General features: G+C 61.3%; 53 protein-coding genes (2 of these 53 only partly in view). 25 read left to right on the forward strand and 28 right to left on the reverse strand.

Translation table 11 applies throughout. The features are described from left to right. Positions 1-547: the end of a UDP-N-acetylglucosamine 1-carboxyvinyltransferase gene (gene murA / locus C6Y62_RS06465; protein ID WP_068460075.1), read on the forward strand. It extends 746 nt beyond the left edge of the window; the window shows 547 of its 1,293 coding nt (coding positions 747-1,293); the start codon falls outside the window, past its left edge; the stop codon is at positions 545-547. A 58-nt stretch (positions 548-605) separates the two neighbouring features. Here the strand turns inward: murA and aat are convergent, their stop codons facing one another. The 4 genes from aat to aroQ form a co-directional block, all read right to left on the reverse strand. Further along, on the reverse strand, positions 606-1,292 hold the full coding sequence (gene aat / locus C6Y62_RS06470; protein ID WP_068460073.1) for a leucyl/phenylalanyl-tRNA--protein transferase: 687 nt from the start codon (positions 1,290-1,292) through the stop codon (positions 606-608). A 113-nt stretch (positions 1,293-1,405) separates the two neighbouring features. Beyond that, complete coding sequence (gene accC, locus C6Y62_RS06475) at positions 1,406-2,749, reverse strand: acetyl-CoA carboxylase biotin carboxylase subunit (protein ID WP_173953255.1); 1,344 nt, start codon at positions 2,747-2,749, stop codon at positions 1,406-1,408. Between the two features lie 101 nt (positions 2,750-2,850). After that, positions 2,851-3,321, reverse strand: a complete 471-nt coding sequence (accB, locus tag C6Y62_RS06480; protein ID WP_173953256.1) for an acetyl-CoA carboxylase biotin carboxyl carrier protein — start codon at positions 3,319-3,321, stop codon at positions 2,851-2,853. Positions 3,322-3,367: 46 nt separating this feature from the next. Further along, positions 3,368-3,820 carry a type II 3-dehydroquinate dehydratase gene (aroQ, locus tag C6Y62_RS06485; protein WP_173953257.1) on the reverse strand — a complete coding sequence of 151 codons (453 nt, stop codon included), beginning with the start codon at positions 3,818-3,820 and terminating at the stop codon, positions 3,368-3,370. 502 nt (positions 3,821-4,322) lie between these two features. Here aroQ and C6Y62_RS06490 point away from each other — a divergent pair. Continuing rightward, positions 4,323-5,516 carry a pyridoxal-phosphate-dependent aminotransferase family protein gene (locus C6Y62_RS06490; RefSeq protein ID WP_173953258.1) on the forward strand — a complete coding sequence of 398 codons (1,194 nt, stop codon included), beginning with the start codon at positions 4,323-4,325 and terminating at the stop codon, positions 5,514-5,516. Between the two features lie 125 nt (positions 5,517-5,641). On the opposite strand, the gene C6Y62_RS06495 is transcribed toward C6Y62_RS06490, so the two are convergent. From C6Y62_RS06495 to C6Y62_RS06505, 3 genes are all read right to left on the reverse strand, one after another. Next, the gene (locus C6Y62_RS06495; RefSeq protein WP_173953259.1) at positions 5,642-6,097 is read right to left on the reverse strand and encodes a response regulator transcription factor; all 456 of its coding nucleotides are present in this window, start codon (positions 6,095-6,097) and stop codon (positions 5,642-5,644) included. A 173-nt stretch (positions 6,098-6,270) separates the two neighbouring features. Next, positions 6,271-7,338: a twin-arginine translocation signal domain-containing protein gene (locus tag C6Y62_RS06500; protein WP_173953260.1), complete on the reverse strand. Its 1,068-nt coding sequence runs from the start codon at positions 7,336-7,338 to the stop codon at positions 6,271-6,273. A 116-nt stretch (positions 7,339-7,454) separates the two neighbouring features. Then, on the reverse strand, positions 7,455-8,135 hold the full coding sequence (locus C6Y62_RS06505) for a DUF1007 family protein (protein WP_173953261.1): 681 nt from the start codon (positions 8,133-8,135) through the stop codon (positions 7,455-7,457). A 155-nt stretch (positions 8,136-8,290) separates the two neighbouring features. Between C6Y62_RS06505 and C6Y62_RS06510 the strand changes: the two genes are divergently transcribed. After that, the gene (locus C6Y62_RS06510; protein WP_246274428.1) at positions 8,291-9,406 is read left to right on the forward strand and encodes a zinc ABC transporter substrate-binding protein; all 1,116 of its coding nucleotides are present in this window, start codon (positions 8,291-8,293) and stop codon (positions 9,404-9,406) included. A 218-nt stretch (positions 9,407-9,624) separates the two neighbouring features. Here C6Y62_RS06510 and C6Y62_RS16350 read toward each other — a convergent pair whose 3' ends face one another. Both C6Y62_RS16350 and C6Y62_RS06520 read right to left on the reverse strand, forming a co-directional pair. Then, positions 9,625-10,620, reverse strand: coding sequence for a L,D-transpeptidase (locus C6Y62_RS16350; protein ID WP_246274429.1), 996 nt, complete (start codon positions 10,618-10,620; stop codon positions 9,625-9,627). Positions 10,621-10,741: 121 nt separating this feature from the next. Further along, positions 10,742-11,413 (reverse strand): cupin domain-containing protein, encoded by a 672-nt coding sequence (locus tag C6Y62_RS06520; protein WP_173953262.1) that lies wholly within the window; start codon positions 11,411-11,413, stop codon positions 10,742-10,744. Positions 11,414-11,640: 227 nt separating this feature from the next. Here C6Y62_RS06520 and ggt point away from each other — a divergent pair, with 227 nt between their 5' ends. The 10 genes from ggt to C6Y62_RS06570 all read left to right on the forward strand — a co-directional run bounded on the left by ggt (position 11,641) and on the right by C6Y62_RS06570 (position 20,854). Continuing rightward, the gene (gene ggt, locus C6Y62_RS06525; RefSeq protein WP_173953263.1) at positions 11,641-13,359 is read left to right on the forward strand and encodes a gamma-glutamyltransferase; all 1,719 of its coding nucleotides are present in this window, start codon (positions 11,641-11,643) and stop codon (positions 13,357-13,359) included. A gap of 2 nt (positions 13,360-13,361) precedes the next feature. Then, positions 13,362-14,366 (forward strand): FAD-dependent oxidoreductase, encoded by a 1,005-nt coding sequence (locus tag C6Y62_RS06530; protein WP_173953264.1) that lies wholly within the window; start codon positions 13,362-13,364, stop codon positions 14,364-14,366. 107 nt (positions 14,367-14,473) lie between these two features. After that, complete coding sequence (gene thiS, locus C6Y62_RS06535; protein ID WP_173953265.1) at positions 14,474-14,713, forward strand: sulfur carrier protein ThiS; 240 nt, start codon at positions 14,474-14,476, stop codon at positions 14,711-14,713. 12 nt (positions 14,714-14,725) lie between these two features. Next, on the forward strand, positions 14,726-15,568 hold the full coding sequence (locus C6Y62_RS06540; protein ID WP_420844146.1) for a thiazole synthase: 843 nt from the start codon (positions 14,726-14,728) through the stop codon (positions 15,566-15,568). Positions 15,569-15,601: 33 nt separating this feature from the next. Further along, entirely contained in the window at positions 15,602-16,213 is a 612-nt protein-coding gene (locus C6Y62_RS06545; protein WP_173953500.1) for a thiamine phosphate synthase, read from the forward strand. Positions 16,214-16,319: 106 nt separating this feature from the next. Beyond that, entirely contained in the window at positions 16,320-17,324 is a 1,005-nt protein-coding gene (locus tag C6Y62_RS06550; RefSeq protein ID WP_173953266.1) for a CHAD domain-containing protein, read from the forward strand. Between the two features lie 226 nt (positions 17,325-17,550). Next, complete coding sequence (hemH, locus tag C6Y62_RS06555) at positions 17,551-18,603, forward strand: ferrochelatase (RefSeq protein WP_420844149.1); 1,053 nt, start codon at positions 17,551-17,553, stop codon at positions 18,601-18,603. A 293-nt stretch (positions 18,604-18,896) separates the two neighbouring features. Next, the gene (locus tag C6Y62_RS06560) at positions 18,897-19,889 is read left to right on the forward strand and encodes an SPFH domain-containing protein (RefSeq protein ID WP_068460046.1); all 993 of its coding nucleotides are present in this window, start codon (positions 18,897-18,899) and stop codon (positions 19,887-19,889) included. 103 nt (positions 19,890-19,992) lie between these two features. Then, positions 19,993-20,448, forward strand: a complete 456-nt coding sequence (locus C6Y62_RS06565) for an NfeD family protein (RefSeq protein ID WP_068460044.1) — start codon at positions 19,993-19,995, stop codon at positions 20,446-20,448. Beyond that, positions 20,435-20,854, forward strand: coding sequence for an NfeD family protein (locus tag C6Y62_RS06570; protein WP_173953268.1), 420 nt, complete (start codon positions 20,435-20,437; stop codon positions 20,852-20,854). The genes C6Y62_RS06565 and C6Y62_RS06570 overlap by 14 nt, the downstream gene beginning before the upstream one ends. Before the next feature lie 47 nt (positions 20,855-20,901). Here the strand turns inward: C6Y62_RS06570 and C6Y62_RS06575 are convergent, their stop codons facing one another. Then, the gene (locus C6Y62_RS06575) at positions 20,902-21,501 is read right to left on the reverse strand and encodes an NAD(P)H-dependent oxidoreductase (protein WP_173953269.1); all 600 of its coding nucleotides are present in this window, start codon (positions 21,499-21,501) and stop codon (positions 20,902-20,904) included. Positions 21,502-21,651: 150 nt separating this feature from the next. Further along, on the reverse strand, positions 21,652-22,677 hold the full coding sequence (locus C6Y62_RS06580; protein WP_173953270.1) for a KpsF/GutQ family sugar-phosphate isomerase: 1,026 nt from the start codon (positions 22,675-22,677) through the stop codon (positions 21,652-21,654). 186 nt (positions 22,678-22,863) lie between these two features. On the opposite strand from C6Y62_RS06580, the gene C6Y62_RS06585 reads away from it, so the two are divergent. After that, positions 22,864-24,654 (forward strand): outer membrane beta-barrel protein, encoded by a 1,791-nt coding sequence (locus C6Y62_RS06585; RefSeq protein WP_173953271.1) that lies wholly within the window; start codon positions 22,864-22,866, stop codon positions 24,652-24,654. Positions 24,655-24,714: 60 nt separating this feature from the next. Here C6Y62_RS06585 and galU read toward each other — a convergent pair whose 3' ends face one another. After that, positions 24,715-25,596 (reverse strand): UTP--glucose-1-phosphate uridylyltransferase GalU, encoded by an 882-nt coding sequence (gene galU / locus C6Y62_RS06590; RefSeq protein ID WP_068460037.1) that lies wholly within the window; start codon positions 25,594-25,596, stop codon positions 24,715-24,717. Between the two features lie 226 nt (positions 25,597-25,822). On the opposite strand from galU, the gene galE reads away from it, so the two are divergent. Together galE and C6Y62_RS06600 are read left to right on the forward strand one after the other, a co-directional pair. Further along, entirely contained in the window at positions 25,823-26,815 is a 993-nt protein-coding gene (gene galE, locus C6Y62_RS06595) for a UDP-glucose 4-epimerase GalE (RefSeq protein WP_173953272.1), read from the forward strand. 221 nt (positions 26,816-27,036) lie between these two features. Continuing rightward, a complete protein-coding gene (locus C6Y62_RS06600; RefSeq protein ID WP_246274431.1) occupies positions 27,037-28,305 on the forward strand; it encodes a lytic murein transglycosylase in 1,269 nt (422 codons plus the stop codon). A gap of 403 nt (positions 28,306-28,708) precedes the next feature. On the opposite strand, the gene C6Y62_RS16720 is transcribed toward C6Y62_RS06600, so the two are convergent. After that, positions 28,709-29,899 carry a glycosyltransferase gene (locus tag C6Y62_RS16720; RefSeq protein ID WP_173953273.1) on the reverse strand — a complete coding sequence of 397 codons (1,191 nt, stop codon included), beginning with the start codon at positions 29,897-29,899 and terminating at the stop codon, positions 28,709-28,711. 65 nt (positions 29,900-29,964) lie between these two features. Here C6Y62_RS16720 and C6Y62_RS06610 point away from each other — a divergent pair, with 65 nt between their 5' ends. The 5 genes from C6Y62_RS06610 to C6Y62_RS06630 all read left to right on the forward strand — a co-directional run bounded on the left by C6Y62_RS06610 (position 29,965) and on the right by C6Y62_RS06630 (position 33,944). Next, positions 29,965-30,750 carry an alpha/beta hydrolase gene (locus tag C6Y62_RS06610; RefSeq protein ID WP_246274433.1) on the forward strand — a complete coding sequence of 262 codons (786 nt, stop codon included), beginning with the start codon at positions 29,965-29,967 and terminating at the stop codon, positions 30,748-30,750. 80 nt (positions 30,751-30,830) lie between these two features. Beyond that, complete coding sequence (locus tag C6Y62_RS06615) at positions 30,831-31,298, forward strand: hypothetical protein (protein ID WP_173953275.1); 468 nt, start codon at positions 30,831-30,833, stop codon at positions 31,296-31,298. 80 nt (positions 31,299-31,378) lie between these two features. Further along, positions 31,379-31,960 carry an HPF/RaiA family ribosome-associated protein gene (locus C6Y62_RS06620; RefSeq protein WP_173953276.1) on the forward strand — a complete coding sequence of 194 codons (582 nt, stop codon included), beginning with the start codon at positions 31,379-31,381 and terminating at the stop codon, positions 31,958-31,960. 72 nt (positions 31,961-32,032) lie between these two features. Further along, positions 32,033-33,415 (forward strand): YiiX/YebB-like N1pC/P60 family cysteine hydrolase, encoded by a 1,383-nt coding sequence (locus C6Y62_RS06625; RefSeq protein ID WP_068460023.1) that lies wholly within the window; start codon positions 32,033-32,035, stop codon positions 33,413-33,415. A 10-nt stretch (positions 33,416-33,425) separates the two neighbouring features. Beyond that, positions 33,426-33,944: a hypothetical protein gene (locus C6Y62_RS06630; RefSeq protein WP_173953277.1), complete on the forward strand. Its 519-nt coding sequence runs from the start codon at positions 33,426-33,428 to the stop codon at positions 33,942-33,944. Positions 33,945-34,124: 180 nt separating this feature from the next. On the opposite strand, the gene C6Y62_RS06635 is transcribed toward C6Y62_RS06630, so the two are convergent. The 4 genes from C6Y62_RS06635 to C6Y62_RS06650 form a co-directional block, all read right to left on the reverse strand. Next, complete coding sequence (locus tag C6Y62_RS06635; protein WP_173953278.1) at positions 34,125-35,738, reverse strand: hypothetical protein; 1,614 nt, start codon at positions 35,736-35,738, stop codon at positions 34,125-34,127. A 170-nt stretch (positions 35,739-35,908) separates the two neighbouring features. Next, the gene (locus C6Y62_RS06640) at positions 35,909-36,790 is read right to left on the reverse strand and encodes an SDR family oxidoreductase (RefSeq protein ID WP_173953279.1); all 882 of its coding nucleotides are present in this window, start codon (positions 36,788-36,790) and stop codon (positions 35,909-35,911) included. Next, positions 36,787-37,926, reverse strand: coding sequence for a tRNA epoxyqueuosine(34) reductase QueG (gene queG / locus C6Y62_RS06645; RefSeq protein WP_338074334.1), 1,140 nt, complete (start codon positions 37,924-37,926; stop codon positions 36,787-36,789). The genes C6Y62_RS06640 and queG overlap by 4 nt, the downstream gene beginning before the upstream one ends. Positions 37,927-37,951: 25 nt before the next feature. After that, positions 37,952-38,707 carry a glutathione S-transferase family protein gene (locus C6Y62_RS06650; RefSeq protein ID WP_173953280.1) on the reverse strand — a complete coding sequence of 252 codons (756 nt, stop codon included), beginning with the start codon at positions 38,705-38,707 and terminating at the stop codon, positions 37,952-37,954. Positions 38,708-38,882: 175 nt separating this feature from the next. Here C6Y62_RS06650 and C6Y62_RS06655 point away from each other — a divergent pair, with 175 nt between their 5' ends. Beyond that, positions 38,883-39,707 (forward strand): undecaprenyl-diphosphate phosphatase, encoded by an 825-nt coding sequence (locus C6Y62_RS06655; protein WP_068460010.1) that lies wholly within the window; start codon positions 38,883-38,885, stop codon positions 39,705-39,707. A gap of 121 nt (positions 39,708-39,828) precedes the next feature. Here the strand turns inward: C6Y62_RS06655 and ptsN are convergent, their stop codons facing one another. From ptsN to C6Y62_RS06695, 8 genes are all read right to left on the reverse strand, one after another. Continuing rightward, a complete protein-coding gene (gene ptsN / locus C6Y62_RS06660) occupies positions 39,829-40,293 on the reverse strand; it encodes a PTS IIA-like nitrogen regulatory protein PtsN (protein WP_068460008.1) in 465 nt (154 codons plus the stop codon). A gap of 614 nt (positions 40,294-40,907) precedes the next feature. Further along, complete coding sequence (gene rpoN, locus C6Y62_RS06665) at positions 40,908-42,512, reverse strand: RNA polymerase factor sigma-54 (RefSeq protein ID WP_173953281.1); 1,605 nt, start codon at positions 42,510-42,512, stop codon at positions 40,908-40,910. A 46-nt stretch (positions 42,513-42,558) separates the two neighbouring features. Then, positions 42,559-43,386 carry an LPS export ABC transporter ATP-binding protein gene (gene lptB / locus C6Y62_RS06670; RefSeq protein ID WP_173953503.1) on the reverse strand — a complete coding sequence of 276 codons (828 nt, stop codon included), beginning with the start codon at positions 43,384-43,386 and terminating at the stop codon, positions 42,559-42,561. Positions 43,387-43,603: 217 nt separating this feature from the next. Continuing rightward, a complete protein-coding gene (gene lptC, locus C6Y62_RS06675) occupies positions 43,604-45,580 on the reverse strand; it encodes an LPS export ABC transporter periplasmic protein LptC (protein WP_173953282.1) in 1,977 nt (658 codons plus the stop codon). Positions 45,581-45,901: 321 nt separating this feature from the next. Continuing rightward, positions 45,902-46,522 carry a ribonuclease D gene (locus C6Y62_RS06680; protein WP_068460002.1) on the reverse strand — a complete coding sequence of 207 codons (621 nt, stop codon included), beginning with the start codon at positions 46,520-46,522 and terminating at the stop codon, positions 45,902-45,904. 371 nt (positions 46,523-46,893) lie between these two features. Beyond that, positions 46,894-48,000 (reverse strand): HPP family protein, encoded by a 1,107-nt coding sequence (locus C6Y62_RS06685; RefSeq protein ID WP_173953283.1) that lies wholly within the window; start codon positions 47,998-48,000, stop codon positions 46,894-46,896. Between the two features lie 135 nt (positions 48,001-48,135). Then, positions 48,136-49,347 (reverse strand): NO-inducible flavohemoprotein, encoded by a 1,212-nt coding sequence (hmpA, locus tag C6Y62_RS06690; RefSeq protein WP_173953284.1) that lies wholly within the window; start codon positions 49,345-49,347, stop codon positions 48,136-48,138. A gap of 32 nt (positions 49,348-49,379) precedes the next feature. Next, a complete protein-coding gene (locus C6Y62_RS06695; RefSeq protein ID WP_173953285.1) occupies positions 49,380-49,667 on the reverse strand; it encodes a TehB family protein in 288 nt (95 codons plus the stop codon). Between the two features lie 213 nt (positions 49,668-49,880). Between C6Y62_RS06695 and C6Y62_RS06700 the strand changes: the two genes are divergently transcribed. Both C6Y62_RS06700 and C6Y62_RS06705 read left to right on the forward strand, forming a co-directional pair. Beyond that, positions 49,881-50,309, forward strand: coding sequence for an RrF2 family transcriptional regulator (locus C6Y62_RS06700; protein ID WP_173953286.1), 429 nt, complete (start codon positions 49,881-49,883; stop codon positions 50,307-50,309). A gap of 160 nt (positions 50,310-50,469) precedes the next feature. Continuing rightward, positions 50,470-52,236, forward strand: a complete 1,767-nt coding sequence (locus C6Y62_RS06705; protein WP_173953287.1) for an acyl-CoA dehydrogenase family protein — start codon at positions 50,470-50,472, stop codon at positions 52,234-52,236. Between the two features lie 102 nt (positions 52,237-52,338). Here the strand turns inward: C6Y62_RS06705 and gltA are convergent, their stop codons facing one another. After that, positions 52,339-53,655 (reverse strand): citrate synthase, encoded by a 1,317-nt coding sequence (gltA, locus tag C6Y62_RS06710; RefSeq protein ID WP_173953288.1) that lies wholly within the window; start codon positions 53,653-53,655, stop codon positions 52,339-52,341. A 137-nt stretch (positions 53,656-53,792) separates the two neighbouring features. Then, positions 53,793-54,041 carry a hypothetical protein gene (locus tag C6Y62_RS06715; RefSeq protein ID WP_246274435.1) on the reverse strand — a complete coding sequence of 83 codons (249 nt, stop codon included), beginning with the start codon at positions 54,039-54,041 and terminating at the stop codon, positions 53,793-53,795. A 329-nt stretch (positions 54,042-54,370) separates the two neighbouring features. Between C6Y62_RS06715 and C6Y62_RS06720 the strand changes: the two genes are divergently transcribed. Continuing rightward, positions 54,371-54,691, forward strand: a complete 321-nt coding sequence (locus C6Y62_RS06720) for an EF-hand domain-containing protein (RefSeq protein ID WP_173953289.1) — start codon at positions 54,371-54,373, stop codon at positions 54,689-54,691. Positions 54,692-54,752: 61 nt separating this feature from the next. On the opposite strand, the gene C6Y62_RS06725 is transcribed toward C6Y62_RS06720, so the two are convergent. After that, a protein-coding gene (locus C6Y62_RS06725; protein WP_173953290.1) for a TonB-dependent receptor crosses the window boundary here: on the reverse strand, positions 54,753-56,618 show its 3' portion. Its footprint extends 864 nt past the window's final position; 1,866 of the gene's 2,730 nt are visible here — the last part of the coding sequence; its start codon lies beyond the right edge, outside the window; the stop codon is at positions 54,753-54,755.

Raw genomic sequence — 56,618 nt, forward strand, 5'->3', positions numbered from 1 at the left:
GTTCGCAATGGCGGTTGCTGCCACCGGCGGCGACGTAACCCTTGAGGGCGCACGGCCGGAACTCCTGAAAACGGCCCTCGATTCGCTGGCTGAGGCCGGCGTCGAAATTACGCCTACCAACAGCGGTATCCGCGTGGTCCGCAACGGCCATGGCATTGATCCGGTATCGGTTGAAACGCAGCCTTTCCCTGGCTTCCCGACCGATTTGCAGGCGCAGTTCATGGCGCTGATGACGCGTGCCAAGGGCACCAGCGTGATCCGCGAAACGATCTTCGAAAACCGCTTCATGCACGTGCAGGAACTGGCGCGTCTTGGCGCCGACATCCAGCTGCACGGCGATATCGCCACGATCAAGGGCGTGAAGGGACTTACCGGCGCTCCTGTAATGGCAACGGATCTGCGCGCATCGGTGTCGCTGGTTATTGCCGCGCTGATGGCTGAAGGCGAGACGATGATCAATCGCGTCTATCATCTTGATCGCGGCTTTGAGCAGCTGGAACAGAAGCTGTCGCGCTGCGGTGCGCAGATTGAGCGCATTACGGGCTGATCTGCCGCCCCTCCGAGGGCAGCTTTGCAATAATCGATGCGCTGACGCTGCAAAGGTGTCAGCGCATTTTCTTTGTGTTCGCCTGATCCAGAATGTCGAGCACCTGCTGCGGCTGTGCGTCGAGCGGCAGGGCGAAGAAATCGGCGTCGGTATCGAGCGCCTGCTCAAGCGCGCGATGAAACTCTTCACGGTTTAGTTCGACGGTGCCGAACTGGCGCAAATGGTCGGTTACGAACTGCGTATCGAGCAGGCGAAAGCGCCCATGTATCAGCCGCGCCGCCAGATGCAGAAGCGCGATCTTCGAAGCATCGCGCTCGAATGAGAACATGCTTTCGCCGAAGAAGGCGCCGTTCAACGCGACGCCATACAACCCGCCGACGAGGCGGTCGCCGTCCCAGGTCTCAACGGTGTGGCAATGACCAAGGTTGAACAGATCGCGATAAAGCGTGCGGATGCGGTCGTTGATCCAGGTGGATCGGCGGCCCGGCCTTGATCCCGCGCAGCCGTCGATCACACGGTCGATATCGGTATCGACCTTCACCTTCAGGTGCGTGGTGCGCAATGTGCGCGCCAGACGCTTGGGAACATGGATGCGATTTAACGGCAGGATGCCGCGATGCTGCGGTTCGATCCAGAACAAGGCCGGATCGTCCGCGCTCTCGGCCATCGGAAAAATCCCGCAGGTATATGCCTTCAGCAGCACCTGCGGTGTGATTTCGATGGCAATGTCGTCGCGCGAGGCCATGACGTCCGGAAGATGAAGTCTCACGGCTCATATCTGCCGTACCTAATCAGGTATAGCAGCCGGACGTGAAAACAACCCTTGCCGACTTCGCCGCACCCGATGGGTGAAATTTATTACGGCGTTTGCGCGAGATATTTTTCCAGCCAGTGGATGTCGTACATGCCGTTGGCAATGTCCGGCTGCTGGATGAGATCGTTGAACAGCGGGATGGTGGTCTCGATGCCATCGATCACGAATTCGGACAGCGCACGCTTCAGGCGCATCAGGCATTCGTTGCGGGTCTTGCCGTGCACGATCAGCTTGCCGATGAGGCTGTCGTAGTAGGGCGGAATGCGATAGCCCTGATAGACGCCGGAATCGACACGAACGCCCAGGCCGCCGGGCGGATGCCAGTAGGTGATCTGGCCCGGTGAGGGGCGGAACGTGCGCGGGTTTTCCGCATTGATGCGGCACTCGATGGCGTGGCCCGAGAACGTGACATCCTGCTGGGTCAGCGACAGCTTGGCGCCGGAGGCAACGCGGATCTGCTCCAGCACCAGATCGATACCGGTGATCGCCTCGGTAACCGGATGCTCCACCTGCAGGCGCGTGTTCATTTCAATGAAGTAGAACTCGCCGTCCTCGTACAGGAACTCCACCGTGCCGGCGCCGCGATACTTCAGCTTGCGCATGGCATCGGCAACTGTCTCGCCGATCTTGGCGCGCGCGGCGGCGTTGAGCGCCGGTGAAGGCGCCTCTTCCAGCACCTTCTGATGGCGCCGCTGCAGCGAGCAATCGCGCTCGCCCAGATGGATGGCATTGCCCTGACCATCGCCGAACACCTGCACTTCGATGTGGCGCGGCTTGCCCAGATACTTCTCGACATAAACGGCATCGTTGCCGAAGGCAGCCTTGGCTTCGGCGCGGGCGGTCGAAAGCGCCAGACCGAGATCGGCTGCGGTATGGGCAACCTTCATGCCGCGACCACCGCCACCGGCGGACGCCTTGATAAGCACGGGGAAGCCCATGCTCTTGGCAACCTTCATAGCCTCGGCTTCGGTGCTAACTGCGCCGTCGGAACCCGGCACCACCGGAATGCCGAGGCGTTTGGCGGTTTCCTTGGCCTCGATCTTGTCACCCATGACCCGGATGTGTTCGGAGGTGGGGCCGATAAAGGTGATCTGGTGTTCTTCGAGGATCTCGGCGAAGCGGGCGTTTTCCGACAGGAAGCCATAGCCGGGATGCACCGCGTCGGCGCCGGTGATTTCACAGGCAGCCAGCAGGCGCGGGATGTTCAGATAGCTCTCGGCGGCCGACGGCGGTCCGATGCAAACGCTTTCGTCGGCAAGACGGACATGCATGGCGTCGGCATCGGCGGTCGAATGTACGGCCACGGTGGCGATACCGAGTTCCTTGCAAGCGCGCTGGATGCGCAGTGCAATCTCACCTCGGTTTGCAATCAGGACTTTGTCGAACATGCGATGTCAGGGCAGCGGGCAGGATCAGCGCGATGGGGGAGGAGAAAGAAGAAGCTGTTTCCCCGTCACCGCGATGGCCGGCACCCGCAGCCAGCCTCCCTTTATTCGATGATGACGAGCGGTTCGCCGAACTCAACGGGTTGACCATTTTCGATCAGAACAGCGGTCACCTTGCCGGAGTGGGGGGCGGGGATCTGGTTCATGGTCTTCATCGCTTCGATGATGAAGAGCGTGTCGCCCTGGGTCACCTGCGAGCCAACCTCAACGAACGATGCAGCGCCCGGCTCCGGCGAACGGTAGGCCGTGCCAACCATCGGCGATTTTACGACGCCGGGATGCTTGGCCGGATCGGCCGACGCAGCCTTGGCCGGAGCAGCGCCAGCGGGAGCGGCGGCGACAGCAGCCGGAGCGGCGACCACTGACTGGACATTCAGAGTGCGAGCGACGCGGATTTTAAGCCCGCTTTTCTCGATCTCGATTTCACTCAGACCAGTCTCATTCAACAGTTCGGCGAGCTGCCGGATTACCCGCTGCTCGTCACCTGCCGTATCGCCTTTATCCTTCGCCGTCATGCTTCGCTTTTCCTTCTTGTGCGGCTTGTCTTTCCGCTCAGTTCTTTTAGCCACGACGCGCCTGCGCCAGTAAATCGGCGAGGGCTTCCAAGGCTAACTCGTACCCCTTGGCGCCGAGCCCGCAAATGAGGCCCTTTGCTGCCAGCGTTACATAGGAATGCTGCCGGAATGGTTCGCGGCGGAACAGATTGGATAGATGCACCTCGATAACCGGCAATTCGGCCGCTTGCAGGGCATCCAGAATAGCAATCGACGTGTGTGAGTAGGCGCCTGCGTTTAGGATGATGGCGGCAGCGTTGTCACGCGCCTCCTGGATCCAGGTAACCAGTTCGCCCTCGCTGTTCGACTGCCGGAAATCGATCGAGAGCCCCAGAGCCTCGGCCCGCACCTCAGCCCGCTTGCGCACATCCTCGAGGGTATCCGTGCCATAGATGGCCGGCTCGCGCAGCCCGAGCATGTTAAGGTTTGGTCCGTTGAGGACGAAGATCGGTTTAGCCATAGTTTCCCTGGGGTCTGGCCCGCTTGAGGCGGCCGGTTGAGCATTATCCGGCCGGGGGCTGGGCCCCGTCTATCAGTTTTCCCGCGGGTGCGGAAGAGATCCGGTTATCTTAGCCGGAAGTTGGGCCTGCTATGCCTTATTGGCGCTCCCCTTGCCAAAAAAGTACGCTTGCGGCCACCCGACCGGCGGTTGGTAAGGTTTCTGGCTATGCAACGAACGGGTGGTTGGCCAAGGACCATTTCAGCGCAGCGGCAGTTCGCACGGATGGTTGGGCTTTGCTTCGACATGGCCGGGCCGGGTGCTACAGTTTGCCCACCCTCGGCTGGTGCGTTGGCTGGGCCCAAACCATTGGCATGGCTTGACGACGGTTTGCTTTCGTACCTATAGCTGGCACTTCGCCGACAAAAGAAAGCCCACGCGGGTGCCTCGTGCTCGGTTTTGGCCGAGGCTGGTGCCGTGGGAAAAGCTGCGAATTGTTCGCAGGGCTGCTAGGGGAACGACAATGGCCAATCACGCCGGCCGACATTTCCTGCAAATTCCGGGCCCTACGCCGGTGCCGGAGCGCGTCCACAATGCCATGGCACGGTCGATGATGGATCATCGCGGCCCGGCTTTCTGCGAATTTGGGCAGAAGCTGTTTGCCGACGTCAAAGGCATCTTCAAAACGCAGCAGCCGGTTATCATTTTTCCGTCCTCGGGCACGGGCTCCTGGGAAGCAGCGCTGACCAACACGCTCTCCCCTGGCGACCACGTCCTCGTCATGGAAACCGGCCAGTTCGCTGTCCTGTGGACGAAGCTGGCTGAGCGCCTGGGCCTGAAGCCGGAAGTCATCGCCAATGACTGGCGGTCCGGCGCTGATGCGAACGCACTGGAAGCCCGTTTGCGCGCTGACAGCTCACAGCAGATCAAGGCTGTGTGCGTGGTGCAGAACGAGACGTCTACCGGCGCCCGCACTCACATTGACGAAATTCGCAAGGCGATGGATGCCGCCGGTCATTCGGCGCTGCTGATGGTCGACACCATCTCCTCGCTGGCCGCCATGGATTACCGCCATGACGAATGGGGCGTCGACATCACCATTTCGGGCTCGCAAAAGGGCCTGATGTTGCCGCCTGGCCTTTCCTTCACTGCGGTCAGCCAGAAGGCTCTGGCTGCTTCCAAGAAGGCCACGCTGGCGCGCGCCTATTTCAGCTGGGACGACATGCTGGCCATCAACGGTTCGGGCACGTTCCCCTATACGCCTCCGATCGGTTTGCTGTTCGGTCTCGCCGAGACGATCTCGATGCTGAACGAGGAAGGTCTCAGCAACGTTTTCGCCCGGCATGAGCGCCTCGCCGAAGCTACCCGTCGTGCCGTCAAGGCCTGGGGGCTTGAGGTCTGGTGCCAGGATGCACGCGCCTATTCGCCAGTCGTCACGGCTGTCGAGATGCCTGAGGGACATAACTCCGACGCGTTCCGCAAGATCGTGCTCGAAAACTTCAACATGTCGCTCGGAACCGGCCTCAACAAGCTGGCAAGCAAGGCATTCCGTATCGCTCACCTTGGATACACCAACGAGCTGACGATCATGGGTGCATTGGCTGGCGTCGAAATGGGTCTGGAGCTTGCTCGCGTGCCGCACAACAAGGGCGGCGTATCGGCAGCGATGGCCTATCTCGCTGAAGCTGCGAGCCCGGCAACGGCGCAGGCCGCTTGATACTGTTGTCCGCTGCTGATTTGCGGCGCGGCGTTACACACAGAACTGAAAACCCCGCCATCAGTTGCGGGGTTTTTTATTGCCTGACTACGCTCCGCGAATCCGTGCACTGCGACGCCGATCGCCTACTTGCGCGTGCGCACGCGACGCAGGGCCTTGCTGATGCGATCGCTGCAAAGATCGTCCTTGTGGAATGCGTCGGTAACGCCCGCGGTGAAAAGCCGGGCGCGATAGGCCTGCGTCAGCCAGTTGCTGATCACAATGATCGGGCCCATGAACCGCTGACTGCGTAGCTGCGCAATTGCCGCCAGCGCTTGATGTGGCTCGCCATCGGCCGCAAGGTCGCCAACGACGACAAGCGAAGGCGAGTTCTCGGCGAGGAGTGCGATGGCGCGCTCGACCGTCGCGGTGCGCTCTATAAGTGCCGCATAACCGAACAGAACGCGCAGCGTTGCACAAATGCGGTCCGCTTCAGCGTCACAACGTTCGATGACAAGAGCGCCCGCTGCGTTGGAATGGCTTATGTCGCTTGCTCCTGACTTTGGGGGATGACCGCGATTGGGTGGGTTTACTGACTTCATCAAACCGGATGGGAGAATGCCGAACGGAGAAATGGCGCCCGCGCGAACGGGTGCAGTGGTGCTTTCTCAGATCATTCGGCGCTTGACCGCGTGCGTTACGGTAACGCTGAGCAAATCAGCCGTCCGTCGCAGCGAATTGAAAAACAGTGTTAAAAAATCGGTCGTTAGAGAATTTAGCCAATAAAGCTTTCACTATATCGCGTGGACCGACGGAACGCATTGTAGCTGTGGTTGATGCGCCGGGTGGTGGCATCGGAGCCTGCAACATGCGCAACGACGGCATCGGCGATCTGTCGGATGGCGTGGTCCAGTTCCAGGGCAATTGGCCAGATGCGATTAGCATCGGCTGCAGGATGCAGCAGATGCCGATGGGCTTCTTCTTCCGCCAGCGACTGATTGAATTCGCTTGCCGCTGCGGCAGTCAGCACAGCCTGTTCGCTATCCTGCAGGCTTTCCCAGAACGGCCGGTTGATCGCCAACGCTAGCGCGCTGCCGTTCCGATTGATGCTGGTACCGGCGGAATAGGCAGCACTGCGCGTCAATCCGACTGCATAGGTTGCGATAGCGCCACCGCATTCGGCCGCAAGCAATTCGCCGTTTGCGATTGCATCGGCGATGTGAGCCGGCGCCATGTTGACGGGCTCAAGCCCAAGGCCACGCGCGACGTCGCCGCCCAGTCCGATGATTTGCATTCTGCATCCGGCAAGTGCACCCACCGTTTCGATGCGTCTGCTGGCCATGAAGTAGCTTGTGGGACCGGTATGAGCAGCCAGAAGCGGTTTGATATTTGCTTCTGCGCCCAGTTCATCCCATAGCGCCTGGCCGCCACCAGCCACCAGCCAGGTGTTGAGCAGGCGAGGCGGCAAGCCGCATTCGCCCGGCAGGCCGGAGAAAAAGCTGAAGCCACGATGCTGTCCGGCATGCGCGTTGAGGTCGCCGAAGAACAGGTCCGCGTCGCCCTTTTGCACGGCTGCAAGGCCGTCGTCCGCGCTGTACTGCAGCGACACTTCCAGATGCCCTTGGCCGAGCAGTGCAATCGAGCGCGCGAGCCGGTTAGCCCAATCGGCGGGGCCGGCAAATCCATCGGCCCAGGGTAACGCGAGGCGTAGCTGCCTGATGCCCCGATTGACAGCCGGCGTGGCCACGCTGGCCTGATGATCGGCCGCAAGGGATTGTCCGACCGCCAATGTCGATGCGGCGGCGACAGCACCCGTCGATTTCAGGAAGTCACGGCGGTCCATCGTAAGCACATCCCTGAAGGCAGATGGCGGCATCAAAACCTATCGTGTTGCAGTTGACAACGCCCCGTGCCGCGTCGGCGTTGTCAGCGGCGGCGCCCGCATAGAACACTGGCCGATTATGACTTTGCGCATTCAATTGCGACAGCGCGTGAAGACCCGATGTTTACCGTGCCACCGTCGCCCATCACGCTGGAGAAAGCATCGTTCAGGCCTTGCAGGTCGCTGTCCGGTTCCGGCTGGGCCTCGCTGATGGCGGGCTTGCAGTTGGACGGTGCGCCAGCGCCCAGCTTGATGGGGTCCGCCTCCGCGAAATTGAAGGCGATGAAATAGCTGGAATCGAACACCGAGAATGAAAAGCCCTTGGCATCGGCGGGCACCGGCTTTTCAAGCGGCAGCGTGAAGAACAGCGTCAGGATGCCGTCGTCGGTGTGCTCCAGCCAATAGTCGGTCGGTGGTTTAAAGGTGAGATTGGCATCGCCCAGTTTTGCGCTGATGAAGTAGTCGAACTCCTTCAGGCCGTCGATGTTCACCTGCGCCAGTTCCTGCAACTCCTCGCGCGAGTATTTGCCGTCGCCGTTCTTGTCGAGGCCTTCGATGGCAGTCTCTGTATACAGCTCGTCGAATGTCCATGCCTGCTGCAGACCAGCGATGGCGCCATTCTCGTAAAGCACCGTCTCCTTCATCGTCACCCAGACGTGCGGATGCGCGGCGGCGCGATCCCACGTTCCAAACATTGCAGTTGTGGCGGCAAGCACCGTCGCGACAATGGCGGGCATGGCGGAAAAGACGGCGCGCAAAGCTTGTTCTCCTGGCAACGGATCGGCGACGCTAGCCGATGCGCGATGATCGCGAATTGGTGAATGGTGCAGGAACGTGGCAGTTGCGTGGTCGCGTCCGGTACACTAGCTTCACCCGGATATTATCACATCACGCCAACAGCAGGATTTATAGCATGACGGGGCGCGTTTGCGCGCTGGGGTCGATGCCCCATTATATAGGTGGCCGCCCTGCCGATGCCGAGCCCCTGCGCGGCGCGTTGGCGGCAATGCTACTGCGGGTTGCGGCAATCTGGCTTCTGCTGGCTGTGCCTGTTCTTGCGTCCTCGATCGCCGCCGCTAATGCGGCTGATGGCGGCCCTGATGCTGTCACGTCGGCGGCATCGCCTCTGGATGTCGTTGTAACCATCAAGCCCATCCATTCGCTGGTTGCCCAGGTTATGGAAGGCGTGGGCGAGCCGTCGCTGCTGGTGGAAGGCTCGGCCTCGCCGCACAGTTTTTCGCTCAAGCCATCACAGGTTGGCGCAATCAATCGCGCGACCGTTTTTTTTCGTGTGTCGGAATGGCTGGAACCGTTCACGGGAAAAGTGGTGCGCGCGCTGCCGGCGTCGGTCGAGCTTGTAACCTTGATGGATACGCCAGAGCTCAAGCTGCTGCCCAGGCGCAAGACCGGGACGTTTGAGCCACACGATCACGCGGGTGAACATGCCCATCATCACGACAGCGATCACGGCCATCACCACAGCCACGATGACGTTGGGTCCAGCGACAGCCACATCTGGCTTGATCCGCAGAACGCCAAATATCTCGTGAGCCACATCGCCGATGTGCTGAGCAAGCACTATCCGGCCCATGCTGCGAAGTTTGCAGCGAATGCAGAAGCAGCACGTGCGCGTATCGATGCGCTTGCGGCTGAACTGGAGAACGACCTGCGCGCGGTGCAGGATCGCCCGTTCATCGTTTTCCACGACGCCTATCAGTATTTCGATGCCCGCTTCGCTCTCAACGCGGTCGGCTCGATTACCGTCAGCCCCGATGTGCGCCCAAGTGCGAAGCGACTGTCGGAGTTGCGCCGGCGTATCCGTTCGCTCAAGGCCGCATGCGTTTTTGCCGAGCCGATGTATCAGCCGCGCCTTGTGAAGGCGGTGATCGAAGGAACGGATGCGCGGTCCGGCACGCTGGATCCGGAGGGAATGCTGCTGAAACCGGGGCCTGACCTTTACGAGAAACTGATGCGCAATCTCGCGGCGGATCTCAATCGGTGTTTAGCGAACGCGGCCAGCGAAGGCTGATCAGCAGCTAAGCCGCCTGCAAATCAGGAGCGCGATGAACCGACCGCGCGATTGCCAATGCGTTCGGCAAATTGCATCCGTGTCACGCGCACTAACCAAGTTTTGTCAGCAGACCGCAGGTTTCCATTCGGTCTCCCCGTAGCAGCGGGCAATAAAAAAAGGCAGCGCCGGAGCGCTGCCTTTTCTTTGTTCGGTTCGGCTTGAGCGAGAGACAAATCTCAGAGCGAAGCGCTCTTCTCTTCCTCAGCTTGATCGGCGGAAGCGCGCCGGGCGGCCTCCGCTGCCTTCTTCGCGGCCTCGGCAGCACGCTTTGCAGCTTCGGCAGCGCGGGCTGCGGTGGCGGCGGCGCGCTCGGCGATTGCGAGCGTGTCTTCCGGCGAGGCAGCGGCAACAGGAGCGGCGGAAACCGCTTCAGGCTTGCGCTTTGGAAGCTTCACGGGCTTCGGCTGATCCAGCGGACGGCTTTCGGTGTCGGCGCCCATCGCTTCAGCCTGCGCTGCGGCGGAAGGAGCGAGGTTGCGTACCGGACGCGCAGCCGGACGATAAGCCGGCGGTGTGCCTTCCGAGCGGGCCGTGCGCAGCGGCGCTACCGGCGTCGGATCGGGGGCTTGGTCGCTGGAAGCAAACGTCTGGCCGTTGAAGCGCTCCCACGTCACGGTCACCTTGGTGCCGACGGGAATGCGCGGATAGAGATCCAGCACGTCCTCGTTGAGCATGCGAATGCAACCCTTCGACACAGCCTGTCCAATCGTCCACGGAGCGTCGGTGCCATGGATGCGATAGAGGCTGGAGCCGAGGTAAAGCGCGCGCACGCCCAGCGGGTTCTGCGGATGGCCGCCGGGCACCCAGCTCGGCAGGCGCGGGTTCTCGCGCAGCATTTCCGGCGTCGGGCGCCAGGATGGGTTCTCGCGCTTGCTGGTGACGGAGGTTGCCCCCTGCCAACGGCTCTGTTCGCGCGGCGCCGCGATCGGGTAGCTCAGCGCTGTGCCCGTCTTGGTGATGAGATAAAGACGGCGATCGCCGAAGCTGACGATGATCTGGCCGGGCGTATATTTGGGATTGAAGCTTACGGTCTGTCTGCTGCCGCCCCACTCCTTGCCGCCGCCCCATAGAAATTCGAACAGGCCTTGAGCCTGTGCCGAGGGCGCAGTGAGGGGGACGAGCAGCGTTAACGCGGCTACAGCGGCAGAACTCATCAGACGGCGGAAGAGCATTTTCTGAGGGGCTCCTGAGATTGGGGAGGGCTAAAGCGGGATGCGCTTAAGGATGCGGCCAGTTGGTGAATGCTAGGTTTATCGCAGTCTCATTTTTTGCGGCAGGGCACACCGGCCACACTCACACTTTGAACACAATCTGGAGGGTCCTTCCGCCAGCTATTCCGTGGGCGGTGTGTTCTTTCGCGCACGCTTTGACGTCTGATTCCATTAGCGAATTGCTCCGATGGTTGAGGCCTGAGCTGGGGCGCTCCGATGCGCGGCACGATTCGATGCGGGTCAAGGGGTATCCTGTGGAGAAGCTTGGGACGGCGGCGCAGACATATTTTTCGCCGCGGGTATTCGGCACGCCATCGGCGCCCATGAATACCGCCAGAATCCGCGCCGGTATGCCGCCGGAATTCCGGCCGCTGTGGGGCCAGTCCATCGCTTCCATGACGGCATCGCCCTGACGGTATGTCCGGGAGCCCTGCACGCCGTAGTCGACGGTAACCTCACCCTCCAATATGTAGCCGAACATCGGCACGTCGTGCTGATGCCAGCCGGTTGTCTCGCCGGGCTGCATCGTTACGATGACGGCAGTAACGTGCGCCGGCCGCTGTTCAGGATAGGCAATCGCCTGACCGATCACCGTTTGCGCCGTATTGAGCAGGGTGGTTACGCTCTCGCCTGCGTGCGCAGGAGCGTTGGCCTCGCGAGCAATGCACCTTTCGCCCAGGGTTGCCAGACCGGCCAGCGTCAGGCCAAGACACAGGGCAGGCGCGTACCGGTAAGCTAATTGTCTGCGTGCCATGCCGTGCTCTCCAGAACCTACGCGAATGCGGATTGTGCTCTGCGGGATCATGGCCGAAGTTGATGAACAACTCCCCTTGCTTCCCTTCCTCACATCCTTGTTAGGCCCATCGAATGCCAATGATTGCTCGCTCCGGAACTCAGACTTTGGTTAGCCGCGCAGGCGTTGCCCTGCGGCGGTACGGTCTGAGTTGGGCAGCTGCCGTTTGGATCGGCGTCGGCGTCGCTATGTCGGCGATGCCCGGTGCGGCCGTGGCTCAGTTGCTCGATCCGCGCAGCCAGCCCGAAGCGGCATCGGGGTATGGTCGCCACAAACTGGCAACTGCAACCCGCCACATGGTGTCGGCGGCCAACGCGCATGCCGCCGAGGCCGGACGCGAGATGTTGCGTCAGGGTGGCTCCGCTATCGACGCGGCCATCGCAACGCAGCTCGTGCTCAACATCGTCGAACCGCAATCGAGCGGCATCGGCGGCGGGGCGTTCATTCTCTATTGGGACAAGGCGAAGGCATCGCTGCAGGTCTATGACGGTCGCGAAACCGCCCCGGCATCGGCCCAACCGGACCGTTTCATGAAGGACGGCAAACCGATGCCGTTTGGTGAGGCTGTGCGCTCCGGCTTGAGCATCGGCGTGCCCGGAATTGTGCGCCTGCTGGAAGAAACCCATCGCCAGCATGGCAAGCTGGCATGGGCGAAGCTGTTCGAGCCAGCAATCCGCCTTGCCGAAGAAGGCTTTGAGGTTTCGCCGCGGCTTAATCTGCTGCTGCATCTCGAAGGCGCCGACAGCTTTGTGCCAGCGGCGCGCCGCTATTTCTTCACCGAGGACGGTGCGCCGGTGCCAGTGGGACACCTGCTCAAAAACCCTGAATTCGCCAAGACGCTGCGCGCGATTGCGGCGGGTGGATCGGAAGCATTTTACAGCGGTGAGATAGCGCAGGCCATTGTCGATGCGGTGGCTTCTGCGCCGACCGCTGCGGGTGGCATGACGCTGGAGGATCTGAGCAATTATCAGGTCAAGCAGCGCGCGCCCCTCTGCATCACCTATCGCGCCTATGAAGTATGCGGTGTTGGCGCGCCTTCGTCGGGCGGCATCGCGGTGGCGCAGACGCTGAAGCTGATCGAGCCGTTCACTCTGGGCGATTCGCCAGATGTGGCGCTGGGTGCGCCGGCTGTGCATCTGATTGCCGAGGCGCAGAAGCTCGCCTTTGCCGATCGCAATCGCTACATCGGCGACCCTGAATTCGTGCACGTTCCCGAGGGGATGCTGGATGAGGCGTATCTGGCGGAGCGCCGCAAGCTGATCGATCCTAAAAGCGCCGCCGATCGTCCGCCCGCAGGCAAGCCGCCGGGCTCTGAGCGCCAGTCGTTCGGCGTTGATGCAACGGTTGAGCGCGCAGGCACCAGCCACATCTCCATCATCGATGCGGACGGCAACGCGCTTTCCATGACCACCACGATCGAAGGCGCTTTCGGTTCGCATAACTGGGCAGCGGGTTTTCTGCTCAACAATGAGCTGACGGATTTTTCGTTGCGTCCCGTTGATGCCGATGGCCAGCCGGCTGCCAATGCAGTGGGGCCTGGCAAACGGCCGCGCTCGTCGATGTCGCCCACCATCGTGTTCGACGCGCAGCGCAATGTTGAGGCTGTGCTGGGTTCGCCCGGTGGCAGCCGCATCATTCTCTATGTGCTGAAAACGCTGATCGCGATGATCGACTGGCGCATGGATGCGCAGCAGGCAGCCGACCTGTTGAACTTCGGCAGCCAGGGGCATGCGCTTGAACTGGAAGTGGGTTGGCGGGCAGTGCCACTGGCGTTGGCGTTGCGGCCGTTCGGGCATGCCATTCTGCCTTCGCTCATGACATCGGGCGTGCACATCGTCGGCCAGCGCAACGGCCAGCTTGACGGTGCGGCCGATATTCGCCGTGAAGGCGCCGCACTCGGAGATTGAGCATGACGCGTTCCATCACGGTGCTCGGTGCCGGGGTTCTGGGTCTCTGGCAGGCGTTGACTCTCGCGCGGGCGGGCCATCGGGTGCGTTTGCTTGAGAGCAGCGTTGAGCCATTCGCTGCGGCCGCCAGCCTCTATGGCGGTGTGATGCTGGCGCCGGAGCGTGAGGCGGAAACAGCGCCGGCCATGCTGCGCGAACTGGGCCTTGAAGGCGTCGCGCTGTGGCGTGCGCTCTATCCGCAGTTGCGCTGTAACGGCAGCCTCGTTGTGGCGAGCCCGCGCGATCAGGGCGAGCTGGAGCGTTTCGCACAACGTACGCAAGGCCACGGGCTGTTGCGCGCCGACGAACTTGCTGAACGCGAGCCCGATCTGGCCGGGCGTTTCAACGGCGCGCTATTCTTTGCCGACGAAGCGCACATGTCCGCGCCAGATGCGTTGCAGTTTCTGCTGGATGAAGCGCGGCGGGCGGGTGCCGAGATCGTATTCGGTGTCGGCGCTGGAGCCGACACTAACGGCGACAACGCCGCCGATGTTGTCATCGATTGCCGCGGCATGGCTGCTCGCGATCATCTGCCCGATCTGCGCGGCGTACGTGGCGAGCGCGTGCTGATCCGCTCGACTGACATCACGCTGTCGCGGCCGGTGCAGTTCCTGCATCCGCGCATTCCGCTTTATGTCGTGCCGTGGGGCGCCGGCCTCTACATGATTGGCGCCACCGTCATCGAAAGCGAAGAGCCCGGCGCGATGAGCGTGCGGTCGGCGCTGGAGCTGCTGGGCGGCGCCTATGCGGTGCATCCGGCGTTTGCCGAGGCGGAGATTGTGGCCTTCGGAGCAGGTGTGAGGCCCGCGTTTCCCGATAACGTGCCGCGCGCGATCGTGCGCGATGGCGGCCGGCGTATATTCGTAAACGGCGCCTATCGCCATGGCTTTCTGCTGGGCCCGGTTCTGGCGCGCACGGTGGCGGATTATCTCGCCGATGGCCGGACGGGCGCACTGTTGCGGGTTTGAGTGCGGCGCTGGATGCGGGCTGGATTTGCCGCCTATGCGGTATTAAACCGGCTCCGTTCCTATATATCCGCATATCGGGTTAGGCGAAGTTGCCCGGGAGACTGGCGATGGACGCAAACATTGACAATCGAGGCGACGCTTGCCGCGCGGTCGAGATCGTTGTGAACGGTGAGGCGACGGCGACCGCCGCGCCAACGCTGTTTGATCTGGTGGCGGAGCGCGGCCTGGCGGACGTGCGCGTCGCCACCGCGCGCAACGGTGATTTCATTCCCGAACGTGCGCGCGCCGAAACACGTTTGCAGGCGGGAGACCGCATTGAAATTCTTTCCGCACGTCACGGCGGCTGAGGCCACGCAACCATGAACGCACCTTCAACCGGGATGGACATCAAGGCCGGGGCTGAGCGCAGCGCGCTGACGCTGTATGGCGAGGCTTTGTCTTCGCGCATGCTGATCGGCACCGCGCAATATCCTTCGCCGCAGGTTCTGGCCGAAGCGGTTGAAGCGTCGGGCGCGGGCATCGTAACGGTTTCGCTGCGGCGGGAGCAGGCGCGCGGGCGCACCGGTGAACGGTTTTTGCAGCTCATCGCCGATCTGGGTGTTCGCGTGCTGCCCAACACCGCAGGATGCCACACGGTAAAAGAGGCCATCACCACCGCGCACATGGCGCGCGAGCTGTTCGATACGCCGTGGCTGAAGCTTGAGGTGATCGCCAACGACGACACGTTGCAGCCGGATGTGTTCGGCCTTGTGGAAGCTGCGAGCGCGTTGTGTGCCGATGGCTTCAACGTTCTACCGTACACGACCGAAGATCTTTCGGTGGCGGATCGCCTGCTTGCCGCCGGCTGCCGCGTGCTGATGCCGTGGGGCGCGCCGATCGGCACCGGGCGCGGTCTTGCGAACCCCTATGCGCTGCGCAGCATGCGCGCCTATTTTCCCGATGTGCCGTTGATTATCGACGCTGGCATCGGTGCGCCTTCCCACGCCGCACAGGCAATGGAAATGGGCTTTGACGGTGTGCTGCTCAATACCGCGATCGCAAAGGCCGCCGATCCGGTTCGTATGGCGCGGGCGTTTGCGCAAGCGATTGAGGCGGGCCGCAGCGCTTATGAAGCCGGCCTCATGGGCGTGCGTGATATGGCCCAGCCGTCGACCCCGGTGGTCGGTACGCCGTTTTTTGATCTGCGCACGGATGGTGCCTGAACCGTGACTGATGTGAAAAGCGCGCCACCAGTTTTGCAGCCGGATGTCTTCTATCCCATCGTGCCCGATGCCGCCTGGGCTGCGCGCGTCATTCCGCTGGGCGTCCGCACGCTGCAACTGCGCATCAAGGATGCGGCGTCGGCGGATGTCCTACAGCAGATCGAAGCCACGCTTGCGATTGCGCGTCGCCACGGATGCCAGCTGATCGTGAACGATTATTGGCGGGAGGCGATTGCGGCCGGTGCTGATTATGTACATCTCGGGCAGGAAGATCTGGTCGCGGCTGACGTTGTTGCGATCAAAGCTGCCGGCATTCGCATTGGCATTTCGACCCACTCGATCGAAGAACTGGATACCGCTCTTGCGGCCGCGCCTGACTACATTGCGCTTGGCCCCATCTACGAGACGAAGCTGAAGGCGATGAAGTGGCAGCCGCAGGGGCTAGATCGCATCGGTGCGTGGAAACAGCGAATCGGCGCGCTGCCGCTGGTTGCGATTGGTGGCATTACGCCGGAACGGGCCGATGGCGTCGTGGGTGCGGGCGCCGATAGCGTCGCTGTCATTACCGATTTTATGACAGCGCAACATCCTGAGAAACGCATCGAAACCTGGCTTGCGTGGGCGGCGCGTCAACGTTTGGCTTAAGGTTCAGGGCTTACACTGCTTGCCTCTAAAGCGATCGCAGCTTCAAATGCGCGCGACAACTGCATCGATATTCATTGCAGAACAGGGTGCAGACTAGCGGTGATGCATGGCTTTTCGCTTCAACCCCACGGAACGCATTGCAGACGGCTTTCAGCGCATTGTCGCTGAGCAGATTGCACGCGCGCAGGAAATTCTGCGCAACGCGAGCGAAGAATCCGTCGCCGTGCATGAGGCGCGCAAATCGATCAAGCGGCTGCGTGCACTGCTGCGGCTGGTGCGGCCTTCGATTGGTGAAAAAACCTTCAAAGGTGAGAACGCTTTTCTTCGCGATATAGGCCTGTCGCTTTCCGGCGCGCGGGATCGTTTCGTACTGACAGAGACGTTGAAGAAACTTGGCGCGGAAGCACAGATCGAGCCACGCTCGCTGATTGCCGATGTGTGCGCATGCATCGCTGGCGGTAGTGAAGCTAGCGATCCTGAGCAGCCGCGATTGGCCATCAAACAGGCCGATGCACTGCTTGACGAAGCAAAGGCCCGCCTTGAAACATTGAAATTCGCCGGCAGCCAGTTTGATGTCGTTGGCGCCGGCTTTGAGCAATCCTATCGCCGCGCCCGTCTCGCCTTTGCCGAAGCCTATCGCAGCGATGACGATGAAGCGTTCCACGAATGGCGCAAGGGCGCGCAGACACACTGGCGCCAGATGCTGCTGCTGGCGCCAGCATGGCCGGGTTATCTGGGCGCGCGGGCGGCCGAGGCGCGTGCGTTGTCGCAGTTGCTTGGCGATGATCACGATCTGGCCGTTGTGGTTGCCTTTCTGCAATCCGAGGCAATTACCGGAGTAGATGAAGAAGGTCGCGCCTGCATTGCGGCCAAGGCCAGGGATGCACAGCGCGCACTGCGCGCAGAAGCTTACGCACGCGGCCAGCGGCTGTTTGCGGACGGTCCGAAACGGCTGCGTCGCGCGGTGGGTGAGTTCTGGAATGCGGCGGCCGCCCTGAAAGCGCTGGAAGATGACCGCGCGGTCGAACTCTCAGGTAATGGCGGTAACGGGGGCAAGGCCCGCAAGCGCGTTACCAATGTTGGCCGCAAAGTCAGAAAATCGGCTGAATAGTCCTGTGCAACTCAAGGCCTGAAAAGCCGATCAAGCGCCGGGCTGCCGAGGCTTATGGCCTGGCCTGGGACAAGCCCGAAGGGCTCATCCCGGTGCTTTAAGCCCCTCACACGATTGGTCGATTTGTGCCTTAGCGTTGAGCTTGCATATTGGCTAAGGTACAGCCCGGTATAAACCGGCGCGATCAGTGCCGAGAGCTAGCCAGGATTTCCGACCCGTGAACGAGATAAAGCCTGCCGCGACCTTCCAGCCCGATCCGCGGTTCCGCCCGGCCGACCATCCGGAGGTCAAATGCGGACGCATCGGTGTTCTGCTGCTCAACCTCGGCACGCCAGACGGCACCGACTACTGGTCGATGCGGCGCTACCTGAAAGAGTTTTTGTCCGACGAGCGCGTGATTGAGGTGCCGCGATGGAAGTGGTGGCCAATTCTCAATCTCATCATTCTCACCGTCCGCCCCGGCGCCAAGGGCAAGGACTACGCCACCATCTGGAATAACGAGCTGGATGAAGGCCCGCTGAAGACGATCACACGCGGCCAGGCGGAGAAGCTCGCCGAAGCGCTCGGCCACGATGAGCGCATAGAGGTCGACTTTGCGATGCGCTACGCGAACCCAACGACTGAGAGCCGCATAAAGGCGCTGATGGATAAGGGGTGCGATCGCATCCTGCTGGTGCCGCTCTATCCCCAGTACGCCGCGGCGACCACGGCGACCGCAGCCGATCAGGCGTTCCGCGCCCTGATGAAGATGCGCTGGCAGCCCGCAGTTCGCGTCGCGCCGAGCTACCACGATGATCCGGTCTACATCGACGCTGTCGCCAACTCGATGCGCCAGGATCTGGCCAAGCTCGATTTCGAGCCGGAGATCATCATCGCGACGTTTCACGGTATGCCGCAGGCTTACCTGGAAGCGGGCGATCCTTACTATTGCCAGTGCCAGAAGACCTCGCGCCTCCTTCGCGCCAGCCTTGGATGGCCTGAGGAAAAGTGGTTGACCACGTTTCAGTCGCGCTTTGGCGATGATCCCTGGTTGCAGCCCTACACTGACGAGACAGTGAAGCGACTTGCCGCGGAAGGCGTCAAACGGCTGGCACTGGTCGCGCCGGGCTTCTCGGCGGACTGCCTTGAAACGCTCGAAGAGCTTGATGGCGAGAACCGCCATTACTTCGAGGATGGCGGCGGTGAAAAGTTCGCCTATTTGCCTGCGCTGAACGACAGCCCCAACGGGATCCGCACCATCGAGGCGGTCGTTCGCCGTGAATTGCAGGGCTGGATCTGATCGCCTGTCCACTCAGCTTGATCAGCAACTTTGCAATCTCCGCATCTTGAGGAAGGCGGCGACAATTTCGGTCGCCGTCGTGCCTCGTGCTCTGGCGCCGTGCACTGAAAAAGTGGCGGGCGACACTCGCTGGCCCGACGGTTGGCCATATTGCTGCGCCACCTGTCCGCCATACAGGCTTCGTCCGCAGCGCAGGCCTGTTTCATAACCGACTGTGGAAGCACCGTTTTTTAATATTGTGTTTGCCTCGGTGCGATAGCGTGCCGGGGCTGCATCTCACCTCCGGGGACTCCATGGAACCATCATTTTTCGCCGCCAACACCGGCTTTGAAGTGTTCGGCGTGCTGCTCGTCATTCTGGCAGTCGTCGTCCTGTGGTCGACGGTCAAGATCGTGCCCCAGGGAATGAATTACACGGTCGAGAATTTCGGCCGCTACACCCGAACGCTGACGCCGGGCCTGCATATTCTTGTGCCGGTGATGGAGCGTGTCGGCCACCGGATGAACATGAAGGAGCAGGTGCTCGATATTCCGAGCCAGGATGTCATCACGCGCGACAACGCGATGGTGCGTGTCAACGGCGTCACCTTCTTCCAGATCTTGAATGCGGCCCGCGCAGCTTACGAAGTGGATGCGCTGGAGCCTTCGATCGTCAACCTGACGATGACGAACATCCGTACCGTCATGGGTTCGATGGATCTCGACGAACTTCTGTCCAACCGCGATCAGATCAACGCGCGGCTTCTGCAGGTGCTTGATCAGGCGACGGAAGCCTGGGGCATCAAGGTCACCCGCATCGAGATCAAGGATATCGATCCGCCGCGCGATCTGGTTGATGCAATGGCGCGGCAGATGAAGGCCGAGCGTGAAAAGCGCGCGCAGATCCTTGATGCGGAAGGTTCACGCGCTGCGGAAATTCTGCGTGCTGAGGGTGAGAAGCAGGCCGTGATGCTTGAGGCCGAAGGCCGCAAAGAAGCCGCGTTCCGTGATGCTGAAGCGCGCGAACGTGCTGCCGAGGCGGAGGCGAGAGCAACGCAAATGGTTTCTGACGCCATCGCCGGCGGCAACGTGCAGGCCATCAACTACTTCGTCGCCAACAACTATGTGAAGGCCCTTGAATCGCTGGCCAAAGCCCCGAACCAGAAAGTGATTTTGATGCCGCTGGAGGCATCCTCGGTCATCGGATCGCTTGCAGGTCTGGCGCAGATCACCGGCGAGGCGTTCGGCAGTGGCTCGGGTGCATCTGCGCCGTCGACGCCACCGCGGGGCAGCGTGCCGCGCGCCTGAGGATCAGGCTTGCATGATGCAGCGCAGGCGGGATTGCACACATCCATGATGATGGTGTGGCGCGGTCCTGCTAAGCTCAGCCGATAGCGGTGGGAGAGGCCTGATGGGGTTGACCGAGTTTTTCTCAAGCCTTGGCGCGTGGAACTGGTTCATCATTGCGGTGGCGCTGTTCGTGCTGGAAGCGATTGTGCCCGGCGTGCACTTCGTTTGGTTTGGAGCTGCGGCTGCTGCGGTGGGGCTGTTCGGTCTGACGTTTGACGTCGCGTGGGAGTGGCAACTTATTGCCTTCGCCGTGCTGTCCTGCGCTTCAGTGTTTGCCGCCCGTCGCTATGCTGCGCCGGACATGGCAGCCAGCGATGAGCCGGATCTTAACTCCCGTGCTGAACAGTACCTCGGCCGTGTGGTGATCGTCGAAGAGGCTATCACCGAAGGGCGCGGAAAAGTGCGCGTCGGTGACACGGTCTGGAACGCGCAGGGTTCCGATGCGCCGCAGGGCGCGAGGGTCAGAGTTACGGGAGCGGTCGGAACAGTGCTCGTGGTCGAACATGCGGTCAATTAAACGGGACGCACGTCAGCCGGGCATGTTCGTGTGGCTGCTGGCTCTCGTCAGCCTCGTGCTGCCCGTTGTCGGCGTCGGATTGGCGCTCTACGGACTTTACCTCGTACTGGCCAACGGCGCGCAAGGCTGGCTGTGGGCGCTGAGCGGCGTGGGCTTGCTGATCGTCGATACGATCATCGATCGCAAGTGGGCATTCTGGAACCGCCGCGAGCCAGCTCTCAACCGTCGTACTGATTTGTTGATCGGGCAGGTCGTGACGGTGACGCAGGCCATTCCCGCCGATGGGCGCGGGCAGGTTGAAGCCGGTGATGGCGAATGGACCGCTGAAGGCACTGAAGCCGAAGTTGGCGAGCGTCTTCGTGTCAGCCAAGCAAAAAATTCCGTGCTTACAGTCGAGCGCTTGTAGGCAGTTCTCTCCGCAATCGGGGATGCAATGAACCCGCTTGCCGCCGTCTACGCCACGCCTTCGGCGCCGTTTGTGAGATGCTTGCGGATGGCTTCAAGCTGGTCGGCGATCGCGGATTTGTCCGGCGTGTCGAGCGCGTAAAAATCAAACCGGATGTTGTTCTGCAGGTTCGGCAGCAGCGTTGGCAGCGACGTGGCGAAGAATGTGCGCGTGGCGTCACCGCATGCGTCCGTCTCCTCTTCGTTGCGACCGTGAGTGACGATGACAACCATCTCGCGAATGTGCGTCAGTAGCGGTGAGATCTGATCGCCCTCGATGCGATACGCGATGCCCGGCCTCCACACCCGCTCGAAATATCCCTTCAGCAGCGCCGGCATGTCGTACATCCACACCGGCAGGATGAAGATGACGCGCTCGGCTTGACGCAGATGCTCGGCCAGATCCGTGAGATCGGCAGGGATGTCATCGCGGAAGAAGCTTGCGTATTCGGCCGGCGAGATGACTGGATTGAAGCGCGCCTGATTGAGATCGTCACACAGTACAGCGCGCCCCTGATCCTGAAGCGTCTGCGCCACCATTCGCGCCACTTGCCCGCACAGGCTCTGTTCAGAAGGGTGACAGGTGACGATGAGATCGGTCGACGGCATCAGCGCGATTTTCCAGCAGTGTTATTCCAGCAGTTCAATATGGGCATGAGCATGCTGCCGCTTCCTGAGCGCTATCAGTCTCCGCGAATGAAATGGCGCGGCAGCAAAGCGCATTCAGAGCTATGGGTAGCAGGGTAGCCAACCGGCAGCTTACGCAACGCCGGCCCGCAGCAGGTCATGGACGTGCACGATGCCCACCGGCTTGCCGCGTTCCACCACGAACAGCGCCGTGATGCGCGAGGCGTTGATCTGCTCAAGTGCGGCTGAGGCCAGCATGCCCGGCTTCACCGTCTTGGGCGATCGGGTCATGATGTCGACCGTTCGGCGCAGGATGAGATTTTCGCCCATGTGACGCCGCAAGTCGCCGTCGGTGACGATGCCGACTAGTTTGCCCTTCGCGTCCACGATGCCAAGGCAGCCGAGGCTCTTCTGCGTCATGGTGACGAGGGCATCGCTCATCTGATCGGTGTCGCGCGCGATCGGCATGCGTTCGCCCGTGTGCATCACGTCGGCGACATACTTGAGGCTGGCGCCCAGCGAGCCACCGGGATGGAACGCCTTGAATTCCTGTGGTGTGAAGCCGCGTGCTTCCAGCAGAGCGATGGCAAGGCAATCGCCGAGCGCAAGCTGCATGGTTGTGGATGTTGTGGGGGCCAGCCCGTGCGGACAAGCTTCCTTGGCGCGCGGCAGTTCCAGCACGATGTCGGAATGCTGACCGAGCGCTGATTCGCTGCGCGACGTGATCGCAATCAGCGGCACGTTATATCGGCGCGAGTACGTGATCAGCGGTTTGAGTTCGACCGTTTCGCCAGACCATGAAAGCGCGAGCAGAACGTCATCGGCGGTGACCATGCCGAGGTCGCCATGCGAGGCTTCCGTCGGGTGGACAAAGAAGGCGGGCCGGCCTGTTGAGGCGAAGGTGGCGGCGATCTTCTGGCCGACATGGCCGCTCTTGCCGATGCCCGTGACGACCACACGGCCCTTGGCAGCGCGCATCACCCGCACCGCTTCAGCGAACGCGCGCGCCATCTCACCCGTCAGCGCTTCGCGCAGGAGATTGAGGCCGTCGCACTCCAGATCCAGCGTGCGCAGTGCGGATGCAACGGGAAGCCTGCCGAGTTTCTTGTCGCCCTCAACGCTTTTCAAATTGCGCAAAGGCCCGTCGGTCGCTGTCATCGCCGTATGCCCCCGGTGGCTAAGTGTTAACAACTTCTTACAATTTTCAGGCGATGTCCAGCTCATGCAACACGTCTTGCACGTGTCTTTGGAGCCATCCCGGCCGTCAATCTAAACAGACCGTTAACCGACGCTCTTTAGCGTTCCAATGGTCTTGTACAGCGTTCGCGTGGTGGAATTTGTCACATGGGAGCGTCTGTGTCCGGCATCCGCATGATCGTGGGGCTTCTGTTCGGCTGCGCCGTTATTGTCGGCGCCGCGCGAATCTTCGCGCCTGCTCCGGCGGTGGCCCAGATCCTCGATCCGCCACAGCGCGCTGCTGAGCCGCGCCGGCCTCTCCTGCGCCCCACGCTTCCAGATGATTCGGTCTTCGAGCAGGAAGATCAAAACGCGTTCGATGACGGCCGCTTCGGGATCGATCAGCCCGCGCCGCGCCGGCCGCTGCTGCGTCCGGGCACCGATGATGAGGGCGAAGGCATCGAGTTGGGCACCGGCGTCGATAGCGGACAGGAACAAACCGCTCAGCCGGGTGCCGAGTCCGATGGATTGCCGGGCATGCTGCCGGCTGATGCGAACGCCGAGGATGGCCGCGGGCGCTTGACCATCGCGGGCGATGGCGATCCCGTTTCTCTGGCAGAACCACAGGCGCCGATGGATGGCGTCATCGATCTGTCCGAACCGGAAGCGCCGATGGAAGGCGAAGAAGATATCACGGCCGCGGACATGCGGTCGCCGGACGATGTGCGCGCGTTCGCGATGGAGCCGGCGGGGTACGATCCGCTTTTGCTGCAGGCCGATGAGATCAATCTCATCATGGGGCGCAGCAACTTCCAGGGCTTTGTGCTGGACCCGTTCCCGCAGCTCGGCACGCGTATCGGCAGCTTCACGCTCTATTCGAATTTGGATGCCTATTACGATTACAACAGCAACCTGTTCGCTTCGCCGTTTGCACTGGGCGACAGTTCGCTCGTGCTGCGTCCGGCGGGGCGACTGGTTTCAAACTGGGCTCGCCATGCTGTCGAACTGCGCGGCAGCGCCGATTTCAGCTTCCATGACCGCTACCCATCGGAGAACGACAAGGCATATCTGGTCGAAGGGCTTGGCCGACTCGACATAACCAGCCGAACGAACCTGCAAGGTTTGATCGCGCATCAGGAAGCGCAGGAAAGCCGCTCGGCGATCAACGCGGTATCTGTAGGCTCGCGGCCGAACATCAATGTCGATCGCTATCGCGCCGCGTTCAATCACCGTTTCAATCGTCTGTCGGTGCAGGCGCGTGGTTCAATCATCGATACATCGTATAGCGATGATGTCATTTTCGGCTTTTTGCAAAGCAACGCCGATCGCAATTACACGCTGTATGAGCAGGCGTTCCGTCCGCAATGGGAGTTCTCTCCTTATCTGTTCCTGTTCTCTGATATTGCGCTCAATCAGCGCGACTACAACGTCGCCACCTACTCCGATGGCATCAATCGTTCATCGCAGGGCGAACGCTATCGTGTCGGCGTATCATTTGGAAATGTGAGCGAAATCCTGCGCGGCAGTATCAGCCTGGGATACGGTCGCCAGCAGATCAACAATCATGAGCTGCCGGTGGTCGACGGACTGCTGATCGACGCCGATCTTGCATGGCAGGTTACGCCGCTCACCACGCTGCAATTCGTGGCGACAAGTGAGGTAGCGGAAACAACGACCGCAGGTTCGCCCGGCGTGATGGAGCGCACATACGGTCTGGAAGCGCGGCACTCTTTCACGCAAAACCTTGTCGGCATCGCAGGCGTAGGCTTCATGACGCGCGATTTCATTGGTGTTGGACAAACGGAAGATCAGTTCAGCGGGGCGGTGGGCGCCGACTATTATCTCAACCGTTGGGCGGTGCTGTTCGCACGCTATGAATATACAGACTTCAATTCGTCTTGGCCGGCTGGCAGTTACACGGCCAGCGAAATTCAGGCCGGTGTACGTCTGCGGCATTGATCGAAGCCGCAGACGTCACGTGGTGATGCAGGCGACGGCGTCAGTAATGGCGGCGTGGCGTCAAGCCAGCTTGGCCAATCCGGCTTTGAGCGCATCGGCAAGCTCAGGGCGCTCAAGTCCGTAGGCGATGTTCGCCAGCAGGAAGCCTAGCTTGGTGCCAGTGTCATAGATCGTGCCGTCGAAGCGTACGGCATGGAACGGTTTGCCGGCCTGAAGCATGGCCAGCATGGCATCGGTGAGCTGGATTTCGCCGCCAGCACCGCGCTCCTGCGTTGCCAGAATATCGAACACTTCAGGCTGCAAAATGTAGCGTCCGGTGATGTGCAGGTTGGATGGCGCGGTTCCCTGCTTTGGCTTCTCGACCATCTGGGCGATGCGCGAAACTTTCTCGCTGGCATCGTCAACGCCGACGATGCCGTACTGATGGGTTTCGCTTTCAGGCACGGGCGATACAGCGATGAGATTGCCGCCGTGATCGTTGTAAGCGTCCATCATTTCGGCCAGACAGCCATCGCCGCCATGGTGCAGCATGTCCGGCAGCAGCAGCGCAAACGGTTCGTCGCCGATGACTTCGCGCGCGCACCAAACGGCATGGCCCAAACCGAGCGGCGCCTGTTGGCGCATGAAGCTGGTGCAACCCGGACCAGGCAGGTCGCTGGCGAGCTCTTCCAGCTCTTTTATTTTGCCGCGCTGATTGAGCGTCGCTTCAAGTTCGGGCGCGTGGTCGAAGTGGTCTTCGATCGTTGCTTTGTTGCGTCCGGTGACGAATACAAAGTGCTCAATGCCGGCAGCGCGCGCTTCATCCACGACGTGCTGAATGACGGGGCGGTCGACGACGGTCAGCATTTCCTTGGGAATGGTCTTGGTCGCAGGCAGAAAGCGCGTGCCGAGGCCCGCAACCGGAAACACGGCCTTGCGAATGCGTTTGGACGTCACGGACATTGGAAACTCCCGGAAGCAAGTAGCTTGCGTTTTAAGGGGTTTTTGGGCTGTTGCGGAGTAGTCGGGCGAAGCTGAGCAGGTAACTGGCTCAGTTCTTGAAAGAGATGCGATATATCCTTGGGGGACGATCTGCGATGCGCGGTCGCTTGAATCAAGGCATAGTTAACGCCCCGTATTGGTGCGAATTTCGGCGATCGACGACAGCGTTGGGAAGGTGTGAACCAAGATGACCATCCTCGTTACCGGCGGTGCCGGATATATCGGCAGCCATATGGTTCTTGAGCTGCTGGACAGCGGCGAAAATGTGGTCGTCCTCGATAATCTTTCGACCGGCTTCCGGTGGGCTGTGCCGGAGCTTGCCACTCTCGTTGTGGGCGACATCGGCGATCAGGAACTGGTCCGCAGCATCGTGCGCAAGCATGGCGTGAAGGCGATCATTCACTTTGCCGGTTCGATCGTTGTGCCAGAGTCGGTCGTGGATCCGCTGGGCTATTATCATAACAACACGGTCAAGTCGCGCGCCCTGATGGAAGTGGCGGTTGAGCTTGGCATCGAACATTTCATCTTCTCCTCGACAGCGGCGGTGTACGGCAACCCGCAGGAAATTCCTGTGCGGGAGGACGCGCCGCTGGCTCCGGTTTCGCCGTACGGGTCGTCCAAGCTGATGACCGAAATCATGCTGGCTGACACGGCTAGAGCCCACAATTTCCGGTATGTTGCTTTGCGTTATTTCAACGTGGCGGGGGCCGATCCGAAGGGACGCACCGGCCAGTCCACACCTAACGCAACACACCTGATTAAGGTTGCCTCGGAAGTGGCGCTGGGCAGGCGGCCATACATCGAAGTGTTTGGCACCGATTACGAAACTGCGGATGGCACTTGCGTGCGCGACTACATCCACGTCACCGATCTGGTGCGCGCGCACATGGCTGCCCTGCGGCATCTGCGCGATGGCGGCACCTCGGAAATCTTCAACTGCGGCTACTCGAAGGGCTTCTCGGTTCTTGAAGTGATCGACGCTGTAAAGCGTGTATCGGGTTCGGACTTTGAGGTGCGTCTGTCGCCGCGCCGGGCTGGCGATCCGGCGGCGATTGTGGCGGCATCGGACAAGATCCGCGTGCGGCTGGGATGGCGCCCCGAATTTGACGATCTGGACACGATCACCCGTAATGCGCTGGCCTGGGAAACGCATCTGAAGCAGTTCAAGGACGCGAGTTGAGCGACCGCGCGACATCAAAAGTTAGCGCGTGTTAATGGCGGTTAACGCCCGTTTATCTTGAGGGGCCGAAAAATGCGCCTATTTAAGGCGCATATGTTTTCGTTGCGGCTTATCCCCGTTCCGATGATCGGGCTGCAATCGGTCAGGTCGATGTTCGGAGCGGGCCGCTCCGCAACAGCCTCGCCGTCCAAGTTCAAATTCACCAGAAGGATCGATCGACGATGAGCATCCTCCGAAATGGCATGCGCGAAGTCATCTCGCACGCCGTTGCAATGGCCGCTGTCGCCATGCTGCTGACCGCTGCGGTATCCGCTCCGGCAGCGGCTGAGACCTGGGATGAGTTTGTCAACGGACTGTGGCCTGAAGCTGAGGCGCAGGGTGTCTCGCGCAAGACGTTCGATGATGCCTTCCGTGGTTTGAAGCCCGACCTGTCGCTGCCTGATCTCATCGTGCCGGGCAAGAAGCGTGATGACAGTGCTGGCCAGGCCGAGTTCACCAAATCGGCGTTTGAATATCTGAACCCGAAGTATCTCTCGTCGCTCTCGGAGAAGGGACGCAAGTTCCTCAAGGACCACGAGAAGGAAATCATCGAGATCGAACGCCGGACAGGCGTTGATCGCTACATCATGGTGGCTATCTGGGGCCGCGAGACGGCATATGGCCGTCACAAGCTTCCGCACGATGCCATCCGGGTGCTTGCAACGCAGGCCTACACCGGCCGCCGCAAGGACCAGTTCCGCGCTGAAATTCTCGCAGCACTGAAGATGCTGCAGGAAGGCGTGCCGCGCGAGAAGATGCGCGCCTCGTGGGCCGGTGCCGTTGGCCAGACGCAGTTCATGCCGACGGAATATTTCCAGCATCTTGAAGACGGCGACGGCGACGGCAAGGTCGACATTTTCGATTCCGTTCCCGATGCGCTTGCATCCGCTGCGCGCCAGCTTGCCAACAAGGGTTGGGTGCGTGGTCTGCGTTGGGGCTATGAGATTGATCTGCCCGCAAACGGCGACTGCTCGCTTGAAGGCCCGCCCGGCGAGCGCACCATTGGCGAATGGCGCAAGCTGGGTTTGAAGCGGCACGGCAAGACACCGTTCAAGCCGGCTGAAGACAGCATCAGCGCCTATCTGATGATGCCATCGGGCTCGTTCGGTCCGGGCTTCCTGGCGACGGAAAACTTCAAGGTCATCCGCCTCTACAACACATCTGACCTCTACGCGCTGTTCGTTGGCGATCTGGCCGACCGGATTGCAGGCGGCGGCGGCTTCCATGTGCCTGCCGCGAAGGTTGCGCAGCCGCGCACGGCGCAGGTGAGCGAGATACAGGCGCGGCTTGCCAAGCTTGGCTACGGCATCGACATCGTGGACGGCAAGATCGGGTCCAACACGCGGCGTCAGGTTGGCACGTATCAGAAGGCGAGCGGCCTGAAGATCACCTGCTGGCCGACCGAAGATGTGCTTAAGAGCCTGCGGGCCAACCCGGCCAGCAACCCATAACAAGAGATGCTGGCACCAGCGACTCCGCTCCGCGGAGCTGGCCGCCGGTGCATGATGGCATCGCATCCGCAGCGGCCCCGCGCGCAGGAACATTGCAGATCCTGCGCGCTTCACCCGTTGTGGCGATCCCGCCCCCCCCCTCGCCGGGAAGGCGATATGGGACGCGACCGCTTGCGCTAGAAAACCGCGGGCCATGTCGCTGCTGGTCGCCTAACTAAACGTCCTCCCGGCGCAGGCCGGGGTCTACGCAAATCTGCGCCATGATGCGGCTGGAAGGATGCTCTTCCGGCACCGCACATGCTATTTCAGCTGATTGAGCGTTGAAGCTGGGTTCCGCAACAGTCTGCACCGGCGGCCGGCTCCCCAGCGGGGAGTCGCCGAGCGCCCAAAAAAGAAGAGCCGATTAGCGCAGCGCCGCCATCTGCGTGTTGAGCAGGCTGTCGTAGACTTCGAGCGTCTGCTGTTTCATCTGCTCCAGTGAATAGGACGTCAGCACGTGCTGGCGCGCGCGTGCGCCCATCTGCGCGCGTTCGGCCGCCGACATCGAAAGCGCTTCACCGATGGCCTTTGCCAGCGCGGCTTCATCACCCGGTGGAACCAGCCATCCGGTGGCGCGATCGGCAGGACAGCCAGGACGTCCGCGCACGGTTTCAGGTGGGGCGCCGATTTCGGTTGCGATCACCGGCGTCGCCATCACCTGCGCCTCGGTGGCGGTGCGTCCGAATGCTTCGGGCTCGATGGACGCTACAACGGAAACATGGGAAGCGCACAGCGCGGCGGGCATGTCGCCCTCGTGGCCGACGAGACGCACGCGATCCTTAAGGCCCGCGTCATTGATCTGCTGCTGCAAGGCATCCCGATAGGCGCTGCGGTTCTGTGCATCGCCCGCCAGAATGAACACGACATCGTCGATCGTATTGCCACGGGCAAGCAGCTCCGCCGCGCCGATAACGACCTTTTGTCCCTTCCACGCGGTGAGACGTGCTGCATGCAACACGACGCGCTGGCCCGGTTCGACACCCCAGCGGCGGCGCACGGCGGCGACGCGTTCGGGCTCAACCGCTTCAGGATTGAAGTGGGCGCCATCGACGCCGCGATAGATCACCCGCAGTTTGGCGCCGGGGGTGCCGTAGCGCATGCGGATGAGGTCGCTGGTGTAATGGGAATTGGCGATGACGATGTCGCCGCGCGCCATGACGCTGTTGTAGAGGCTCTTTAAGGATGACTTTTCAGAATAGGCGCCATGGTAGGTGGTGACGTAGGGCACGCCGGTGCGGCGAGCGGCCAGCAAGGCGCTCCAGGCGGGGGCGCGGCTACGTGCGTGGATGAGATCGACGCCATCCTGGCGCACAATGCCGGCGATGAGATGGGCGTTCCAGATGATGTGCAGAGGGTTCTTGGTGGCGGCGGCAAAAAACCGTACATCGGCGCCGGTGTCGCGTAGCCGTTGCACCATGCGTCCGCCCTCGGTCAGAACGATGCACCGCCCGCCTGCGGACTGGACGGCATCGGCAATCTCTATGGTAGAGAGTTCCGCGCCGCCGGTATCAAGCTCCGGTATGATCTGAAGTACGGTCGGGCGCTTCTCGGCCACAAGCTAGTCCTCCGCCATCGAAAGGGTTGTTTAGATTGAGTGAGAGCCAACCGCAATTCCTCCAATTGGGTCGAGGTGAAACTGTTTCGGAGCGACGCATCGCCTATCGGGCCGATCCGCCGGCTGCGGGCAATGCCGAGGGCATCAGCCTGTTTTGGCTGTCGGGCTACAAGTCTGACATGGGCAGCACGAAGGCCACCGAACTGGCAGCCTTTGCGGCGGCTAACGGCTATGGCTGCACCCGCTTTGACTATTCGGGCCATGGCATTTCCAGCGGCGAATTTGAGAATGGCACGATCGGCTCGTGGCTGGAAGAAGCGCTGACGGTGTTCCGCACCGTTACCAGCGGGCGCCAGATCGTGGTTGGTTCCAGCATGGGCGGCTACATCGCGCTGTTGATGCTGCGCCGTCTGCTGGCGATTGCGCCGGAGCAGGCTGCACGCATCGCGGGCGTTGTGCTGATCGCGCCGGCCTGGGACATGACCGAAGAGCTGATGTGGAAGCAGTTCGATCAGAAGGCGCGGCGCGATCTGGAAGAGACGGGCGTGTTTCTGCTGCCGTCGGAATATGGTGAGCCCTATGCGATATCCCGCGCACTGATTGAAGAGGGACGCAGCCATCTGATGGGGCGCCGGCCGTTCGATCCGGGCCGTCCGGTTGTCATTCTGCAGGGGCGCTTCGATACGTCGGTTCCGATCAGCCATTCGCGCGCGCTGGTGGGTGTGCTGGAAGGTGGCTGGGCGGAGTTTGTAGAAATTCCAGACGGCGATCATCGGTTGTCGCGGCCGCAGGATATATCGCTTCTTTTTACCAAAATCGACGAGATGATCGTGCGGGCGAATTTCAAGTAGCCGGAGAGAAAAAAGAGGGATCGACAGAAGCTTCGGTCCGTGGAAAGCTGGTGTTCGAGTGATGGAATGCGAGCACCGCCATGACGAATGCGGGCCCTGGCGCCCTCAGAGTCGCATGTGAATTTTTCTCTCATCCCGCGGTGATTGCCGCCGTCGGAGCCGAAGTCGAGTTCGGCCTGAACGTCAAAAGCACGCGGTGGAACCCGGCAGACATTGCAGCGGGCCACCGCGGTGCTCACCAAGCTTCAAAACACAATTCGCACCACGATCGGCGATCGGTTCATCCGCACGCGCAGCTAACGTTGCAGCGCACGGGGAAGGCTTTCGCTTGTTGTCAGCCGTTGCAGATGTCGACGCCGCAAGCACGCGCGGTGACGCTGTCGTCGTATCCGGTCAATCCAAAACACCAGGAGGACAATTGCATCGCAATGCGATGCTGCGCGTCGCGTGAACCAAAAAATCGAACTGTGGTTGCAGCAGAGGAGTTCAACGTGCGCACGACAATTAAAATTGCCGCCAATGTTGGAGGATTTGCGCGACATCAATGATCACACCGTCGCCTTAGAGCGACCATGGATTTGCGCTGAATTTTACGATTGTCACGATCACAGAAAACAGGAGAGCGCCTATGGAGAGAGCCCTGCAAATCGTCTTCAAGAACGTGGAGAGCTCAGCTTCCCTGGAGAATATGATCCGCATGCGAGCGGACCGTTTGAAGAAGTTCCACCCCAACATCATTGGCGCGCGCGTGGTGGTGAGCGTGCCGCACCGCGCGTCGGAAGCCGGCAAGCTTCCGCTCGGCATCGCGGTTGAGGTGGAGGTGCCAGGTCACAACACGGTTGTGGCCAAGGGCGAGCAGGAGCGCGCCGACGCCAAGGGCGAAAATACGGCGGTGGTGAACCGCGTGTTCGAGGCGATCGAGCGGCAGCTCGGCCAGATCATGGCGACGCGTAAGGGGGCCGTGAAGCAACACGCCTCGGCTGGCGATACCGGCATCGTGGTGCGGATGTTCCCGGATGAGGACTATGGCTTCATCGAGGTTAAGGGCTCGCCGGACCTCTATTTTTCCCGTGATGCCTGCGGTAACGGGGCGTTCGAGGACATAAAGGTGGGGGCGATGGTGCACGTGCTGCGCTCGCCGGCGGAAGGGCCGATGGGGCCGCAGGCAAGTTCGGTCAAGCTGCTGGACGCCGCCCGCAGTCCTTCATGATGTTGCGAACAAGCATCCGTCGTCTTTCTCCGCCATGCTAAAGGAGGTGCAGGGATAACAGGGGAGGCACGGATGCTGCAGACAACGCCCGGCGGCAGGCTGGCGGAGGATTTGGCGCGGATCGAGGAGATCGCAGCGCGTCCGGCAGCCACCGCACGGGAACTGGCAGCGAACCTGAATGAGCTCTATGCGGCGACGTATGAGCTTTGTCTCGACCGCTACGAGCTCGACACGCTGCTGCACTCGGCGCCGGAAATTGCGCAGGCCATCTTTGCGATGCGCCTCCGTCTGCGCAGCCAGATTGCCGACTGGCACGCGCGCGGATTTCTGACGCGGCCGGGCGAGCGCGCATTGCGCAACGCGCTGCGCATTGCTCGCTATGTCACCGACATGATGGGCGAGATCAACATCCGCTACGCCCAGCTCGGCCCGAACGAGAAAACGCTGCGCGGCTTCAGCGGCCGAAGCTTCAACACATTCGTCAATCCGAAATTCGAGACCGGCGAGGACATCGATTTCCGCACCGGCGATCTGCTGCTGATGCGCGGCATGGCGCACAACAGCGCCGCGATTGCGCGTATCGGCGATGTCGACAGCCAGTTCAGTCATCTGGCGATGATCTATACCGACGCCAACGGCAAGCATTGGGTGGTGGAAGCGCTGATTGAAACGGGCTCGGTTATCAATCCGCTGTCCGAAACGCTGCACCACGGGCTTGGCCGCTGCATCGTGTTCCGCCATCGCGATCCGGAACTGGCGGCGCGCGCGGCGGCGATGATCTATCAAACCATCGCCAAGTCGCATCAGAAGCGCAACGGCCACATCTGGTACGACTTCTCGATGGAGCTGGAGGGCAACAAGGAGCTTTTTTGCTCCAAGCTGGTGCGTGAGGCGTTCCGGCTGGGCAGCGAGAACAAGGTCGCGCTACCGACATTCATGACGCGCTTCGACATGCGCAACCGCGACTTCGTGGATCGCATCGGCGTAACTGCGCGCGAAACGTTCGCGCCCGCCGACATCGAAATGGAGCCCGACTTCGACGTGGTGGCGGAGTGGCAGGACTATCGCGTCACCTCGCGCCTGCGGTTGCAGGATCTGCTGATGGATCAGCTGTTCCACTGGATGGAAACGCACGACTATCGGTTCGAGGAAGATTTTCCGATCCGCCTGATCGGCTGGATGGGGCAGATGTCGGGCCAGCTTTCGACGCGCGCCAAGCAACTGATCGCCGATGTGGTGCCGACCGTGCCGCCGAATATGACGCGCTCTGCGATCAAGGCGGTGGCGATGCTGCATCGGACGGCCGAGCCGCTGCTGGATGAATTGCAGGCGCTGGAGCGTCGCCGCATTGACCGCACCGGTCGGCCGCTGCATCCGCGCGAGGTTTATGATTTCCTGGAAACGAAGCGCGAAAGTTCGAACGGCGCGATCGGCTATCTGGCGACGGCGCGGTGAATATAGCGCGATGAACTATTTTCACACGGACATGCGTCCCCCGGACTCTACGGGCGCGCCCTTGAAACCGTTAGATATTGTAATCTTGGGGGAAATTCCCGAGCACTACTGGGTCGACAGTGAGGATCAATCGCTCAGAAATTACGCAGGGTGCTATGGCTTGGTGACCTATCGCGGTGAGGGTCCAGTTTTTGATCCATACTACTTGGGGGACCATAGTCATCCGGGCTGGGTGAATGGAGATGGGAGCGTCGTTAATGTTTTGAGCCGTCGTCTTTGTGACAACGCGATCTGCTCCGCGGAATTTTGGATGCCTCCGGCGAATTTGCAGAAGATTCCCTATAACTCGCTGATAGTCGACTTGTTTGCTCAATATCCTTGGGAAATGAACGATACAACCGGGCCAAGTAGCCGCCTATTCATTACAAACAAAGTGCAGGAATTCGCCTACCTAAAACGCATATTAGAAACTCCGTTAGACCGACTGCAACGCGCGCACGCGGCTGCTGTTGCGATGCTCGATGAGTAGCACGACACGCTCAAATTACCGAGATGACGGGCGGGGGTGCGGCTCGCTGAGACTTACCCGTGGCTAGCATTCGGGAAGAGTAACCGCTCCTTTGGGACTTTCTCAAACGCGCGAGATACTCCAAGCGCTTTACCACGGTGGCGATGCGCCGATTGGCCAGGCCGCCGCCGACGTAATTCATCAACGTGTGCGCACCGTAGTGTCCCAACTGCCGTAGGTGGCGCTGGTGGCGGGGAGGCCGGCGTCGAGGGCGTGTTCAAGCGCGCGCGATCCGGCGGCTTCAGCGACCTGCTCCGGTACGATCCATGCGCGGTAACGCGACGCGACGATCGGTGTGGCGCAGGACAGCTGTCCGTTACGTGCCTGGCATGAGGTGTCGGGTTTAACAGAGCGGATCTCGCGACGGTCGTGGCGCAGCATGCCCATGTCCACCGGCTGGATGGTTGTGTTGGCGGACGGCAGCAGCACGCCGCGGAACACGCATGTTGTGTCGTTGCGGCAGACGCCAGCGTTGCGGCCCAGCGTGTTGCCGGGGCCGAGCGTCTTGTTACGGTTCATCGCCGTGGCGGGCATGGTTGAACCGTTGCTGACGTAGCAGCTATCGGCGACGCACAGGACGGGATTGGCCGTCATCTTCTTGCCCATGAAACCATGGCGGCGCGCGTCCATTTCGATCAGCACCGTGACACGCTGCGGATAGGTGTTCGCAGCGGCGGGACGAGTGCGCGCAGCGGTGTTTGCTTTGGCAGCAGGCATAGCCGCAGGCACGGAGGTTTTGACCGCAGGCGCATCGATGAAAGGTGAAGCGGGCGGCAATGCATCGGGGATGGGGCCGCCCAGGCTGCTGCGTGCGCCCATGTCCGGCAACGGACGCGTGCCGGGCTGCGCAAGTGGGCGAGCGCTGGCTTCGCGAACGGCGCGCGCTTCCTGCGCATCGCGGGCTTCCCGTGCTTCGCGGGCAAGACGGAATTTTTCAGCGATGCGGCGCGCTTCATCCTCGCGCGCAGCTTCCAGCGCTGCGCGTTGCTTGGCGGCGGCGGCATCGGCGGCGCGCTGTTGCTGGGCAAGACGCTCTTCCTGCGCGCGGCGCTCTGATTCGGCGGCCTGTGCCTTGCGCTTCAGCTCGGCAACGCGCGCTTCCTCATCGCGGCGCTGCTTCTCGGCGGCTTCAGCCTGACGACGGATTTCGGCGATGCGTGCTTCTTCGGCGCGCTTTTTCTGCTCGGCAGCCTTTGCAGCTGCGGCAAGGCGCTGTTCATCGGCGATGCGCTGCTGTTCCACTTCGCGGATCAGCCGTTCGGCTTCCGCGCGGCGGGCGATTTCAGCCTTGCGATCCATTTCTGCGCGTTGACGGCGTGCTTCCTCGGCGATGCGCTGTGCGTTGTCGCGCGCAAGTTTACGCTCGGCCTCGATGCGCTTCTTTTCTGCGCGTTCCTGTTCGGCGAGCTGGCGCTGCTTTTTCTCCGCTTCCGCCTTGCGCAGCATTTCGGCTTCGTCGGCGGCGCGCTGGGCTGCAACGCGTGCTTGCTCGGCAGCGGCGGCTTTCTCGCGCCGCGCACGGGCCTGCGCAGCATCACGCTCGGCGGCAGCTTTCTGTTGGGCGGCGAGACGTTCGGCGGCGCGCTTTTCCTGCGCGGCAATTTTTGCGCTGTCATCGGCCGCGCGTGCAAACTTTTCAGCCAGCGAGTGTGCGGGATCGTCGGCTGCGGCGAGATGTGGGAGCGCCATGACGGTTGCTGCGAACGCGATGGCGCATGCTGCGCCGTTGCCGAAGCTTTTCGCCGTTGATCGCATGATGCCCCTCGCCCTGAACAACCGTTTGGAAGCCGCGCTTCCTGTCGCTGCAATTGCGACGCTATGCTTGCAATAAAGCCAAGCGCGGTTGAACGGGGGCTGAACGGCGGCGTTCATGCGGCGGGTGGGAGCGATTGCGTGGTGGATTGTTTCGTGGACGGCGGGTGCAATCAGACGGAAGCGCCGCTGACGATTGCGCGCAAGCCTTCGCGATAGTTGGGATATTTCAGTTCGACGCCGAGTGCTTCGCGGATGCGCCGATTGCTGACGCGGCGGTTGTCGGCATAGAAGCTGATTGCCATCGGGCTGAGATCGGCTTCCTCGAACGGCACTTCGGGCGGCGGCGGCATCTGCAACAGTTCGGCCGCGTAGGTGATGACATCCTGCGGTGGTGAAGGCTCGCCATCGGCGACGTTATAGATGTCGTGCGTGCCGCGCTCGATGGCAGCGCAGACAACGGCGGCGATGTCATCGACGTGGATGCGGTTGAACACCTGTCCCGGCTTGATGATGCGATGCGCGGTGCCCTCGCGCATCCGTTCGATGGCGCTGCGTCCGGGACCGTAGATACCGGCGAGGCGGAAGACCTGCGCGGTGGCGCCGATGCGTTTGCCGAACGCCAGCCATTCAGCTTCCGATGCAATGCGGCGCTGGCCGCGGGCGGAGGTGGCGCGCGGTGGCGTTGTCTCGTCGATCCATTCGCCGTCGCTGTTGCCATAGACGCCGAGGGTGGAGAGATAGCCGATCCATTTCAGGTTGGGCGCGTGCTCCAGATCGGCGCGGTGCTGGACCAGCAGCGGATCGCCATCGATGCCGGGCGGAGCGGACAGCAGGATATGCGTTGCGTCGCGCAGCGCTGCGCCGAGTTCTGCGTTGGGCTGCGTGCCGTCGAACAGGAATGCATCGTAGCCCGATGCAGCTATGGCTTCGACGCCAGCGGGCGTGCGTGCCGTGCCGGAGATGCGCCAGCCATCGGCGGCGAGCCGCTGGGCGATCCGGCCGGCGCTGTAGCCAAGCCCAAGGCAAACAAGGTGGCCATTTGCTTGGGTCATTGGGCGTGTTCCTCCATGTGCCGCCATTCGGCGCGCACGTCGCTGTCGTGTTCGCGCGCAAGATGACGATGGCGCAGTGTTTCGCCGACATCATCCCGCGTCAGCTCGCGCAGTGCCCATACGGCCATTGCGCGCACCAAAGGCGATGCGTCGCCGAGCAGTGGTTCGACACGCGCGATGAGATTGCGATCACCGGAGTTGCCGGCGGCGATCAGCACGTTGCGGATGAAGCGGTCTCGACCCGTACGTTTGATCGGCGTGCCGGCGAAACGCAAACGGAAGGTGGCGTCGTCAAGCAGCAGCAACTCATCAAGCGGCGGATTGTCGGTCTCGGCGCGGGCGGCGAAGCGGGCTTCGCGCGCGGACTGCGCGAACTTGTTCCACGGACACACGGCGAGGCAATCGTCGCAGCCGAAAATGCGGTTGGCCATCGGGCGGCGGAACTCGGCCGGGATGTGGCCTTTGTGCTCGATGGAAAGGTAGGCGAGGCAGCGGCGCGCATCGAGCTGATAAGGTGCGGGAAACGCCGACGTGGGGCAGGCGGTGACGCAACGCCTGCAGCTGCCGCAGTGGTCGGGTTCAGGTTCATCGGGCGGCAGTGGCGCGCTGGTGAAGATAGAGCCGAGGAACAACCACGAGCCATGTTGACGCGACACCAGCATGGTGTTCTTGCCCTGCCAGCCAAGCCCTGCGGCGGCGGCGAGCGGCTTTTCCATCACCGGCGCGGTGTCGACAAACACCTTTACATCGGCGCCGGCCTGCGCTGCGAACGCGCCCGCAAGCTGCTTCAGCTTGCCCTTGAGGATGTCGTGATAATCCTTGCCGCGCGCATAGACCGAGATGATGCCGCGATCAGGCTCATCCAGCAGGTCCATGGGATTTTCATCCGGCGCGTAACTCATGCCGAGCATGATGATCGACTGCACCTCGGGCCAGAGCTGCTGCGGGTTCGCACGGCGATCAGCGTGGGCCTCCATCCAGCCCATGTCGCCGTGGTGGCCCTTGCGCAGATACTCGGCCAGGCGCTCCGGCGCGGCTGCGATGGCATCGGGGGTGGTGACGCGCACAGCATCGAAGCCGAGCTCGCGCGCGTGCGCGAACAGCTTGTCCTTCAGTTTTTGAGCGCTGTCGGTCACGGCACAACCGGTTACGGCACGAGTGCTAAAAATCGAGGTCGGCGTAGTGCGCTGCGGGCAGCGTGCCCGGCATCCGGTCGGCCAGCAGACCGCGGAACGAGCGCCGCGATTTGAGGCGCGCGTACCAGATCTTCGCGATCGGATAGTTTTCCCATGGCACCTCACCGAGGTAATCGACGACAGAGAGCTGCGCGGCGGCGGCAAGATCGGCGAATGAAAGCTCATCTCCGCCCAGCCAGCGGCGCTGGTCCGCCAGATGGTTTATGTAGCTCATATGGTAGCGCAGATTGGTAGCAATCGCGCGCAGAACGTCAACATCCGGTGTCGCGGTGCGATCGTGCTGCATGCGCGCATAAACACGCTCGTACAGCAGCTCCTGGGTTATCTCGCGGTTAAACTTGCCGTTGAACCAGTCCACCAGCCGGCGGATTTCGGCCCGCTCAGCGGGTGTACCGGGAAATAGCTTGCAATTTATCGGTGTCGTATCGTCGGGGTCGTGATCGGCACCTGCGTCTTCCGGATCGATGCTGGCATTGCTGTCCGCATCGTCGAGCAGCGGCGTATCGCCCAGATACTCGGCGATGGCGTAGATGCCGCAAATGGGCGCGGCATCGTCGATCTGGAGCACCGGCAACTCACCCGCCGGATTAAGGGCCAGAAACTCAGGCCGCCACTCCCATGTCCGCTCCTCGACTAATGTCGGCTCGATGGCGAACTCCGCCAGCGCGAGGCGCGCGGCACGCGAGAACGGACAGAGGCGAAAGTGCGTCAGTGTGTGCATCGGAGGGGCTGGCCGTTTTTGCTTTTGTATTGCTGTGATTTGCGCCACTGAAGGGCAGCGATGACATAAGACAATCTGCCCGTGTGGCACGGAAGTGGCACCGGGGCCCACCAAATGCTGCTAATCGTTCACGCCGCACAGAAAAAACGAGATCCAGCAGGATAATGAGGAACCGATGCCAATCTGGGAAGTGATCCTGCTTGGTCTGATCGAGGGATTGACCGAATTTCTACCTGTCTCCTCGACCGGGCATCTGCTGTTGACAGAGCATTTTCTCGACATCTGCAATCCGGGCAAGAGCTTTGAAGTTCTGATTCAGCTTGGCGCCATCCTTGCCATTCTCAGTGTCTATTCGGTGAAGCTGACGCGCGTGGCGCTGGCCATGCCGCACGATGCGCGCGCCCGCCGCTTCGTCGCCAGCGTGCTGCTGGCGTTTCTGCCGGCCGCGTTCATCGGCGCGCTGGCGCATGATTTCATCAAGACGGTGCTGTTCGAAACGCCGATGCTGATCGCATCGATGCTGGTGATCGGCGGTGTTGTGCTGCTGGTCGTCGACCGCATGAAGTTGAACGTTCGCTACAATGACGCGATGGATTTTCCGCCGTCGCTGGCGTTCAAGATCGGCGTTATGCAGTGTTTCGCCATGATTCCGGGGGTGTCCCGTTCCGGAGCGACTATCGTCGGCGCGATGCTGCTGGGAACCGATAAGCGCTCAGCGGCCGAGTTCTCGTTCTTCCTCGCGATGCCGACCATGGCGGGTGCATTTGCATTCGACCTCTACAAGAACTCGGCGATCCTGAGCACGGCGGACGTGACCAACATCGTGATCGGATTCATCACCGCATTCATTGCGGCGGTGTTCGTGGTGAAGCACCTGCTCGATTACGTAAGCCGGCATGGTTTTGCGCTGTTCGGCTGGTGGCGCATCATCGTCGGCAGCGCGGCGATCATTGCGATGCTGGCGATGGGCGATACATCGGGAAGCTGCGTGGTTCACTGACCGGCGCTATCGCTGGAAATGAAAAAGCCGCGCAGCTTATGCTGGCGCGGCTTTTTTTATTCAGGGCTGGCGAGGCCAGCGTGCGTTACTTTGGTCAGAACGACATGGTCGCGTCGTTCGATCAGGCGGCGTGCGACGGCATCGTCCGCGTCAGTGTCTGGCGCAGCGTTTCGGCATCGGGCGCCTTGCGCAGGCTGTCGATGACCGATGGCTCTCGCACGAGGCGCGAAATGCTGGCCAGCGCTTTCAGGTGGTCGCCGCTGGCATGCTCGGGCGCGAGCAGCAGAAACACCAGATCGACCGGCTGATCGTCGTGCGAGTCAAAGTCGATCGGGTCGGTGAGGCGCGCGAACAGGCACACGATTTTTGTCAGGCCCGCCAGCTTCACGTGCGGTATGGCAATGCCCGCGCCAAGACCCGTTGAGCCGAGGCGTTCACGCTGCAGCAGCGTGTTAAAGATTTCCAGCCGGTCGAGACCCGTTTTTTCAGCGGCCGCCGCAGCGAGCTGTTCAAGGGCGTCCTTTTTGCTGGATGCCTTGAGTGATGCAATGACACCGTCGGGGGCCAGCAGGTCACAGAGATCCATCGTCCAATCCCGTTCCAACTGTTGCGAACACCAGCCGCCGCCCCTCGTGGAGCTGCGTGTAAATGCCGACGTTCTTAACGATTACAACCAATGCCCTGTCCGATCGGATCCATGCCGATCAGGCGAGCCATCCCTTTGCCTTAAACTGACCCTTGAGAGACCAAAATAATGGCATCTGGAAGGTGACCAAAGGTGACAACATACATGGCGCGTTTCTCCCTAACACTCATCTAAGTCGCCCGGTTCACGGGGTTTGTGCCCGTTTTTCCGGTTTAGCTCTGCGTTAAGAAAATCCTACTCCGTATCTGCCCATCCTGAGGCTTCCCTTCGGAGCGTACAAAGCAAGATCTGGGCCAATGACCCCCAATTATGAGGCCTGTGGGCGCTTGCTATATGCCATTCACGGTACGGCAAACCACTGCGGCGTATCCCGCCACCTGAATGTGGCTATAGAGCACTACCGTGCCGTGGACAAGCCCGCAGACGGGAGGCGTGGGGACTGAGCTCGGGCCGGGTGGCTTTTTATGGAAGCTGACAACGGCGCTAGGCCGTTTGTCTCATTGTGCTTCTGACCGGGAAAACTGCCCGATGCGGGAGAAGTTCAGGCGAACTTTTTAGAGGGCTTCTTCCGACTGCGAGACGCGAACGACGAGTCGCTTGTCGCGGCGGCGTTGCACCGAAGATGGGATGCGCATTGCCTCGCGGTACTTGGCTACCGTGCGGCGGGCGATGTCGATGCCATCGGTCTTGAGCAGTTCGACGATCTTGTCGTCGGACAGAACGCTGGCGGAGGATTCGCCGTCGATCATCTGCTTGATGCGATGACGTACCGCTTCCGACGAATGGGATTCCGCACCGTCTTCCGCCGATGCGATGGCGGAGGTGAAGAAGTACTTCATCTCGAAGATGCCGCGCGGCGTCGCCATGTATTTGTTGGAGGTGACGCGCGAGACGGTCGATTCATGCATTGAGATGGCGTCGGCAACGGTGCGCAGATTAAGCGGTCGCAGAAACTGCACACCGTGGGTGAAGAAGGCATCCTGCTGTCGCACGATTTCTTCCGCCACGCGCAGAATGGTGCGGGCGCGCTGATCGAGACTTTTCACCAGCCAGTTGGCGGTCTGCAGACATTCGAGCAGATAGTTGCGGTCTGCTGCGGAGCCGGAGGCTTTGGTGACGGTGGTGAGATAGGTGCGGTTGACCAGCACGCGCGGCAGCGTTTCGGAGTTTAGCTCAACAATCCAGGAGCCATCCTGCGCTGCGCGGACGAGCACGTCGGGAACGACGGGTTGCAGATATTCCGAACCGAACTTCAGGCCCGGCTTCGGGTTGAGGCGTTTGATCTCGGCGATGATTTCCAGCAGCTCATCCATCTCGATGTCGACGGCCCGGCGCAGTGCAGGAAGATTGTGCCCCGCCAGCAAATCGAGGTTTTCAAGGAAGCGGGCGACGATAGGATCGTAGCGGTTCTGGTCCTTGAGCTGGAGCGCGAGACACTCGGCCAAGGAGCGGGCGAAAACGCCGGGCGGATCGAAGGTCTGCAGGCGGCTGAGTACCTGCTCGACCTTGGCGTGCGGCGCACCGAGACTTTCCACGATGCGGTCGAAGTCGGCCGGCAGATAGCCGGCTTCATCCACCATATCGATGAGATACTGCCCGATCAGGCGATCGACCGGTTCGCTGAGCGCCAGTGGCAGTTGTTCGCTCAGGTGATCGCGGAGGGATTGTTCGCTCTGCAGGTAGGCTTCGATGTTGACATCTTCGCCTGAGCCCGCGCCGCGCTGGCGGAGCGAGGCCCAACCGCTATCGGTGGCGGTGGCATCCTGCATCTGCTCAGTGCGCGTGCTGTCGGGGTAGAGGTTTTCGTATTCGGTGTCGAAGGTGCCTTCGGGGTCGGCAGCGGGGCGTTCAAGATCGACCCAGTCGCCGTCGTCATCGCCGCTGGTGTCGGAGGCGGAGGCATCGGAGGTGTTGTCTGCGGCGCTGTCGGTGGCGGCGCGCTCAGGGATGTGATCGTCGCTTTCGCTATCGCGCTCGGCACGGACCGGTGCATCGGTGTTGTCGTCCGCTTCAAGCAGCGGGTTGCGCTCAAGTTCGGTTTCCAGGAATTGGGCGAGTTCTATGTTTGAGAACTGAAGCAAACGGATGGCCTGCTGCAGTTGGGGTGTCATCACCAACTGCTGGCCTTGTCTCATTTCCAGCTTCGTAGCTAGCGCCATGCGCCCCGCCCCGATTACCCTGTACGCTCTTCCCGATCAGCGTGCGTTAACCGAACATGTCCCCCAAGTAGACTCTTCGCACGTCGTCGTTAGCTATGATTTCTTCCGGCTTGCCTTGGGTCAGCACCTGCCCATCATAGATGATGTAGGCCCGGTCTATCAGGCTAAGGGTTTCGCGGACGTTATGGTCGGTGATGAGAACCCCGATGCCCCGCTCCGTCAGGTGGCGCACCAACTCCTGAATGTCGCCGACCGCGATCGGGTCGATGCCCGCAAATGGTTCGTCCAGCAGCATAAATGACGGCCCGGAGGCCAGGGCGCGGGCAATTTCGCAGCGCCGCCGCTCGCCGCCCGAAAGGGCGATGGAGGGCGATTTGCGCAGGTGCGTGATGCGGAACTCCTCCAGCAGGCTTTCCAGCTTCTCGCGGCGCTTTTTGGCGGACGGCTCGACGATCTCCAGCACCGCCATGATGTTTTTTTCGACCGAGAGGCCGCGGAAAATAGATGCTTCCTGGGGCAGATAGCCGATGCCGAGGCGGGCGCGGCGGTACATCGGCAGGCGGGTGACGTCCAGCCCGTCGATGGTGATGCTGCCGTTGTCGGCCGGGACGAGGCCGGTGATCATGTAGAAAACGGTGGTTTTACCGGCACCGTTCGGGCCGAGCAGGCCCACAGACTCGCCGCGGCGCACGTCGATGCTGACACTGCGCACCACAAGGCGCTTTTTATAACTCTTCCGAACTTCGCGGATCGTCAGCCAGCCTTCGCCGCCGGGGTGGCTGGAATACGGATCGCCTTGGCCCTGCTGCGCATTTTGCTGATAGGGGGCCTGGACTGGATGGGGGTGATGCTGGGGCTGACCGTTAGCGCCGATGGCGGCAAGCGCGGGCGCGTAGTCGTACGACGACGCATCGGCGGCGCCATATTCAGGTGGGTCCCACTCATCGTAGGATGCCTGCTGGGCCTTTTTGAAGCCAAAGGGCAGGAATTTGACCACGTTTCAGGAAACCTCGGTGTGCGGGCCGCTGGGGTACGGCAGGTATTGGTGCGCCTATGGGAAAGCCTGTCAATTGGCGTCGTGGCGCGACACTTTAGGGTGACGGAGCCACCGGCGCCCAGTCGGGCTCGGCGAAAGAGCCGTTCTTAGCATTAGCTGACGGCTTCTTTTCGGCGGCGTTCTTGTCCTTAGGGTAAAAAATTGCGCTCGGTCGGCCCTTCCGGACCGTGTAGCCGGAGGCATTTTTGGCCTGCGGGGCAGCGCGCGCCGACCAGGCACCGCTGTCGCCACTATCGATAATGCTCTGGCCGGTCAGCATGTTGATGGTGAGCTTGGTGCCGTTGATGACGTTTTTGTCCTGCGTCAGCACCACATCGCCGCCGAGAACGACCTCGTTTTTCTTGACGTCGTAATTGGCCCAGTCGCCGGATGCTTTCTGGCCGTCGCGGGACGTTACGACCACCTTGCCGCGCGCCTCGATGCGCGAGAGCTGAGCCGGGGCGGCGTCGGGTGTTTTGGCGGTATCTTCAGCCAGGCCGGCAGCGCCGGTGTAGAAGGCCTTCAACTGCGACGTGCGGACGACGAAATCACCCTGCACCGCATAGACCTCGCCATTGTAGATCGCCTGCTTGGCGCGGTCATCGACGTCAAGTCGTGCGGCTTCAACCGTGATTGGTGCGCTGGGGTCAGTCTTGAAGACGCCGACGGCGCCTGCAGCGGCGGACGCGGCTGCTGCGCTCTGGCCCTTCTGCTGCGCGTTGCTGGCCTCGGTGCGGTAGAACTGGGTCCAGATGCGGCCGTTGTCTCCGCGCGCGGCGGCGGCTGAAAGCTGCGTGCGCCCCTTGGCGCGGTCGACGAACAGACGCTCGCCCTTGAGCTGGTTGCGACCCTGGCTGACCGCGACGTTGCCGGTGAGCAGGATGGTGTCGGCTTTCTGATCGACGGTGACGCGTCTGGCGGTTGCGTTGCGGTCCGGCCCCGACAGCATCTTCACGTCGCCATCGATCACCGCCACCTGATTGATGGCGTCATAGTCGAGGTTGGCGCCGGTGACACGATCGTTCGGCGCGCGCGTCATGACCACCGGCGTTCTGGATACGATACGCTGGATCTTGGCGCCGGCGCCCGGCATGTCGGGCGTTGTTGCGGCGGCGCTGCCATCTTCAGCGTTGCCACCCTCATAGAAAACTTCGAGCGCTGCGGTTTCCAGCGCGGCGTCGGCCTGCCGGGCATGCACCTTGCCGGTGAAGGTTGCAGTTTTTCCGGTGTCGTCGATGTCGAGGCGGTTGGCGTTGATGTCGATCGGTGCGTCGCCGCCACCGATAAGCGGTGCGGCAGCGCTGGAGCCATCGGGCTTGGCCGCGTCGTTCGCAGCGCCGTCAGCGTTTTCGTTTTTCGGCGGGATCAGATGCGCGCGCACATCATCGACAAATGCGATCTCGCGGGTCTTGCTCAGCAGGCGCATGGAATTGGAGCGGATCGTGCCGGTCGGCATTTCCACCAGCACCGGCTCGTTCGAGGTGATGAGGCTTTCGTTGGTGAGAATGGTCGCGCGGGAAAGCTTTGCCTTCAGGCCGCTGTCGGCGACGATATCGATGCCGCCCGACAGGACGAGCTGATTTTCCTTGGTGTTGAACTCGCCCTCAAGAGCAGTGAGGCGCGTTCTGGCTTTCTTGGCGTCGAAGAGGTCACCGGTGATGGTGTTGAGGCGCACGAAGTCGGTGTTGGTGAAATCCTGCACGGCGGTTTTTGCGTGCACCGTGTAGCGGCCGCCGTCGTTGGTGTACCCCTCGTAGCTGGGGTTATCCATGGTGAGGTTTTCAGGGATGATGCGCGGCACTTCCAGACGGGGAAGCTGCGAGACCATGCCGGAGGTATCCAGCATCAGCAGCAGATAAAGCCCGAGGATGCCGACGATGGAGACCGGAAACAACCAGCGCAGCAAGCGCACAAGCCGCGTGTGCCGTTTGGCGAGCTTGAAGTTACGCGCCCTTTCGGCCGCGGTGCTGCCGGAGAACGGGTTCACCTTGGTCCATGCATCGCCGGGCGTGAAATTGGTGGTTGATGCCATGCGCTCGCTATGGGGCTGCCTGCCTGCCGCCGATGCAAATCTTCAGCGGTTTCTGTTCCCGTCCACGTTTGGCCCCGCCCAAAGTTTGGATGGGCGGGAGCCTGAGCTTCGCTGAATGCCGAAACCTGATTGCTTTTCCCGTCTAAGTCACCGGCAAATAGGGTTATATTGGGACGGCCACAGCACGCAATGGTGAGTGGCCGTCGCCCGCCTGCAACCCACGGTTTTTTGCAGCCCGCACGTCGATTTTGGGCCGGCTACCGGCGCAGAGTCGGTCCGGCTTTGGCCCCGCATCCGGGACAGACGCTTCAAGGGTGCGGATCAGTGGGAGAAAATGTCCATCTCGCCGAAACCGGCGAGATCGAGCGCCGCCCGCGTTGGCAGGAAGCGGAACGCGGCGTCGGCCAGTTCGCGTCGGTTCTGGCGCTCAAGCATGAAATCCAGTTTCGCCTTGGCGGCGTGGAGATACAGCACATCCGAAGCGGCGTAGGCGAGCTGCTGTTCGGACAGCTCGCGCGCTGCCCAGTCGGAGCTCTGCTGCTGCTTTGACAGCTCGACGCCGACGAGTTCGGCCACCAGATCCTTCAGGCCATGGCGGTCGGTGTAGGTGCGGACCAGCTTGGAAGCGATTTTCGTGCAGTAAACCGGGGATGTGACGACGCCCAGATCGCGCTTGAGAACGGCAACATCGAAGCGGGCGAAGTGGAAGATCTTCTCGATGTTCGGATCGACCAGAAGAGCCTTCAGGTTGGGCGCGGAATAGTCGGTGCCGTCGAACTGCACCAGATGGGCGCTGCCGTCGCCAGCGGAGAGCTGCGCCAGGCACAGGCGATCGCGATGCAGATTGAGGCCAAGCGTTTCAGTGTCGATGGCGACGCTTGGTCCGAGGTTCAGACCGGCGGGCAGATCGCCCTTGTGCAGCGTGATTGTGGGTTGTGCCATCGCGGACGCGCCTTTCGGTTGTTGCGCGATCCGGGCCGGAAAGACAGGGCGGATCGCAAATATGTGAGGACCACCTATCGAACTTGCGCGCTGCAAAGCAAGGGGCAGGGGCATTAATGCAGGTTGGAAGCGCCTCAATCCTGTTGGCGCTGGGCCGGTGAGGGCATGGGGAGCACTGGGGCAGGAGCTGGAGCCGAGCTGGCAGCGACAACTCGTGGCGCCTCTGCAACTCGTGGCGGCGTTTGTGCCTGGGCACCGGGTAGTCGCTCGTCGGGGCGGCAGCGTTTTGCTGTGTGCGGTGTGGTGATGCGAGTTGTAAAGCTGAGCCGCTCCATCGCCGCCACGTTGGATGGGTGGCGGCGCTGTGAAACCTAAGCTGCGGCGCGTCGGTCAGAGAGCTTCTGCGCGAGAAGCGCTAACAGGTCCGTCTGGGTGATGAGCCCGCGTACGCTGCGGTCATTACCAACGATGACGACAGCATGGGTGCGGCCGTTGGTGAGCGGCGGCAGCAGCGCGAGTGCCGGATCGTGTTCGGATGCGGTGACAGCTTCGGAAAGAACCGCGCCGACCTTGTCGTCGCCGGGCGTCAGTTCACGCAGGCCCACCGTGCCAAGTAGTTGGCCGTTGCGATCGGTGACTGGAAGCGTGCGCAGATTATGCTTGAGCAGCAGTGCACGCGCTATTGCCGGGGCGCAATCGGCGTCCACCGAGATGACATCGCGGGACATGATATCGCCGCACCGCATTTCGGCGTTGGTGCGGACAAGCGCTTCGTGCTCCACCTGCCGTAGCAGCCGCTCAAGATCGGCCGGATTGATGTCGAATGTTTCATCGAGCAACGCCAGTGCGGCGTCGATGTCGGTGCTTTGAATGCCGACGCGGTCGGGTGCGGGCAGGTCCTTGGTGCCGTGGCTTACCTGCGCGACAGGTGCTGCGACGTGCGGATAGTTGCGGCGCGTTACCGCATGAAATCCGATGCCGATGGCAACGAGAAGAAATGAGTTGAGGCCGACGGGCAGAAAGGGAAACAGGTAGTCCGAATGTGCAATTGCGGCGGTGAGGGCGGTGGCGCCGCCGGGCGGATGCAGGCAGCGCGTGAACGACATCAGCAGGATTGCCGCGGAAACCGCTACGGCCGGGGCGATAATCGCGTGGTCGATGAGATTGGCGCACGCGATGCCGATTACGGCGGAGATGACGTTGCCGCCGATGATCGGCCAGGGTTGCGCCAGCGGGCTGGAAGGCACAGCGAACAGCAGCACGGCCGAGGCGCCGATCGGTGCAACGATGAGCGGCAAGTAAATGCTGTCGCCGTAAAGCGCCTGGCAGATAAATCCGGTGAGCAGGATGCCGACCAGTGCGCCGACGCACGCGAGCAATCGTTCGCGCAAGGTGGCGCCCGCGAGGATGGGCACGAACAGAGTGCTACGGATGCGCTTTTGCAGATGCGATAGGGTGGAGCGGAGTTTTCGCAGCATGTGGGGCCGAGGTATGCGGAAAGATGTATGAGTGAAGGCGCGGAAAGCGAAAGCAGCGCCCTTGCCGGGACGCTGCTTCTTCCGGTCAGCTGAGCAGTTGCGAACGCCGCAAGGTGCGGCGTTGCGCAATTTCTGTCAGGCCGCCAGGACTTCATCGGCAGGGCCGAAGAACTCATAGTGAATGCGGCTGGTCGGTACGCCCGCAGCGGCAAGCGTAGAGACGGTTGCGTGCAGGAATGGGCGCGGGCCACAGATGAAATAGTCGGCGACATCGACGGGCGTATTCGTCAGCAGCCATTCGTCAGAGACGCGGCCGACATGCTCGTAGTGGTGGCCCTGCACTTCATCGGTCAGCGGTTCTTCGTGGAAAGCGGTAACCGAGACAGCCGTTCCGGTGCGGGCAAGGTTGCGTACGTGATCGCGCATGGCGTGCGTGGCGCGGTTCTGCGTGCCGTGAATGTAGTGCACCGGCACGGCGCTGCCGCGCTCGACGAGGGTTTCCAGCATCGACACCATCGGCGTGAGGCCGACGCCGCCGGATAGCAGAACGACCGGACGCTCGACGTTCTCTGGCAGGAAGAATTCGCCGGCTGGCGGCGAAACCTTGAGGATAGTGCCGGGCTTGGCATTGTCGTGCAGCCAACCCGACGCGAGTCCCTGCGGTTCACGTTTCACGGAGATGCGATAGACGGCGCTGTTGGGCGCATTCGAGATGGAATAGTTGCGCTTCAGTGGCGGGTGACCGGGCACGTCGAGCCAGAACGTCAGATACTGGCCCGGCTTGTGTCGAATGATGCTGCCGCCATCGGCCGGGCGCAGCACGAATGAGCGGATGAGCTGGCTTTCTTCGATTACTTCATCGACGCGGAAGTCGCGCCAGCCGTTCCAGCCGCCATTGGCGGTTTTCTGCTCGGTGTAGATGTTGCGTTCGCGTTCAATCAAAATGTCGGCCAGGAACCAGTACGCTTCACCCCACGCCGCGAGTATTTCATCCGTCGCGGCATCACCGAGCACAGCCTTGATGGCACCCAACAGCGCCTCGCCCACGTGCGGATAATGCTCCGGCAGGATCTGTAGTCCAACGTGCTTCTGCGCGATGCGCTCAACCGCAGGGCCAAGCACCGCGAGATTGTCAATGTTGCTGGCATAGGCAAGTATCGCGCCGGTCAGCGCGCGCGGCTGTGCGCCAACTCCATCGTGATGCGACTGATTGAAAAGATCGCGGATGTCCGGATTGCGAAACATGCGCGAATACATTTCGCGGACAATGTCCAGTCCGTGGGCTTGAAGTGCGGGGACGGTGGCTTTTACGAGCGCAATCGTGCTCGTGCTGACTGTCTTGGACATCAACATGCTCCTGACGATGTTTTTGCAATGGATTAGTGGGCGTCGCTAGCTGGCAGGCGGTCGTAAAAGTCGATCTGCATTTGCATCGCCCCAAGCGGGGTGACGAAATGCTTCTGTTCTGGCTTGACCAGTCCGGGATGCTGGGGATCGAGCACGGCTTCGATGCCATCGTCGGGATATGCAATCTGCAGGCGCCCCGAATGAATTCTGATCACGCCCCAGACTCCCGCCCTGGTCGAATGCTCCTGTCGCAGAGCACGGGGCAGTGTCGTCTGGTCGAAAACCGGCGTTGATCGATAGGGGCGGATTGATTGATCCATGACAGATGCTCCCCAGCAGCTTTTTTTGTCTTGGCTCCATAACATGCATTTTTGATGCATCTTCTCCATGCGACAAATATGTATTGTTCGTGCATGAATTAAGGGTGATCCTCGACGGGCTGCCGGCGCGCGCTTGTGGATGCGTTGGTGTGGCGGCATGCTGGAAGCGCATTTGGGCTTGCACACTGGCGAACAAGCGGCGAACAGAACGCTATGAGGTTGACCACCCACACCGATTACGCACTGCGCGTGCTGATGTATCTCGGCGCCCGTCCCGACGAGCGGGCGACGATCGAGGAGATCGCGCGCGTCTATGGCATTTCGCAGAACCATCTGATGAAGGTGGTCAACAATCTGGCGCGCCACGGCTGGGTGGAGGCGCAGCGCGGTCGGGGCGGCGGGTTGAAGCTGGCGCGCGATGCAGGTGAGATCACTGTGGGCGCCGTGATCCGCACCACCGAGGAAGACTTCGATCAGGTCGAATGCTTTCGCGCGACCAATTCCTGTCCGATTACGGGGCCGTGTCTGCTCAAGCGTTCGCTGGCGGATGCGATGGACGCCTATCTCGCGGTGCTGGATGGCGTGACGCTGGCCAGTCTGGTGCGTCAGCCGCGGCAATTGCTGGCCGCGCTGGCGGTTTAGGCGGTAAGCGTAGGCATTTGATCGTCGATCGCTGCGGTGCAGGTTCGCTGGGGCATCAGCGACAGTTCATGCGCGACCACGTGCGCGGGCGCGGCCGTCTGCGGCACTGAGCTATAAGCGGCCGCAGGAATAACAGCCAGGTGCCGGAGAACTTCGCACAATGTCCTCATATATGCCGCTGACGGATGATATCGGCTTCCTGTTGAAAAACGTGTTCGGGTTTGACGCGCAGATTGCAGCGCTTCCCGGTCACGAGGAACTGACGGCGGACTTTGCGGTCGCGGTGCTGGAGGAGGCTGGCCGCTTCTGCCGCGAAGTACTGGAGCCACTCAATCGTCCGGGCGATGAGGAAGGCGCGCGTATCGTCGACGGTGCCGTTGTGACGCCGAAGGGCGTGAAAGAGGCTTATCGCGCCTTTGTTGAAGCGGGATGGCCGGGGCTTTCCGGCGATGTTGCCTTCGGCGGGCAGGGGCTGCCGCGCGTAGTGCAAATTTTGCTCGATGAAATGCTGTCGGCGACGAACATGTCGTTCGGTCTGTTTCCGGGATTGACGCGCGGCGCCGTCGAAGCCATTGCGCATCATGCCAGCGATGAACTGAAGGCGATCTGGTTGCCGAAGATGGTTGCGGGTGAATGGACCGGCGCCATGGCGTTGACCGAAGCTTCGGCGGGCACCGATCTTGGCCTGCTATCGACGCGCGCTGAACCGGTTGGTGACGGCAGTTATCGCATCACCGGCACCAAGATTTTCATCTCGTCGGGCGATCATGATTTCGGCGGCAACATCGTGCACCTGGTGCTGGCGCGGCTGCCCGATGCGCCGAAGGGCGTCAAAGGCATCAGCCTGTTTCTGGCGCCAAAATTTCTTCTGAACGGCGATGGCAGCTTGGGCGAACGCAACGCGATGTCGGTGGGTTCGCTGGAGCACAAGATGGGCATCCACGCGCAGCCGACGTGCGTGATGAATTACGACGGTGCCATCGGCTGGCTGGTGGGTGAGCCGGGCCGTGGGCTCAACGCCATGTTCACGATGATGAATGCCGAGCGGCTGTTCGTTGGCATTCAGGGGCTCGGCATTGCTGAAGCTGCAACGCAGAAGGCGGTGGCCTATGCGCGGGAACGTTTGCAGGGTCGCTCGCTGGATGGCGCGCGTGGGCCGGTGCCGATCATCGAACACGCCGATGTGCGCCGCATGTTGATGACCGGCCGTGCGTTGGCCGATGGCTGCCGCGCGCTGGCGATCTGGACGGCATTGCAGATGGATATCGCAGCGGGGCATCCGGATGCTGCAACGCGTGCTGAAGCCGATGGCATGGTGGCATTGCTGACGCCCGTTATCAAAGCGGCGTTCACCGACTTCGGCTTTGACGTCGCGGTGCTGTCGCAGCAGGTGTTTGGTGGCCACGGTTATATCCGCGAGTGGGGCATGGAACAATATGTGCGCGATGCCCGCATTACGCAGATCTACGAAGGCACCAACGGTGTGCAGGCGATGGATCTGGCGGGCCGCAAGCTGAGCCTGGAAGGCGGCGCATTGCCGAAGCGGTTTTTCGCGCTGGTGCGCCGGGATGTTGAATCGGCAGCGGCAACTGCGCCGAGTGTAAAGGATGTGTCGGCCGAAGTGTTGGCGGCGCTGGCGCGGCTCGAAACTACAACGACGGCGTTGCAGGCTGCATCGCAAAGTGACGCGGCAGCGGTGGGTTCAGCGGCAACCGACTATCTGAAGCTGTTCGCGCTGACGGCGATCGGTTGGATGTGGGTGCGGATGGCTGTAGCGGCTCGCGCGGGCGAGACACCACTGGAGCAGCGCAAGGTGACAGTCGCCAAATTCTATAGCGAGCGGCTGTTGCCGCAAACGCAGGGCCTTGCAGCTGCGATTGCGGCGGGCAGCAATTCTACCATGGTGCTGCCGGCCGATCTTTTCTGATTTGTGCATGGCGCGCGGCGTAGTGTGCGCCGGCCAGAAGCAAAAACGGAGCGCATGCTGTGAAAGCGTGCGCTCCGCTTGTCATTGGTCGACGCTGATTGCTCAGCGACGCTGATCCATCGGCACGAAATTGCGCTCTGCCGGGCCGAGGTAAAGCTGGCGCGGGCGGCCGATGCGCTGCTCTGGATCTTCAATCATCTCGTTCCACTGCGCGACCCAGCCGACGGTACGGGCAATGGCGAACAGTACCGTGAACATCGACATCGGGAAGCCGAGCGCGCGCAGCGTGATGCCGGAATAGAAATCGATGTTGGGATAGAGCTTCTTGTCGACGAAATATTCGTCCTGCAGCGCGATGCGCTCCAGCTCCATCGCAACTTCCAGTACCGGGTCGTGCTTGATGCCAAGCGCGTTCAACACCTCGTGGCAGGTCTTCTGCATCACCTTGGCGCGCGGATCGTAGTTCTTGTAGACGCGATGGCCGAAGCCCATCAGGCGGAAGCCGGACGATTTGTCCTTGGCCTTCTTGATGTACTCCGGAATGCGATCAACCGAGCCGATTTCCATCAGCATGTTGAGCGCCGCTTCATTGGCGCCGCCATGCGCCGGGCCCCAAAGGCAGGCGATGCCGGACGCGATGCAGGCGAACGGATTGGCGCCGGAGGAACCGGCAAGGCGCACGGTTGAAGTGGAGGCGTTCTGCTCGTGGTCGGCGTGCAGAATAAATATGCGATCCAGCGCGCGGGTGAGGATCGGATCGATCTTGTAGGGCTCGCACGGAATGGCGAAGCACATCTGCATGAAGTTTGCCGCGAAATCGAGGTCGTTGCGCGGATAGATGAACGGATGGCCGATCGAATACTTGTAGGCCATGGCGGCAATCGTCGGCATCTTGGCGATCATGCGATTGGATGCCATTGCACGCTGCGCCGGATCATTGATGTCGGTCGAGTCGTGATAAAATGCCGACAGCGCGCCAACCGTGCCCACCATCACGGCCATCGGATGCGCATCACGCCGGAAGCCGGTGAAAAACCGCGTCACCTGCTCGTGCAGCATGTTGTGACGGTTGATCGTGCCGCGGAAGTCATCAAGCTGCCCTGTGGTCGGCAGCTCGCCATTCAACAGCAGATAGCACACCTCAAGAAAGGTTGAGCGCTCAGCAAGCTGGTCGATTGGATAGCCGCGATACAGCAGCACGCCCTCATCGCCATCAATGTAAGTGATGCGCGACGTGCAATTGGCTGTGGACGTGAAGCCGGGATCGTAAGTGAAGCAGCCGGTGTCGCGATAGAGCTTGCCAACTTCGATCACCTCAGGACCGAGCGTGCCGCTGCGAACGGGCATCCGGCTGAGCTTGCGTTCCAGCGTTAGCTCGGCGGCGGGCTCGCAGTTGGGCGCTCTTTCGTGCACATTCATGGGTGCATTGTCCTTGTAATGGTGGTCCGGAAGTCGTCGGCCGCCGAATATTTACTGGCGACCTGCAGGCATTTGTCGTCGGAGCGCAAGGCAAAAAGGAACCGGCGCGCCTTAGACCAAATGCCAGCGCTGGTTTATTAGTCGCGGTCTGGGATGTCGGGCAGCCGTACGATGGGCATCATCTGATCGCCCCATTGGCCGATGCCGTTGTGATAGCGCGAAGCGCGGATCAGCTCGACCGTGGCACCCGCTTTCACCGCTGCTTCGATCTGCTCGTTCAGGCGATGCAGCGTGTCGGCGAGACGCTTGACCAGCGCATCGGCGTTCGGCTGCTGTTCAGGCGATAGTGCCCGCTCGTTCGATTGCATTGCATTCGCTGCGGTCATGATAGCTGCGCCCATGCTGAAAAGCCCTTGCCAGATTTGGTTGTTCGCATTATCCGCAACGTATTGCCTGCGGGAAATTCCTGAATTTGTTGATGTTTGCAATGATTTTGGCGGCAAGCGTCGAATTTTGTGAATCGCGACGCCTGCGAAACGCCGCCCGCGATGGGCAAGGCGTCATTTGTCTGGCTATAGTTCTGGTGGATAGCAAAGGGGATTAATTGGTAGGCGTAATATATTGTAATATATCAATTTAATCAGATTTTACGTCGGAACCATCGGTGGCCAGGGCGGTTGTGGGGTGTCAGATACACCTCAGAGGAGCAACCGCCATGAAATCGGCCTTCGGAAAAATCGCCTTCAGCTTGATAGCTTTGTCGCTGGGAACGTCAGCTTACGCCGGTGGCGTGACGCTGGGAAAAGACCCTGCAGCTGACCGCCGGGCGGGCGATGATCGGCACTTCGGCATGCACTCGGCTGCCGACACCAACCGCGATTCAGCGATCACGATTGAGGAATGGGCGGCTTACAAGTCGTCGTCCGGCAAGCGGCTGCCGGAGTTTGCAGCCATCGATACTGATCGCAACGGTTTCATCTCACCGCAGGAAATGGTGCAGGCGAAAAACCAGTTCTCGGACGCGTCGGACGATTAAATGGTGACTATCAGGCGGCATCCAACACAATGCTGCCGCCTGATAGTCCTTGTCGGGCGTTCTAATATTTCGCAGTGAAACCAGCGCGGAGGGTGCGACCAGGTGATGGAATTTCGGCAACGGCCATCGGCGATACGTAAAACCTGTCGAAGAGATTTTCAGCGCTCAGATCGACAACGAGATTGTCGTTGATCTTGTAGCTCGAGAACGCGCTTACAATCACTGCCTCGTCCCAGAAAACAGGATTGGTGACGGAAGCCACCAGCACGGGCGGCACAATCGACTTGCCGAAGAATTGCGCGCTGGCACCTATGGTCAGAGCTTCATCAAGCAGGCGTATGCCGGCGGTGAGCATGCCGGCATACTTTGGCTGTACATAGGAGCCGCGCCAGTCGCCGGGGTAGGTGAAAACGGTGCAGCCATTGATATTCGAACCGTATGCTAACTCGCTGCTGATGTCGTCGAAGCAGTATTTCACACTGTCGAAATAATTGATGTTGGCATCAGCAAAGAATATTCCAGCATCGTACGAAGCGTTGAGCTCGATTCCGCGGATCTTCGCTTTCGCTACATTTTGATGCTGATAGTCGGCACTGATGAGGCCATAGTCCGGATGGTACAATGGCTTAAATGAACGCGCGATGTAGTCGTTGATGTCATTGCGATAGTACGCGGCCTTGAACTTAAATCGGTCATTCGTCGTGAAGACACCATCGCGGAGAATGTTGAAACCGATCTCCATGTCTTCGGAGCGCTCCGGTTTCAGGTCTGGATTTGGAATGATGCGCGCAATGGTGCCGGAGCCGGTGGTCTCAATGAGTGACGGTGGACGCATGCCACGGCCGTAGCTGGCAAACAGTTGGACGCCGTCCAGCGGTCTCAGCGTGATGCTGGCTTTTGGTGAAAAGGCAGAGCCGCTGATGTCATTGTACTGATTTTCCCAAACGGTTGCGAACGTATTGATATCGAGCGTTGGCAGATAGGCTTGTCCGGATGATTTATAGAAATCATAACGGGCGCCGGCGTCGATAGTCATCCAATTGGTGGGATCGTACGATGCGCCGATGTGTGCGCCGCCCACGGTCCGTTCGCCGCCGTTAAGGTGAAACAGCGGCCAGCCCGGTGTCGTGGGATAGAGTAGGGCGATGCGCGGTGGATACAGCGTGTGGTTGTCGTAGTTGGCGTAGGCGTATTCGGCGCCGTAGTTCAGCCGTAGCTCGCCGACGCCCGTGTCGATCAAGGATTTGTTCCAGATTTCTCCGCCATACGTTAGCGATTCGATATGAGAGCGATATCCCACATTGTTTTCATGCGGGTCGGTCGAGTCGAATGTCGTTGCCCAGATGTTGGTGGTGAGATTCACGAGCCTATTGTCGAGCGGGGCCAACGTGTACTTCGCATTGTAGCGCTGGCTGAGCACATCGCTGAGCGGAAACTGCGTGTTGGGATACATCCAGGTTGACGACGGGAAAATAACGCCAGAGTGACTCTCGTAGCGATTGAAGCCGAACTCAAGGAGTTGCGCGTCGTCAAAGCGTATCTTCGCCTTCGCCAGTGCTGACGATGTGTTTTCCGAGGTGTTGACCACTTCCGCGCCGCGCGCAAAATCAGCAGCGTATTGGGCGTTGCGCGATGGCGACATGTACGCATGGGGCGTTTGCAGGATGTAGTCGCGATTACCGTTGGTGCCAGCGAAATAGTTGCCCTGCACGCGCCGCGAGTAGCCGCCCAGAATTTCCATGTAGTCGGAACGGGCTGCAAATACGACGCTGCCTGTGCGTGAAGCATCGGTCAGAAAATCCGGTCGATCGAAGTTTGCAACACCGGGGCTGGTGAAATCCGGTAGCCGATCAGGACGGGATGCGGGCGGTGGAGCCGTGTAGTGCGGCGAAGTTGTATTGCTGCCAATGCTGCCCTTGATGCGGAC

It is taken from the genome of Hyphomicrobium sulfonivorans (genome assembly GCF_013306565.1).
Classification (GTDB): domain Bacteria; phylum Pseudomonadota; class Alphaproteobacteria; order Rhizobiales; family Hyphomicrobiaceae; genus Hyphomicrobium_A; species Hyphomicrobium_A sulfonivorans.

Excerpts from the sequence above, each read along its gene's own strand:
- C6Y62_RS06550 (WP_173953266.1), top strand. The coding sequence starts at position 16,320 with ATGGCTTTTCGCTTCAACCCCACGGAACGCATTGCAGACGGCTTTCAG.
- ggt (WP_173953263.1), top strand. The coding sequence starts at position 11,641 with ATGTCGGCGATGCCCGGTGCGGCCGTGGCTCAGTTGCTCGATCCGCGC.
- aroQ (WP_173953257.1), bottom strand. The coding sequence starts at position 3,820 with ATGGCTAAACCGATCTTCGTCCTCAACGGACCAAACCTTAACATGCTC.
- C6Y62_RS06680 (WP_068460002.1), bottom strand. The coding sequence starts at position 46,522 with ATGGCACAACCCACAATCACGCTGCACAAGGGCGATCTGCCCGCCGGT.
- C6Y62_RS06500 (WP_173953260.1), bottom strand. The coding sequence starts at position 7,338 with ATGGACCGCCGTGACTTCCTGAAATCGACGGGTGCTGTCGCCGCCGCA.
- C6Y62_RS06630 (WP_173953277.1), top strand. The coding sequence starts at position 33,426 with ATGAACTATTTTCACACGGACATGCGTCCCCCGGACTCTACGGGCGCG.
- thiS (WP_173953265.1), top strand. The coding sequence starts at position 14,474 with ATGGACGCAAACATTGACAATCGAGGCGACGCTTGCCGCGCGGTCGAG.
- C6Y62_RS06635 (WP_173953278.1), bottom strand. The coding sequence starts at position 35,738 with ATGCGATCAACGGCGAAAAGCTTCGGCAACGGCGCAGCATGCGCCATC.
- rpoN (WP_173953281.1), bottom strand. The coding sequence starts at position 42,512 with ATGGCGCTAGCTACGAAGCTGGAAATGAGACAAGGCCAGCAGTTGGTG.
- C6Y62_RS06685 (WP_173953283.1), bottom strand. The coding sequence starts at position 48,000 with ATGCTGCGAAAACTCCGCTCCACCCTATCGCATCTGCAAAAGCGCATC.
- C6Y62_RS06560 (WP_068460046.1), top strand. The coding sequence starts at position 18,897 with ATGGAACCATCATTTTTCGCCGCCAACACCGGCTTTGAAGTGTTCGGC.
- C6Y62_RS06650 (WP_173953280.1), bottom strand. The coding sequence starts at position 38,707 with ATGCACACACTGACGCACTTTCGCCTCTGTCCGTTCTCGCGTGCCGCG.
- gltA (WP_173953288.1), bottom strand. The coding sequence starts at position 53,655 with ATGAATGTGCACGAAAGAGCGCCCAACTGCGAGCCCGCCGCCGAGCTA.
- galE (WP_173953272.1), top strand. The coding sequence starts at position 25,823 with ATGACCATCCTCGTTACCGGCGGTGCCGGATATATCGGCAGCCATATG.
- C6Y62_RS06520 (WP_173953262.1), bottom strand. The coding sequence starts at position 11,413 with ATGGCACGCAGACAATTAGCTTACCGGTACGCGCCTGCCCTGTGTCTT.
- C6Y62_RS06530 (WP_173953264.1), top strand. The coding sequence starts at position 13,362 with ATGACGCGTTCCATCACGGTGCTCGGTGCCGGGGTTCTGGGTCTCTGG.
- C6Y62_RS06585 (WP_173953271.1), top strand. The coding sequence starts at position 22,864 with ATGGGAGCGTCTGTGTCCGGCATCCGCATGATCGTGGGGCTTCTGTTC.
- C6Y62_RS06705 (WP_173953287.1), top strand. The coding sequence starts at position 50,470 with ATGTCCTCATATATGCCGCTGACGGATGATATCGGCTTCCTGTTGAAA.
- C6Y62_RS06575 (WP_173953269.1), bottom strand. The coding sequence starts at position 21,501 with ATGCCGTCGACCGATCTCATCGTCACCTGTCACCCTTCTGAACAGAGC.
- C6Y62_RS06580 (WP_173953270.1), bottom strand. The coding sequence starts at position 22,677 with ATGACAGCGACCGACGGGCCTTTGCGCAATTTGAAAAGCGTTGAGGGC.
- C6Y62_RS06510 (WP_246274428.1), top strand. The coding sequence starts at position 8,291 with ATGACGGGGCGCGTTTGCGCGCTGGGGTCGATGCCCCATTATATAGGT.
- C6Y62_RS06655 (WP_068460010.1), top strand. The coding sequence starts at position 38,883 with ATGCCAATCTGGGAAGTGATCCTGCTTGGTCTGATCGAGGGATTGACC.
- accC (WP_173953255.1), bottom strand. The coding sequence starts at position 2,749 with ATGTTCGACAAAGTCCTGATTGCAAACCGAGGTGAGATTGCACTGCGC.
- aat (WP_068460073.1), bottom strand. The coding sequence starts at position 1,292 with ATGGCCTCGCGCGACGACATTGCCATCGAAATCACACCGCAGGTGCTG.
- C6Y62_RS06540 (WP_420844146.1), top strand. The coding sequence starts at position 14,726 with ATGAACGCACCTTCAACCGGGATGGACATCAAGGCCGGGGCTGAGCGC.
- C6Y62_RS06695 (WP_173953285.1), bottom strand. The coding sequence starts at position 49,667 with ATGGATCAATCAATCCGCCCCTATCGATCAACGCCGGTTTTCGACCAG.
- C6Y62_RS06640 (WP_173953279.1), bottom strand. The coding sequence starts at position 36,790 with ATGACCCAAGCAAATGGCCACCTTGTTTGCCTTGGGCTTGGCTACAGC.
- C6Y62_RS06495 (WP_173953259.1), bottom strand. The coding sequence starts at position 6,097 with ATGAAGTCAGTAAACCCACCCAATCGCGGTCATCCCCCAAAGTCAGGA.
- C6Y62_RS06615 (WP_173953275.1), top strand. The coding sequence starts at position 30,831 with ATGACGAATGCGGGCCCTGGCGCCCTCAGAGTCGCATGTGAATTTTTC.
- accB (WP_173953256.1), bottom strand. The coding sequence starts at position 3,321 with ATGACGGCGAAGGATAAAGGCGATACGGCAGGTGACGAGCAGCGGGTA.
- C6Y62_RS06565 (WP_068460044.1), top strand. The coding sequence starts at position 19,993 with ATGGGGTTGACCGAGTTTTTCTCAAGCCTTGGCGCGTGGAACTGGTTC.
- C6Y62_RS06720 (WP_173953289.1), top strand. The coding sequence starts at position 54,371 with ATGAAATCGGCCTTCGGAAAAATCGCCTTCAGCTTGATAGCTTTGTCG.
- C6Y62_RS06600 (WP_246274431.1), top strand. The coding sequence starts at position 27,037 with ATGAGCATCCTCCGAAATGGCATGCGCGAAGTCATCTCGCACGCCGTT.
- C6Y62_RS06570 (WP_173953268.1), top strand. The coding sequence starts at position 20,435 with ATGCGGTCAATTAAACGGGACGCACGTCAGCCGGGCATGTTCGTGTGG.
- lptC (WP_173953282.1), bottom strand. The coding sequence starts at position 45,580 with ATGGCATCAACCACCAATTTCACGCCCGGCGATGCATGGACCAAGGTG.
- C6Y62_RS16350 (WP_246274429.1), bottom strand. The coding sequence starts at position 10,620 with ATGCTCTTCCGCCGTCTGATGAGTTCTGCCGCTGTAGCCGCGTTAACG.
- C6Y62_RS06700 (WP_173953286.1), top strand. The coding sequence starts at position 49,881 with ATGAGGTTGACCACCCACACCGATTACGCACTGCGCGTGCTGATGTAT.
- galU (WP_068460037.1), bottom strand. The coding sequence starts at position 25,596 with ATGTCCGTGACGTCCAAACGCATTCGCAAGGCCGTGTTTCCGGTTGCG.
- C6Y62_RS06625 (WP_068460023.1), top strand. The coding sequence starts at position 32,033 with ATGCTGCAGACAACGCCCGGCGGCAGGCTGGCGGAGGATTTGGCGCGG.
- ptsN (WP_068460008.1), bottom strand. The coding sequence starts at position 40,293 with ATGGATCTCTGTGACCTGCTGGCCCCCGACGGTGTCATTGCATCACTC.
- C6Y62_RS06620 (WP_173953276.1), top strand. The coding sequence starts at position 31,379 with ATGGAGAGAGCCCTGCAAATCGTCTTCAAGAACGTGGAGAGCTCAGCT.
- C6Y62_RS06490 (WP_173953258.1), top strand. The coding sequence starts at position 4,323 with ATGGCCAATCACGCCGGCCGACATTTCCTGCAAATTCCGGGCCCTACG.
- hmpA (WP_173953284.1), bottom strand. The coding sequence starts at position 49,347 with ATGTCCAAGACAGTCAGCACGAGCACGATTGCGCTCGTAAAAGCCACC.
- C6Y62_RS06715 (WP_246274435.1), bottom strand. The coding sequence starts at position 54,041 with ATGACCGCAGCGAATGCAATGCAATCGAACGAGCGGGCACTATCGCCT.